Below are 57,671 nucleotides of genomic sequence, written 5' to 3'. Positions count from 1 at the left end.
TACCTTTAAATATTTAGGCTCTTCTTGGGCATTTATCTCTTCCGCCACTGCCACCTACTCTTAATACTTCAAACATAAATAATCTCACCTCCATTGTTAATTTAATCTTATCATATATATTATTTAATGTCAAAAACAGATTTATCCGCCTTGTGATTCGTAATGTTTTATTCCTCTTCTCCACATAAAATAAATTATTGTTGTTTATCTCTATCATAATTCGCTCCATAATTATACTCTCAAATATAATTATAGAACAAATCCTAAAAAAACAATTTCCTTAAACATATGTACAAGAAAAAAGCGCGAAATTAATCGCGCAATTTTTAATTTAAAAACTTATTTAATTGTTTTCTACAACGCTCCAAGTGTTATTAGAAATACTTCGATAAAAAGCAATACGATATATGATTTTTGGAATTTTATCCTTGAACCAAATCCCACAATACAAAATATCGACCACATTTTTACAACATTAACTGTGACCGCAGGATCACTTGCTTGTAGCACAACTTTTATGCTAAGAAATATACTTACCAATAATATTGCGAATTTAAGTACATCTCCAAGTCGAAATAGCGTATCTTTAAATTTGGTGCGGTTATTAAATATTATCTTCCCGTCTGTTGTTACTGCTTTTCCTGAAAAATAATCGTGCAAATCTCCAATAAAATAAATCAAGAAATTAATAATTAGAGAAATACAAACTCCCACATTCAGACTGTTTAACACTAAGTTTGTATTTTGTAACCATAATAAATTCAAAACCACACTAATCACAGAAATAATCAATAATATACTGATAAATGCTACAGATTTTTTTATGGAAACTGCTTGGAGAGCATTTTGCTTTTTTAAAATGGATTCTAACTCCTTATCCGCCTCAGAATTATTTGCAAATACAATATACGTATTATTTTCGTGTATAACTTCAGTTTTATTATTTTTCATTTCTCTGATTTTTTCATCGATATGTTCGTCCAAACGCTTACGCAAAATAGTAAAAGATTTACTTTTTTTATCTTCCATGTGACTAAACTTTAATACATCTAAAAATTCTCCCACTGCGCCACAAAAACTATAGCCTTTTATTGATTGTTCTTCCAAATATTTAGTCAATGCTGGTGTTTCGTAGAATTGATAGTTGTTATAAGTGTTTTTATTTCCCATATATTAACCCCTTTTTTATGCAAAATATTTTACGATAACATTGCTAAAACATTTTTAATTTACCTTTAGATTGGATAATACACTTATATCTTCTTTAAATACATTGTATTTGGCTTGTATTTATTTTTATATCATTTAACATTTAAAAGTATCACTAAAAATTTTTAATAAACTGTAAAATGTTCATAACTAATTTCTGTACGATATTTTCCTGTACATTGGCTATTAGCATAAAACTTATTGACGTATTTATAATCACTGGCTCCTGCTGTGTAAGTTGTATATGAACAACCTATATACTTTGTCTTAGGATTTATGTTAACAATAACATTGTATACATTTCTTGCTACCCCTGCCAATGATACTGCTATTCCTGCATAAGGATTTAATAAACCAATTAATGAAGTTAGAGTTGTAACTGTAAGTTGGTCTAAAGCCTTTCCTAAACTAATATTTTGTTTTTTTGAACTTAAATATTTTTTATAATCTGAAGATTTTAATTTTCCATAGGGAGAAAGAGACTTCACTCCTTCCCAAATTTTTCCAGTTGAAAAATAATTTATGTTTGTATTTTCTTGTTGTACTTCAGTTATTTGAACTTTATAACCATCAAGTATGATACTTCCATCTTTATTGAAAATAATCGTATTACTTTTTTTCCCATCACTAGAGCTTATGATTACGTTTTCATTTCCGTCACATTCTACAGTCACTCTTTCATCAACATTTCCGTAGTGTAGATTATATTCATTTCCAGATTTTCTCACATTTACTCTATTAATAATTGATGTGTCTATATGACATTGGTTTAATTTGTTGATTTCCTCTTCAATTTGTAATGCCTTCGTATTTGAAATCGTCTGTTCCTTCAAAAAGCTTGGTTTCCTTGAATAATAAACTTTTTGATTTAATGAATTATCAGCAAAAACTTCAACTGTTGATAACATAATAAAAGTTAATACCATTAAAAAACTAACAAATCTTTTCATAATGCCCTCCTTATATAATGTATTTAGGTTGTTAAAGGTAACCTATAACCCTTTATCGACTAAGTATTATTCAGTTTTACTGTATAATATTGTTATTAGATAGAGTGTACTCGTCCCCTCCTTGAGATTTAATCTCGTACTTGAAAGAGTGAGTCCTCTAATCTTTTAACTGTTTACGTATAAGTTAGATGTTGACTGATTTTCAGTACTTCGTATCTCCCATAAGGCAGTAACGTTATTAGATTTAGAAGGTTCTATCTAAAATACTTTTTATGAGGTTTCAAATGTTTTATTTAGGTATCGATATTGGTAAAAATACTCATGTTGCTTCATTAGTTGATGACAAGAAAAAAGTTATCTTTAAGGCTTTTTCTTTTTCAAATTCCATTGATGGTGCTGAAAGTTTAATCCTTAAACTAGAAGCTTTCAAAAATGAACTTGAAGTTGGTATGGAAGCTACAGGTCATTATTGGTTATCTCTATACTCATATCTTGTTGAAAAAAACTTTACTGTTCGTGTTATCAACCCTATCCAAACTGACGGTTGGCGACAAGGTATTGAGATTAGAAAGAGAAAAACTGATATTATTGATTCTCTTTTAATAGCTGATCTTCTTAGATATGGAGATTTCGTTGAGACTTCACTTTCTAACGAAGATTATTTGTCTTTGAGGAATCTTTCCAGATTTAGGTCCTACCTTATTTCTTCTATTGGCGATCTTAAAAGAAAAACTATTGCGCTTTTAGATCAAGTTTTCCCTGAATATGCCTCTTCTTTTAGTAATATTTTTGGGAAGACTTCTAAGGAAATTCTTTCAAATTTCTCTACTCCTTCTGATTTTGAGGATATTAATTCTGATGATTTGAATACTTTTCTTGAATCTGTTACTAGGAAAAACTATGCTTCTAAGAAGATTGATGAGCTTTCTAAAAAGGCTTCTTCTTCTTTTGGTATTAATTTCTGTCTGGACTCATTTAGTCTTCAAATCAAAATGCTTATTGAGCAAATTTCTTTTATTCAAAATCAGGTTTCTGATGTTGAGAATGAAATTGAGGTTTTACTTGAAAAACTTAATTCTCCAATTACTACTATTCCAGGTATTGGTTCTGTTAATGCTGCTACTATATTAGGTGAGATTGGTGATATTAAAAGATTTTCTAATCCTTCAAAACTTGTCGCTTATGCTGGTTTGGATGCTAGCGTTTCTCAGTCTGGAGAATATGAATCTACTTACAATCATATGAGTAAAAGAGGTTCTCCTTACTTAAGGCGTGCTCTTTTTCAATCCGCTCTTAGAGCTGAATTTTGTGACCCTGTTTTTTCTGATTATTATCAGAAGAAAATCAGTGAAGGCAAGCATCATTTAGTTGCTACAAACGCTGTTGCTAGAAAGCTTTGTCATACTATTTTTGCTGTCCTTACTAAGAATGAACCTTATCAAGTGCAGAGTTAGTTTTTGCTTAACTGTTTACAAATTTTTGATAAAGGTTCTGTAAATGGCGAGCTTTGCTCGGGCGGAGCCTTTACCATTTACAGGTTCTTTTGAAAAAATTACTATTTAAAAGGCAAAAACTTTACTTACCCTATTTTTAATCTTAAACTTTAGGGTGCTTTTTCATGCTTATTTTTATTCAGTTTTTATCAATATCATTACTTATATTTTCTTTGTTTCACCTCTTGACTTTTAATAGTTAGTCTTTAATAATTAAATGTACTTGTAAACTTAGCTATACTTGTTTAATAAAAACTACCATTTAATCAGATTTAGTAAATATAACAATATTTTGATTTAATATATTTGTATATCCCTCCTAATTTTTATCTAATTCTTTACCACCTCTTTTTTATCTCTTCTTTAATTTTAAAATACTACTTTTTCAATTATTTGTCAATACTTTTTTTGATTATACACCCAAAATATTATTTCTCACATTTTTTCTGAATTTATGATATAATTATTTTGAGGTGAATATTATGGAAAAACATATTAAAACTTTAACACCTAACACTTTGAAAGAATCAGCTTGCAAAGGTGGTTGTGGTGAATGCCAAACATCTTGCCAATCAGCTTGCAAAACTTCTTGCACAGTTGCTAACCAAGAATGTGAAAACGAAAATAGATAATCTTGTTTACATAATGATTGAAGACTTTTAAGTAGACAATCAGATATGCGATTATTAAATTAATGCCACTCTTTTGAGTGGTTTTCGTTTTTTATTGACTTAATTCATAATTTTCTATAAAATAGTACGGTAGCTGAAAGGAGAATTATATGATACATAAATACAAAATGAATGGCCACAACATTGTTTTAGATGTAAACGGTGGAAGTGTCCATGTTTTTGACGACATAAGTTACGATGTACTTGATTATTACAAAGATTTAAGTGCAGATGAAATAGTAGAAAAATTAGCTCAATATCCTGAAGAATCTGTCAGAGATTCTATCAAGGAAATCGGAGAATTGGAAAAAGCGAATATGCTTTTTTCATCAGATGATTATCTTCACATTGAAGATTTCAAAAAGAGAGAACCTGTTTTAAAGGCAATGTGCCTTCACGTTGTTCACGATTGTAATTTGAAGTGCGAATATTGTTTTGCTTCACAAGGTGATTTCGGTGGACACAAAGCTTATATGACTGAAGAAGTCGGCAAGAAAGCTTTGAAATATTTGGTTGACAATAGCGGTTCAAGAAAATTCTTGGAAGTGGATTTCTTCGGTGGAGAACCTTTAATGGATTTCGAGCTTGTGAAGAAATTAGTTAAATACGGCAACGAAATAGCCGAGGAAAAAGGTAAGAAATTCAGATTTACGATAACTACTAATGGTGTTTTATTAGACGATGACAAGATAGATTTTATCAACAAAAATATGCACAACGTTGTTCTTAGTCTTGATGGTAGAAAATCTGTCAACGATAATATGAGAAAAACTTTGAATGATAAGGGCTCTTACGATTTAATCGTTCCTAAATTCCAAAAGCTTATTAAAGGAAGAAAAGGAAAATATTATTATGTTAGAGGAACTTTTACTAAGAAGAATTTAGATTTTTCAGAAGATGTAAAACATTTCAAAGATTTGGGATTTGAATTGTCAAGTATTGAACCTGTTGTAGACAGCGATTATGATGATTACGCTATTACTAAGGAAGATTTAGACACTGTTTTGAATGAATACGAAAAGTTGGCAGTGGAATATGCAAAAGATCAAGTAAATGGTTCTAACTTCAAGTTCTTCCATTTTATGGTGGATTTGACTCAAGGTCCTTGTGTTATTAAAAGAATGCAAGGTTGTGGTGCTGGCTGCGAATACGTTGCAGTAACTCCAGAAGGAGACATCTACCCTTGTCACCAATTTGTCGGCAACGAAAAATTCAAAATGGGCAATATTTTAGATGAAAATCTAACTTTACCAGAAGATATGCGTGAAGAATTCTTGCATTGTCACGTATTTACAAAAGAAGATTGCAAAAATTGTTGGTGCAAATTCTACTGTTCTGGTGGTTGCCATGCAAATGCGTACAATTTTAATAATGATATTTACAAGCCATACGAATTGGGATGCGCAATGCAAAAGAAACGTACTGAATGTGCAATTATGGTTGAAGTGGAGAAAATGTTGAATGCGTAATTTGTATGATAATCTTATAAATAGAAAAGAAAAAGTAAGCTTTCATATGCCTGGCCATAAGGGCAAGATGTTGGAAGGAATGAACGATTTTCTTGAAAATATTTTAAAGATTGATGTAACGGAATTATCTGATACAGATGATTTGTACCATGCAAATAATATTATAGCTGAGGGCAGGAATAATCTTGCCCTTTTTTCACATGCAAAAAAATCAATGTATCTTGTAAATGGTTCAACCTCTGGTATCGTCGCAAGTATAATGAGCGTATTAGATGAAAACGACAAAATTTTGGTAGAGAAAAATTGTCACAAATCTGTAATCAACGGCGTACGACTTGCTCGTGGAAAATCTGTGGAGATCGACTGTGATGGAGTGTGTGAACAAGAAGTTTTAATAGAAAATTTGAAAAAAGATTCATCTATCAAAGCAGTTCTTATAACACGCCCCAATTATTATGGGATTTATCAGCCTATCGAAAAACTTGTAGAATACTGCCACGAAAATAATATCAAGATTATCGTAGACGAAGCACACGGAACGCATTTTGCGCTGGACTGTTTCGACAAAAATGCAATGCAACTAGGTTGTGATATTTCTATTAATTCGTATCACAAAATGATGCCTGCATTCACACAAACTGCTGCGATTAATTTCAACTGTGAAGATGAATTGATAGATAAAACTCTGAGTAATCTACAAATGATTATGACATCTTCCCCATCGTATATTTTCATGACATCTGTAGAATATGCAATTGATTATTGTACCAAAAATAAAAGCAAATACGCTGAATTAAAAGAAATAATAGATTGGTTTTATAGTGAGATTGAAGGCTTAGATTATATAAGAAAAGCTCCTATTCAAAAAAATTGCAAGAGAGATTTTACAAGAATTGTCCTTCAATGTGACAATCCAAATGATGTGAATGAGCATTTGATAAAAAACGGAATTTATATTGAAATGATAGACGACAAAAATCTCGTTTTGATTTCAACGATTGCAGATGAGAAAAAAGATTTCGAAATCTTGCTTGAAGCTCTTCGTTCATATAAAAAATCAGACTCTACGAAAACTTATAAAACGTACGATTATTTACTAAACAAAATAATCGCCAATGATATCGTGATTTATCCACCAGGAAAAATTTTCGCCAAGAAAAATTCTATAATTAATCAAGAACAAATCGATGAGCTGAACGATTTATCATCAAAGGGCGTAAATATTTTATTAAAATAGGTTGACTTTTTTATTGTAACGGTGTATTATTGTTATAGAACAGATGAGAAAGGAGATAATATGCAATTTGATGATAATAAGCCTATCTACATTCAAATCGTAGATTATTTTAAATACAAAATAATTAGGCAAGAATTAAAGTCTTCCGATAAAATTCCTTCTGTAAGAGAAACTGCGAAAGAATTAAACGTAAATCCCAACACAGTTCAACGTGCTTATGCAGAGTTGGAAAGCTGTGGAGTTACTATGAGTAAACGAGGACTTGGTTCGTTTGTAGATGTGGACGAAGATAAATTAAAAGCTTTGAAAAATGATATGGCAGAACAATTGATAGATGATTTCTTAAACGAAATGTATCAGATGAATATGCCGAAAGAAAAACTAATGGAACTAATAGATGAAAGGTGGACAAAATGAGCGTACTCGAAATAAAAAATTTGTCGAAAAAATACGGCAACAAACAAGCACTTAATGATGTATCATTTACAGCCGAAAAAGGAGAAGTCATCGGACTTCTAGGTCCAAATGGTTCTGGCAAGACAACTTTAATCAAAATTTTAGCTGGAATAATAAAAAAATACGAAGGCGAAGTTAAAATTGATTCACAAAATGTTAATTACAAGACAAAAGAATTCGTAAGTTATTTGCCGGATCGATTTTTTCTAGACCCTAACCTTACAATCGCCCAAACACAAGCATTGTTCGAAGATTTTTATTCCGATTTTGATGCAGAAAAATTCACTAACTTTATTGAACAAATGAGTTTGGACAAGAAAATGAAAATTAGCAATCTATCAAAAGGTATGACTGAAAAGTTGAACTTGGCACTTGTGTTATCACGTCACGCTAAGCTTTTCATTATTGATGAACCAATCGCAGGAGTTGACCCTGTAGCTCGTGAACAAATTTTGGATGCAATCATTGATAACATCGACCCTGATTCCACTCTAGTGATTACTACTCACTTGGTTAGAGACATTGAAAGAATTTTCGACAGAGTAATAATGCTCAACAAAGGTTCTGTGGAATTAAATGATAGCGTAGAAAATTTGAGATCAACTTACAACAAAGGCATTGAAGATGTGTACAAACAAATTTTTGGAGGTCACCATGCTTAAACTTTTAAAACACGATTTAAAAAACAACTTGAAATTATGTTTGATATCATTACTAGTAGGATTGTTGGGAAACAGCTTCTTATATGCATTATTTAAAAATTCAATAATGACAAATACTCAAACATTGGGATTTGTAGAAATGCTTTTCTTGATTTTATGTATACTTGCAGTTTTTGGAAGTTTCTTGGCATTGATTGTGCAAATTGTCATGGTGTTCAGACGAGATTACTATTCCGACAGAGGATATTTGATGTTCACCCTTCCAGTTAGAAGCAACGACATTTTAATGAGTAAATTATTATTCGCTCTTATTTGGACAGTAATATTTGCCGTAGCTTTTTCCTTGATAAACTTCTTGGGAATGTATTTTATCGGTGAATCGAAATTCTTAGAAATGATTAAATTGGCATTTAATAATCCATACTTTACGATTTCTCCATTTACGTTTATACTTTTGACAGTATATTTTATTATAAGTACATTTATAGGATATATCGTAATGTATTTCTCAATAGTTGCTACAAAATCATTGTTCCCATCAAACAAAACTGGTTACTCATGGATTATAATTATGATTGTGATCAACGTGGTTATATCTCTAATCGACCAAGAAATATTCACAAGATTCCCTTATCTAATCTCATATGTAGGTGAAGGAATCGTAAATGCTAGCGAATTAATAACGCTAAAAAATTCAGATACAATTACAATGAGTACGTTCACAAAAATAATGGGAATACCTATTTCAAGTACTATTATTTGGATATTGACAGGTCTTGGCTTATACCAAGCATCAATTAAAATGATGGACAACTCAATAGATATTTAAACTACAAAAAGCCTCATAGTGAGGCTTTTTTTAAATTACAAATTGATATATTAGTCCTATCGTTGCGCACACGCCGATTATCTTAATGATAGAAACTTTTTTATAATACATTACAAATCCTACAAAAAATGAAATTACAGCTACAACGTTTATGTTTGTCGTATTAAATGTGCCGTTAAACACTGCCGATTCGAACAAATCGATAAATGCAATGAATATCAGTGCTGCAACTGCAGGTTTGATTCCTTTTAATATATAATCTAGAAACTTTAATTCTTTTCCCGAGAAAATCAACTTAGACAATGGAAGCAGAATGATTAACGCCGGAAACACCAATCCAGTAGTTGCTACAACAGCGCCCAGCACGGAATATATTTTCATTCCAACAAATGTCGCGGAATTGATTGCTATCGGTCCTGGAGTCATTTGCGAAATCGTAAGTACGTCTGTCAATTCTCGAAGACTAATCCATTGATTTTCATTTACGACAAAATTTGTGATAAGCGGAAGTGTTGCATATCCTCCACCAAAAGCAAACAATCCAACTTTAAAAAACACCCAGAATAATTTAATCAAAATCATATTTGCCACCTACAATCTTTGAATACATTACTCCGATACAAGCGCATGCAAGTAAAATTATCGCAACATTTATGTTAAATACAAATCCCATTACAAATGCTAAAATCATTATTCCAATTCCAAGTGCCCTGTCTTTTTTCAAATTTGATTTCGCCAAATCAACAACAGTTAAAAGTAATATCGCACTGATTGCTCCACTCATACTAATAAGCATCATATTGATAAATAGATTATCGTGAATTTTGTTGTAAATCAAACTTACAATCGAAATAATAACCAAGCACGGAAGTGTTGCTGCAAGTACACTTGCAATTGCTCCTTTTGTTTTGTTTATCCTGTATCCCAATAAAATTGATGTATTAATAGCCATTGCTCCTGGACAACTTTGTGCCAAGGCGATTATCTTCATCATTTCGTCGTCGTCAATTATTTTTTTATTCTTAACAAACTCATCTCTAATAATAGGTACTATTGTATACCCTCCGCCAAATGTTACGGCATTAATTTTCAGAAGAGTTTTAAATAAATCAATGTTTTTCAAATTTATCACCTAGATAATATTATCCTATACAATAAAATTTTTTTCAAATTAAAAAGCATAATCTCGTTAAAAGATTATGCTCATAAATTTTTTGTTTATTGGTTTTCCAATTCTAATTCCAAGTTTTCTTTTTTAGATGATAAAAATCTAACCAAAACACATCCTACAAACATTGTGAAAAATGCTGGTATTACCCACACCATTCCTTCTTTATAAAGTGGCAAACTATTCAAGAAACTATTGGCAGCACCTATAGATATTTTGTTTGCTTCAAGCGTATTTGCAACTGTGCTAACTACGCTTACAAAAACTGTAACATATGAAGTCCATTTGTAAACTGCTGTTGATTTCTTGAATAGATTTTCACTTAATGATAAAACTATTAGAACCAAACTTACTGGATATATTGCAGATAAAACTGGCACTGATAATTTAAGTATTGTATTCAATCCAAAATTGCTTACAACAAGTGCTGTCACTGTCCACAATGTCGCCCATTTTCTGTAAGTCATTTTATTAGTCAATTCGTAAAAATATTGGCTTACAGATGTTATAAGACCTATACAAGTTGTAAGGCATGCTAATGTGAATATAGACGCTAATAAAACCGCTCCGAATGATCCAAATGTATATCTTGTAACATTTGTCAATATTTCTGCTCCGTTTGTAGTTTTAGGGAATAATCCCGCAGTAGAATATCCCACAAATGAAAGCATTGCATATATTAATACTAGGAATGTAGCAGCAACTACTCCTCCCTTTTTTGTGTAAGCTAATACATCTTTATCGTCGTTGATATTCATTGCTCTTATTGCCAAACTGATTACCAACCCGAAATTAAGCGCTGCTATTGTATCCATAGTGTTGTATCCTTCCAAAAATCCTGTAAAATGAGGTGAGTTCATGTATGCTTGTGATGGATTTAATGGCATGAAAACTTTCTTGGATAAAACTCCCACGAATAATAATGTTATCAAAGTTAAAAGTGCTGGTGTCAAAAATTTTCCTGAACGTTTTACTATTTTTTTAGGATTTAGAGCTAGCCAATAAGCACATCCAAAAAACGCACATGTGTACAAAAATCTCGCTAAATTCACATTAAATGATTCTGGCAAGTATGGCTTAAAAGCCATTTCAAATGGAAGTGTCGCAGCTCTTGGAATTCCAAGTCCAGGTCCTATTGATAAGTATATTAACATAGGGAAAATTAAAGCAAACATCGGTGACACTTTTTTTGCTAAATTTGTCAAACCTTTTGTTTTCGCTACAACTAATGTCCCTAAAATTGGAAATACAACTGCTGTTATGCAGAAAAACGACAAACTAATCCAAACTTTTCCTCCCGATAACTTACCTAACATTGGAGGGAATATTAAATTTCCTGCTCCAAAAAACATCCCAAACAACATCAAACTAACTGTCAGCATTTCTGCTCTGGTTAAACTCTTTTTCATTCATATCCTCCTAATTTTCCAATAAAAAAATCCTCTATCTCATAAGAGATAAAGGACGAATAATCGCGGTACCACCTTTGTTCCTGTAAATATTATGCATATTTACAGACGCTTAGTATATCTATCAATATACGGTTTTGGTAACGATGTGCCTCAACGGGTACACTTACTTTTTTCAGCATACCAGTAATAGAAGATGATTTTCATAATGATATTTACGCTATTTCTCACCAAACAATAGCTCTCTGAACTAAATGATTCATTATTACTCTTTCTTCAACTTTTGAATTAATATAATAATATATTAAACTTTATTTTTTTGTTTGTCAAGTATTTTTTATATTTTTTTAATTTTTTTATTGTTTTAATCAAAAAGCTGAATCTAAATTAATAGATTCAGCTTGAATTCTGATTTTTAAATTAGTTTGCTTTGTCAATTGATCCAAAAATTTCCATTTTTTCTTTAACTTTTGCTTTGATTGCTTCGTAACCTGGCTTCAAAACTTTTCTTGGATCGAATCCTTTCTTTTCTTTATCTTTGTTTTCTTCAAAATATTTTCTAGTTGCTTCCGTAAATACGATTTGGCATTCAGTATTTACATTGATTTTGGATACTCCAAGGCTGATTGCTTCTTTGATCATGTCAGTTGGAATTCCTGTTCCACCATGAAGAACTAGAGGCATTTCTCCGATTTCTCCCTTGATTTCTCCAAGAGCATTGAAGTCCAATCCTTTCCAGTTTTTTGGATAAACTCCATGGATGTTACCAATTCCTGCTGCCAAGAAATCTATTCCTAATTCAGAAATTCTCTTACATTCATTTTTGTCGGCGATTTCTCCTTGACCGATTACTCCGTCTTCTTCACCACCAATTGAACCAACTTCTGCTTCAACGCTGATTCCTTTTGAATGCGCAAGTTCAACTATTTCTTTTGTTTTTTCTATATTTTCATCGATTGGATATTTAGAACCATCAAACATTACTGAAGTAAATCCTGCTTCTATACATTTTTTTGCACCTTCGAATGATCCGTGGTCTAAGTGGATTGCTACAGGAACTGTTATATTTAATTCTTCAATCATTCCTTTAACCATTCCTACAACTGTTTTATATCCACCCATGTATTTTCCAGCGCCTTCGCTAACTCCCAAAATAACTGGTGAGTTGTTTTCTTGTGCTGTTTCCAAAATAGCTTTAGTCCATTCTAGGTTGTTTATATTGAAATGACCTACTGCGTATTTTCCTTTTAATGCATCTTTTAACATTTTGTCTGCTGCTACTAACATAATTTCCTCCTTGAAAATCTGAAAATTTGTAAATTACAATAATATTATAACATTATTCTGCTTTTTGTTTCCACAATCCATAAATGATTGCTGAAACCAAAGATCCAACCGCTACGGATAAAACGAAGAACAATGCTTTGTCTACAGATTCCATAGCTGGTAAAATGAATATTCCTCCGTGTGGTGCTGGAGATTTTATTTCAAATGCTTGCGTAAGTCCACCTGCAATTGCACTACCTATTACAGATGACACAATTACTCTCAATGGATCTTTTGCTGCAAATGGAATAGCTCCTTCTGTGATAAATGATGCACCCAAAATATAATTTGTGATTGCTGATTTTTTTTCTTTTTCGTCAAATTTATTTTTAAATAGACTAGATGCGATGGCTATTGCAAGCGGTGCAACCATACCACCTGCCATTGTAGCTGCCATGAATGCTCCGTTGCCAGTATCTGTGAAGACTCCGATGGAGAAAGTATAGCTTGCTTTGTTAACAGGACCACCCATATCCACACTCATCATCGCTCCGAGCAATGCTCCAAGTAAAATTGAGTTTGTAGTTCCCATATTTGCCAAAAATCCGTTGATTGTTTTATTGATTACAGTAAACACTGGAGATATTACAAAAATCATACCCAAAGATGTGAGAAGCAACCCAAATACTGGGAAGATCAACATTGGTTTAGTTCCTTCGAGAGATTTGGGAAGATTTCTAGTAATTTTCTTCAAGAATAAAATAACATAACCTGCTAAGAAACCACCTAACAGTCCTCCCAAAAATCCTGCACCTTGACCTGCAATGAAACCTGCAACCATACCAGGCATCAATGCTGGTCTATCGCCAATACTCATAGCAATATATCCTGCCAAAATTGGAATCAAAAATCCAAATGCGGCCTTGCCACCTACGGAGAATAAATTGTAAATTGGTGAAGTGTCCGAGAAAAATCTTTCAACTAAAAATGACAACGCCAATAAAATTCCACCACCAACTACAAATGGCAACATATGACTTACACCATTCATAATATCTTGGTATAATTTTGATTTCCAATTTGTCGTTTCTTCTTCAACTTCTTTTGATTGTGATTCATCTGCGTGATAAATCTTCGCTTTTCCGTCAACTATTTTTTGAATCATATCTTTTGGATTTCTAATCGCATCGGAAACAGGACATTCAATCACATTCTTGCCGTTAAAACGTGAAGTTTCTACTTTTCTATCAGCAGCAATTATAATTCCCGTAGATTTTTCTATATCATCAGCGTTTAATTTGTTCTTAATACCATCAGATCCGTTTGTTTCTACCTTGATGTCAACTCCCATTTTAGATGCTTGTTCTTTTAAAGCTTCTTCCGCCATATAAGTGTGTGCAATTCCCGTAGGACATGCAGTTACAGCTAGAATGAATGGTTTTTCTGTATAAATCGAGCTAGTTTCTACTGGTGCTACTTTCGGCTCAGATTCTTCTGCATAATCATCAATAGTTTTGTAAACATCTTCTGGAGTTTCTGATGCTTTTAATCTATCTATAAATCCTTCTTTCAATAAAAGCTTGGACAATTTCGCCAAAGTTTCAATGTGCATTTGGTTTTGTCCTTCAGTTGCGGCAATCATGAAAAATATATAAGTATCTTCTCCATCCAACGCTTCATAATCAACACCAGTTGTACTTCTCGCAAACACAATCGCAGGTTTATTGACTGCAGATGTTTTTGCATGAGGCATAGCGACCCCTTCTCCAAGTCCTGTTGAAGATTCCAACTCTCTTTTCATAATTTCAGATCTAAATTTTAGTACGTCATTAATAACATTCTTTTCGTACAATTTTTCAATCATCTCATCTATAACATCTTTCTTTGTTGTAGATTTAAGATTCATGATCATTAGATCTTTTGAAAGCAAATCTTTAATTTCCATTATTTTCCCCCATATTTATTATTTTTAATTTGCCAAAAATTTCATCTATTTGATCCTTTTCTCCCATATCGTATGAGAAAACTGTCGCAGTCGCACTAGCTACTGCCATTTTGAACATATCTTCTTCACTCATTTCGTTCAAATAAGCGTAGATAAATCCAGCAACCATACTATCTCCAGCACCAACGCTGTTGATAACTTCTCCTTTTACAATTGGAATGTAAAAAGAATTATTCGCACTCACAAAAATCGCACCATCACTTCCCAAAGAACAAATCACATTCTCTGCTTTTGGAATCATAGTTGATTTTATATAAGAAATTATTTCTTCTTTTGAATTGAACTTTTCTCCATAAATTTCTTCTAATTCTTTTTGATTAGGTTTGAGCAACAAAGGATGATAATCTAAGCTTTTCAATAATACATCGCCTGTAGTATCCAAGGTAAATCTAGTATGTGGTGATAATTTTTTTATCATTTCAATGTAGATATCCTTGTTCATATTCGCTGCTACAGATCCAGAAAAAGATACTATTCCACCATCAATTCCAGAAAGTTTTTCGTAAAAATCTTCCAATTCTTGTTGTGAGATGTCTGGCCCTGGTGCGTTAACTTCTGTTTCTAAATCCATCTTTAATTTTACATTAATTCTGTTATTTCCTTTAACTTTAGTAAAATCGTGGAGAATTCCAAGCTCATCTAATAATTTTTCGATGTAATCTCCTGTAAATCCTCCCAAAAATCCAATATTTTGGGTTTCTACATTCAAATTATGTAGCAATTTGCTAACCATAATTCCTTTACCACCAGCGTAAAGTTCAGTAACTTTCGCTCTATTAGTTTCTCCAAATTCTAAATCATTCAATCGCATTATGTAATCAATCGAAGGATTTAATGTCACTGTATATATCATATAATCACCACATTATATATACCCATTTGACACATTAATAAAAAGATAAGAAAATATATTTGGTGATAAAATGAAATACGTAAAAAATATTACAAAAATCGGAAAATTAGACAAATTTAATAACGTAATTTTGGTGAGCAAATCTCCAAGAAGAAACGAATTATTGAAAAATATTTGTGAATTTGAAAGCACTTCAACAGATATTGACGAGAGAAAAATAGAAAAGTTAGCTTATGAAAAATATAAAGATAGAGAAATCATAGAAAAGCTTGCACTTGTTTGCTGCGAAATTTCCAAAGCAAAAATTCTTCCATTAGAATTAAAAGAAGACACGCTTTACATTTCTTCGGATACAATTGTGATTAATGATGGAAAAATTTTGAACAAACCAAAAAATTACAACGAAGCGTTGGATATGCTAACATCCTATCTTGGAAAAATTCATAAAGTTGTAACGTCTGTTTGTTTGAAATCAAAAAATTACGAAGAAATATTCTACACTTACAGTAACGTAAAATTTTCAGAAAAAACAGATAAAAATATCCAATTAATCAAAGAATACATTGACGAAGGCACAGTCTACGACAAAGCTGGTGCATACGGAATTCAGGATTTAAATCCAGTTTTGATAGATTATATCGAAGGTGATTTGAACACAATTATAGGCCTTCCTGTAAGTGAAATTAACAAAAGGATTTGCAAAAATTAAAGGAGACAAATATGCAAAATATTTTAATTAGTGCTTGTTTGTTGGGCGTTGATTGTAAATACAACGGATCCAATAACAAATTAGACGATGAAATTATCAATCTACTAAAAGAAAAATACAATTTAATTCCAGTGTGTCCAGAAATTATGGGTGGAATGCCTACTCCAAGAAATCCTATTGAGATTAAGGATGGGAAAGTTTTTGATTATGATGGAGAAGAATTTACAAAAGAATTTGAAAAAGGAAGTGAAGAAGTTTTGAAGTTAGCGAAGTTATACGACACTAAAATTGCCATTTTAAAAGAAAATTCTCCATCGTGTGGGTCGAATTACATTTACGATGGAACTTTTAATCATCAAAAAATAAAAGGCATGGGAATTGCTGCTCTTAAACTTTCAAAAGAAAATATAAAATTATTTAGCGAAGAAAATGTTAAAATATTACTGTAAAATATAAAAATATTACTATTTGTTTGATTTTTTTAATTTGATAACCATTTTTAGTTGACAAATTAAAAAACCGTAGTATAATGATAATAGATATCAATTTATATCAAACAAACCCCTTGTAAGATAAAATTGTACTTAAGAATCACGGCTCCCCCTAAAGCCGTGATTTTTTTTCATGAAAAAAGCTACGCAAAATTTTTGCGTAGCTTTTATGCTATATTAGTCCGAGTGCAAATTGCATTGCAATTGAAACTATAGTGATTCCTATCCAGCAACAAAATCCAAGTAGGATTGGTTTGCCGCCTGTTTTTATCAATTTTACAATATCTGTTTTAAATCCAATTGCAGCCATTGCCATTACAATGAAAAATTTAGACAATTCTTTTAATGGATTAAAAACTTTCGCATCTACTCCCATTTTCAAAGCAACTGTAGTTATAATACTTGCAAGAATGAAATACAAAATAAACATAGGAAATATTTTTTTGAGTTCAACTTTTTCTGATTGTTCTTGTTTTTTAGTTCTCAAATACGACAATACCAAAGTGATTGGAATAATCGCCAAAGTTCTAGTCAATTTTACAGTAACAGCTTTGTCCAATGTTTGTGTTCCCAAATTGTACAATCCATCCCAAGTTGCGGCTGCCGCTGTTACTGATGATGTATCATTAACCGCAGTTCCCGCAAAAATTCCGAACGCTTCTCCAGAATGAGTGGAAAATCCAATCACACTTCCCAACAACGGGAAAATCAAAGCCGCAATTACATTGAAGAAAAATATTACAGAAATTGCTTGTGCAACATCTTCATCGTCAGCTTCTATTACTGGAGCAGTTGCTGCAATTGCAGATCCACCACAAATTGATGATCCAACTCCTACTAATATCGCAATGTTTTTCGCAATATTCATTTTCTTTGCAAGTACATAAGAAATAATTAAAGATGTGGAAATAGTTAGTATAATTATTGGCAATGATTGTTTTCCAGTTTCCATAACAACCGCCAAATTCATTCCAAATCCAAGTAAAATTACTGCGTATTGCAATATTTTTTTAGATGCAAATTTCATTCCGACTTCAAATTGTGATTTGTCTTTAATAATATATCCCATAACAATCCCAACCAAAATAGCTAGGACTGCCCCACCAATTACAGGGAATTTCTTGCCCAAAAAATGGCAAGGAATAGCTATTAAAAGACAAAGCAATAATCCTTTATAATTTTTATTTAACCAATTCATAATTCCTCCAAATTTTTAATTACTTATATATTTTAACTCAAAAATTTTTCTTGTAAAGTATAAAAATCAAAAAAACACCACGATAAATAATTTACCGTGATGTTTGAATTATTCTTGAACTAGCAAATAGTCGCTGTCAATATTTTTAACATACAATACTTCGTCAAATTTTTCCTTGATAAATGGATTAACGTCCTTAGCACAGTAGATTGATCCATTGAATCTCAAAATGAAATCTTCAAGCAAAATATTTCCCGTATTTTCGTCCAAATTTTCAAATAAATTAACCACCATATTAAATTCAGAATCTTGATTGATTATTCTCTTGTATCTAATCAAATTCTTGTCTCTATCACTGTATTCAGAATATCTTTGTTTTGAAGTCAATTCTTCATCGAATATGCTTAATAACGGTGGAATTTTTTTATCAGCAAATGAATTGAACAATGTAACATTGTTTCTAAAATCAGTATCGAAAATATAACTTTCATCATACGTTACTAGCATGTTTGATGACAAATCAAACTCCTCGATAGGCTCGTTATTGACTAAAATCATTCCACTTTGTGGAGACAATGTCTGAATGAATGATTTAGCTAGTAAGTTTACAACTTCTTCATTCTCACAAATAATTAAGTATTTTTTATCAGTATTAAATGTGTAGTTGATTTTAACTTTAACATTTGAAGAATACAATTTTACATCTCTAAACTCAATGTCTTTTATGTGTTCGATGATTTTATCTGATTTTTCTTGATTGCCAAAAATTTCTTCCATTTCGAAAACTTTATCTTCAGATTGCACAATCATGGATCTTTCTTTTACGATTTTTTTAATCATGTGATACAACAACATGATTGAACTGATAAGTATTATAATTTCACCAGTTTTTATTTCTGGTGATTTGATAATATAAATCAAACTGATTATAAAATACAATCCAATAAACAATAATTTTAGGTTGTATTTCGTGAGTTCTTCCTTGTCAAGATCCATAACTTTTTCTGATATATCTTCAATTAGTTTGCTGTGAACAACTTCAAGAGCTTTGTTTGCTTTTGAGTTAATAACTTTCTTGGAGTTTAACATATCATCAAGAAAGTAAACGTATTTTTTTCTTAAATTTGATGTATTTATTTTCTTTTCTATTATTGATTTGTCGATTCTCACATTAATTAAACTGAAAATCAACACTCCAACTGTTATAATTGACACTGGAACAAATGATACGCAATATCCTGTTGTAACAAAAACTGCAATCAATAAAATTGTATCGGATATTAATTCCAATGTCGGAATAATGTAGTATTCTTTTAAGTAAAGTGATGTCGATGTTATGTCGTTCGAAAAAGTTTTTTCTTTTTGTTGTATTTCATAAAAGTTTTGTGAAATCACATTGTGGAACAAATCTTGCTTGAAACCTTCTACAAAAGAAAGTCCCATGTTGTAGATTGTTCTGTCCTTGAGATAATTTAATCCTGAAAACAAAATCAATGAAACACTAATAACAATCAATGATAAGGTTTTGTTTTCAATTTCAAATAATCTTTTGGTAAATACTATCGCCACCGACATGAAACACGACAACAAAATCGTCAGTAAAATTTGCACCAGCAAATTGATTTTTTCTCTAAAAATATACTTGTTCATACTTTCCCTCTTATAATACAAAATAGAGCTTTCGCCCTATTTTGCATTACTCATTTTCTTTTTTCTCCAATGATTTAAATACATTGCCCGCATTATAAGAACTTCTTACAAATGGGCCGCTCTCAACGTGTTTAATTCCTATTGATTCACCGTATTTTTTGAATCCGTCAAATTCTTCTGGAGTAACATATCTGTCCAACTTTGCATGGTTCAATGTTGGCATCAAATATTGTCCAATTGTAACTATATCTACTTTTAGTTCGTTCAACTTATCTAACATTTGATGAACTTCTTCGTTAGTTTCGCCAAGTCCAACCATAAATCCTGATTTAGTTACAAGACCTTTTTCTTTTGCATATCTCAAAACTTCAAAAGAATTATCCAAGTTACCTTGAGGTCTCATTTCTTTGAAGATAGAACGAACTGTTTCAACGTTGTGATTTAATACATCTGGCCTTTCATCAAAAACAATATCCAACAATTCATGCTTTGCGTGCATATCAGGAATCAAAACTTCTACTAATGTTCCTTCATTGTATTTTCTAATTTCCTTGATAACATTCTTGAATTGAGTTGCACCTTCGTCTTTTAAATCGTCTCTGTCAACTGAAGTGATAACAGCGTATTTCAAACCTAATTTTTGCACAACTTTTGCAACATTTTCAGGTTCTTTTTCATCAACAACTCTTCCTCTTCCAGTAGTTACGTTGCAATATCTACAATTTCTAGTACAAATATCTCCTAAAATCATAAATGTAGCAGTACGAGATTCGTAGCATTTCATTCTGTTAGGACAATTTGCTTCCTTGCAAACCGTGTTCAATTCAAATCCATCTACTAAACTTTCTACTTCGTGAAGGTTTTGGCTACCTTCAATCTTTATTCTCATCCATTTTGGTTTTCTAATCAAATATATCACCTAAAAACACTTTCTCATCCATTCCAACAATGTATTCTCCAATATTAACATCTTTCAAAACATTGTGGAAACCATCTATTGTCATATCCTTTCCAACAAACATATCACAAAATTCTGAAATATCTTTGTTTGAGAAGAAATCTCCTTCTATTTTGAAACTATCAATCAAATTATCCTTGATGTTGTAGCTATACTCCACAACTCCAAACTTGTGTTTTCTTTGATAATTTGCAGTAGTTTCTCCTTTTGAGTAAATAAATTCTTCATTTTTAAATAAATCGATGTATTTATTCACTTCTTCTTTTTCAGAATCGTTAAGCACGTATTCTTCTAAGTTATTATCTTCAATGATACCGTTTTTAATTTTATTGAAAAACTCATCGTATTCCATATCAATCATATCATTAATAGTTGTGATTCTGGATTCTACAGATTTGATGGCTTTTCCTTCGAATTTTATTTTTTGCGGAGTAAGTGAATGCATCATTTTTTCGACACCAATATCGAAAAGAATTGTACCATGATGAACAACCATGCTGTTTTTCATATATTGTGCGTTACCACTTATTTTCTTACCGTCAATCAAAATATCATTTCTTCCGCTGAATTCTGGATTAAGTCCCATTTTTTTCATTTGATTGATTATCATGTTTGCAAAATGTTTGAAATCATTTGCGTAGTTTTGACTTTCAATAAAAGTGTATTGCATATTTTTTTCATCAGTATATATGCAGCCACCGCCAGACAATCTACGAACGAGATTAATCCCATTTTCTTCAGCATACTTCAAGTTAATTTCTCTGTAAATGTTTTGATTTTTGCCTAGTAGAATTGAATCCTTATTTCTCCACAAAATAAACACTGGAATGTTGTGCTTTGCAAAAAAATATTCAACCGCAAAATTGTAATACGGATCTACGCTGTCATTATTAAAATAATATTTCATTTATCTCCTTTATATATCGTATAAATTTAAACCTGTTTCAGAATCTTTGAATCTATCAACTTTTTCGTCTATTTTATTAATTATGATTTCACAAGTTGCCGATATGATAGCCTCGTTCAAATGTCCACCGTGAACATTCAAATTCTCATCTGCAAATGTAATGTGCATGTGCAAATAAGGTTTGTCATTCATAGTAGAGATATTTCCAAGGATGCTCGTGATTTCCATTTCACCTGTGAAATTTTTCTTAGTGTATTCTTGTTTTTCAACACTATATAATCCCACAGTTATATTATCGCTGGCGCCAATTCCTGAAATAGAACCATTTTTTAGTTGAAGTTTGTCAACTAATTCGAATAATTTTTCTACAACGTCTTCGCCCTTTTCAATTCGGACTAAAACATTATCATAATATTCTCTATATTTCAAATCATTAACCTCCTGTAAAGTTCATACAATTTAATTATACATTTAATTTCTTTTTGTTTCAATTTAAAAAACTTGCGTTTGATTTCATTTTCCCGAAAATAATATTTTATACTATAATAGAAGTAGCAATTAAAAGGTGGATAATATGAAAGCAAAACAAGATACAAAAACAATTGTAAAATTCAGAGCAAATGGAGATATGGGAAATTTTTACGGACTTCTTCACGGAGGAGAATTATTCAAAATGATGGACACAATCGCAGGTGTGTGCACGAGAAGATTTTGTTCCAATAAAACATTGACAAAAGCCGTAAATAATTTGACATTCAACGCTCCAACAAAATTGGGAGAAATTATAAAAATCACAGCGATTATAGATTACGTTGGAAAAACTAGCATGGAATGTTTCGTTCGTGCAAAAGTTGAAGGCACAGATATCATAAAAGCTTCAGGATATTTCACAATGGTAAGTGTAGACGAAGACGGAGAATCGGAAATCGTAAATGAAACAATAGAATATGTAACAGATGAGGATAAAATGTATCGTGATTTAGCGATTGAAAGAAGAAAAATTTACAAAGAAGTAAACTTGCTTCAACAAAATTATAAACTATGAAAAAAGAAATTAAACTTTCTGTCAGAGATTTGGTTGAATACACTGAACGAAGTGGCGACATAGACGATAGGTTCAGAAATGTGTTCGACAGAGCAAAAGAAGGTCAGAAAATCCATAAAATGATTCAAAAAGAATACGATATTGGATTTTTGCCGGAAGTTACTCTCAAAAACACTACCCTCTACAAGTCGGTAAATTACATCGTGGAAGGTAGAGCTGACGGAATAGGAATTAAAAACGGCAAAACTTTAATAGATGAAATAAAATCGACTACGCGTGATTTGGAAGAATTGGAATACAATTCCAACAAATATCACTGGGCACAAGTAAAATGCTACGGGTATTTTTATTCCTTAGACAATGGCTTGGCAGATATTGATTTGCAGCTAACTTATTATCAAACTGATACCAAGAAAATAAAATTTATCAGGCAAAATTTTACTTTTGAAGAATTGAAAGAGTTTTATTTTTCATTGTTAGAAAAATATTCCGTGTTCACAGAATTAATCACACAGCACATAAAGAAGCGTGACGAATCCATTCAGAATTTGTCATTTCCATATCCTGCATTTAGGGCTGGTCAGAAGTATTTGAGCCAAAACGTCTACTCTGCAACCAAACAAGGTGTGAATTTGATGGTGGAAGCTGCAACAGGAATTGGCAAGACTATCTCCACGCTTTTTCCTTCAATTAAAGCTATGGGAGAAGATTTGACGGACAAGATTTTTTATTTGACTGCAAAGTCTACTCTTAAAAAAGCCTGCAACGACCAATTGTATTTGATGAAACAAAAAGGTTTGATAATAAAATCAGTAGAAATAATCGCAAAGAACAAGGTCTGTATCAATAATGAAGTTAAATGCAATCCAAATGATTGCGAATTTGCAAAAGGTCACTACGACAGGGTCAACAAATGCATTCTCGATATGCTTGAAAACGAAGATATTATCGTGGAAGAAATCATTAAAAAATACGCCTTCAAATACAGAGTGTGTCCGTTAGAGTTGGAGCTTGATTTGTCCAATTTCTGTGACATTGTGATTTGCGATTACAATTATGTTTTTGATCCAGTAGTTTATCTTAAAAGGTTTTTCGAAGTTCCTTATTTGAGGATGTCGCTATTGGTTGACGAAGCGCATAATTTGGTGAGTCGTGGGCGCGATATGTACTCTTATTCGTTGAGTTTCAACCAACTTATGGACTGTTGTGATGAGCTTGTAGACGAAAAAAAAGAACTTAAAATCAAACGTAATTTGAAAAAAATCGCCAAGCAAATAAAAGATGAAGCCTTGGGAAAACCTGTCAACACTTACGAGGATTTGTCAGTAGATTTGATTGATTATTGTGTCCGTTGCAAAGAATCCATGACGAAATTCTTGGTAGAAGAAAAAGACAAGCCATACTACGACAAAGTATTGGATGTGTATTTTGAAATCAATAAGTTTTTGAAGATTTCTGATTTTTACGATGATTCTTTCGTCACTTTGATAAAATCAGAAAACGATGACGTTATTTACAACATAATGTGTTTGAACACGCACAATATTTTTAAAAATCTTTTGAAAAAATGCAAATCAAATGTATTTTTCTCAGCAACTTTGTCTCCTATGACCTACTTTGCAGATGTATTGGGCTTGGAAAAATTCTACAACATAAGATTGGAATCTCCTTTCCCAAAAGAGAATTTGAAAGTAAATCACATCAACATTTCAACTAGATTTAAAGACCGCGAAGATACGAAATACAAAATTGCAGGAATTCTACGAAAAATCAACGAAAAGCCTGGAAACAAACTCATTTTCTTTCCTTCTTATTCGTACTTGGAATCAGTGTATGAGATTTGTGGTTTCGATATTTTAACGCAAGAACGAACGCTAACTGATATGGAAAGGTTGGAATTTTTGTCCCAATTTACAACAAGTTCAAACATAATGGCGTTTTGCGTTCTGGGTGGAGTTTTCAGTGAGGGCGTAGATTTGAGCGGCGACAGATTGAATACTGTAGGAATAATTTCAGTCGGACTTCCTGGAATTAGCGTAGAAAATGATTTGATCAAAAAATATTTCGACGAAAATGGAAAAAACGGATTCGATTACGCTTATGTGTATCCAGGAATGAACAAGGTGCACCAAGCTGGTGGAAGGTTGATTAGAACAGACACAGATACGGGAGAATTATTTTTGATTGACGATAGGTTTGACTCATATCCTTACAAATCACTTCTTCCGAATAGCTGGAAATAAATTTTTTGAGAAAAAAACAATTCGATATGGTAAAATTAATTTAATCCCAATGGGAAATTTTAAAATGAAGGTGAAATTATGTCAGAACAAATAGAATTTAGATTTGATACACAATTATTAATAGCAGGAGAAAACTTATCAAGCGATACAATTAGTGAATATATCACAGAACATTTCAAGGGCGATTGCCTTTTGGTTGTAGGTGGCGATGATTTAATTAAAATTCATTTCCATACTAATGAACCTTGGCAAGTATTGGAATACGGCCAATCAATCGGAGATATTCACGATATCGTCGTAGAAAATATGCAAAGACAAGCAGACGGTCTACAAGGATAATGAAAAAAATTTTAGAGGCAAAAGTAGAATACAATGTATTTCCCAACAAGGGAATTTGCAAAATAGACGATAATTTGTATTCTATAAAGAACACAATTCAAGGACAAACAATCTCTTTTCAACGAAAAAGAAAGAAAAAGGGATTTATTGAGGGAAAACTAGTTGAAAAACTAGAAAACTCCCCTCTTGAAACTGTTGAAGGTTGCCCTGTAAATGAAAGATGCGGCGGTTGTATTTATCAAAAATTAGAGTACGATGTGGAGTGCGATTTGAAGAAAAAAACACTCACTGAATTGTACAAAGATATTTACGATGAGGATATCACGTTTCATCCATCGCCTATTTTACAAGGCTACAGAAACAAAATGGAATACACTTTTGGAGATAGTGTCAAAGGTGGTCCACTTGTTTTGGGACTTCACACTAAAAACAAATTCTACGAAATAACAGACACCGTAGATTGCAATATCATCGATGAAGGTTTCAACAAAATCAGACAAGCTGTCCAAGAATATTTTCGTGACAAAAATTACGAATTTTTCAAAAAAATAAAACACACTGGGCTTTTGAGACACTTCATAATCAGAAAAAGTTTCAGTGAAGATGAGTACATGATTAATTTGGTAACGACAAGTGATGAGTTTGATGTGAATGATTTCGTTGAATTTGCAAAGCAAATCGACAACAGAATCGTATCGATTTATCACACAATTAACGATAATATTTCAGACGCAGTAATAGTCGACAAATTAGAATTGTTGCATGGCAAAGAATATTTGACAGAAAAAATAAACGGCTTGGAATTTAGAATATCTCCATTTTCATTCTTTCAGCCAAATCCCGCACAAGCAGAGCAAATTTATAACAGAGCCTTGGAATTGGCTGGAGATTTGTCAGGAAAAAACGTCTACGATTTGTATTGTGGAACTGGAACCATCGCACAAATTTTCGCTAAAAAATCTGAAAGCGTAATCGGAGTCGAAATAGTAGAAGAAGCAGTCGAAAAAGCCCAAGAAAACGCAGAACTAAATGGATTGACTAACACAGAGTTCATCTGCGATGATTGCTTGAATTTTATGGAAAAAGTTGAGAAAAAAGACGTAGTAGTCCTCGACCCACCAAGAGATGGAATTCATCCAAAAGCAATCGATCGATTAATTGACATCAATCCGGATAAATTCATCTACATTTCTTGCAATCCCATAACACAAAGAATGGATTTGGATAAATTTATCGAAAAAGGGTATAAAATCAAGTCATTGGAGTTTTTCGATCAGTTTCCAAGGACTTATCATGTGGAGACGGTTGTATTGATGTCAAGAATAAATTAGAATTTAGGAGGAAAAAGTATGAAATCATATCAAGATATAAATAAAGAAACTATAGATAAATGGATTGAAGAAGGATGGGAATGGGCTAAATCAATTTCACATGAAGAATATATTGATGCTAAAAATGGTAATTGGAATGTATTGTTAACACCAACAGTTCCTGTTCCACATGAATGGATTGGTAATATAAAAGATAAAAAAATATTGGGATTAGCTTCAGGAGGAGGACAACAAATGCCAATATTCAATGCCTTAGGTGCTAAATGTAGTGTAATTGACTATTCTTCAAAGCAAATTGAATCAGAATATAAAGTTGCAAAAAGGGAAGGTTATACGATAGAAGCAATAGAGGGTGATATGAGTAAAAAACTTCCATTTAATGATGAGACATTTGACATTGTTTTTCATCCTGTTTCAAATTGTTATGTTGAAGATGTGCGACATATTTTTAATGAGGCATATAGAGTGTTAAAAAAAGGAGGTACTTTTCTTGCTGGACTAAATAATGAAATAAACTATATTGTAGACCAAAATGAAAAAGAGATAGTTTGGAAAATGCCCTTTAATCCACTTAATGACGAAAAAGCTAAAGAGTTCATGGTTAAAGAAAATGCGGGAATGCAGTTTTCTCATAATATGACAGAGCAGATAGGTGGGCAATTAAAAGCAGGATTCACACTAGTAGATATTTACGAAGATACCAACGGATTTGGAAGACTACATGAATTGAATATTAAAACTTATATAGCTACAAAGTCGATTAAGAAATAATTTCTAACTTATAAATAATGATAAATTCCAGTTTGTCGAGTTGATACTTTTTAACGATAGCTTCTACTTATCTTTAAAAGATTTATGGATATATTTCCACATACGAGGCTTTTGAAAAATAACCAATGTTATCCATACTGACCACTCAAGACACTGCGAAGCTGTTGTTTTGTTGGAGAAGAGTTAGAAAAAACTGAGTACTTGAAATTAATATATTATTGATTTTGTGGATTTACTATTAAAAGGTTAGTATTTTGAAATTAGTGGTCGAAAATTTCTTTCAAATTCTTGTTTTTAGCTACATTTTGGATATTGAGTAGGTTGTGTGCATGGTATGGATGGAATTAAGGAAAATATATGAAACTAAAATTAATTAAACTAACTAAAGAATATGAATTAAAGCTTGGTGAGATGATTGATGAATGGAAGATTGACCAAGAAATGAATAACACAAACTCTTCTCCATGGTCAATATTTAAAAATGATTACCATGATTTTGACTATTATCTAAATAACTTAGAAATAAAATCTAAAACTGAAAATAAAGTTCCAGATTCAGTTTTCTTCCTTTTAGATGAAGAAAGAGATAGGCTTTTAGGATCTGTAAATATTCGCCACTATTTAAATGAGTCACTTTTGAAAGAAGGTGGACATATTGGAGATGGAATAAGACCCAGTGAGAGAAAAAAAGGCTATGCAACAGAAATGGTAAGACTAGCTTTGATAGAGTGTAAAAAATTGGGAATTGCAAGAGTACTTATGATTTGTGATAAAGAAAATATAGGATCAGCTAAGTCTATTATTAAAAATGGTGGAGTACTTGAAAATGAGTTTGTTAACTCATATGGTAAGACAATTCAAAGATATTGGATAGACAATTAATTGTGTTTAAAAGTACCGCGTAAAACTACAATAGAGCAATAAAAAATTTATATTTAAATTTAAAGCCCGGCTTTATCACAATTGATAATAGTCGGGTTTTTGTTTTGTGGTAAAATTAAATTAACTAAAAAATTATTCTATGAATTTAAGGAAACTAATCGAATCTAAAAAAGGAGAAGAAATGAATATAACACAAAAAGATATGAAAATACTATTGAAATCGCAACAAGGTGAATTAGATGTTGTGTTAATGTATCGTGCACTTGCAGATACTGTAAAGGATGCAAATGACCAAGAAACTTTTCGTAAGCTTGCAGCAGAAGAAGGACATCATGCATCTGTATTCCACAAGCTTACAAAAGAAAATCTGAAACCTAAAAAAACCAAGGCGATAATTATTCCTTTGCTTTATAAGATAATAGGAAAGAAAAAATTATATAAACTAATTGCAAATGGAGAATACAATGCTGCTAATACCTATGCACCAGTTGCTGAAAAATTCCCAGAAATAGAAAGTGTCAAAAACGATGAAAAAAGACACGGTGATATTGTAAGTTCGTTAATTAAGAATTAATTTGGATTTTGATAAATAATACTATTAGCGTTATAATATAACAATATTAAATTTTAAATACACAAGGAGGATTTCATGAAATTAGAAGATTTTACAGAAAAAGAACAATCAGAAATCAACGACGGAATATCTTCATCAGAAATCAGTGACAAAGAAGCCGCAGATAAAATATTAGCATTAGTTCCAGATGGATGGATCAAAAAAATTCCGTTTTTTGTAAGAAAACACTCAACGACTAAAACAATAGAAAGAATTGCTAACCAATATCCTGAACTTTACGCTGTAGCAAAAAGAGAAGGCGAACTTCCTGAAAAAGAACGTGACGAATTGCAAAAAATCATCACAGATATTTTTAAGGAAAAAATGGCAAAACACAATATAAAATAATTAGAGAATTTCCTATGGACACTATAATAGTCAATGATAGAATCAAACTTATTCCCTATTTTGAAAATTACGATACTACTTTGAAATGGTACGAAGATAAGGATGTATGCAAACAAGTAGACAACATTGATTTCGTATACGATATTGATAGGCTTCAAAAAATGTACAATTATTTGAATACTCATGGAAAGTTGTTCTACATTGAATACAATAACGAATTAGTTGGAGATATTTCCTTGACTGATGAAGCAGAAATAACAATAGTTGTGTGCAAAGAATTTCAAAATAAACACATCGGTAGAAATTGTGTCACAAAAATTTTGGAATTAGCAAAAGAAAATGGATTAAAATCTGTCACTGCAAATATCTACGCTTTTAATCATCAAAGCAGAAAAATGTTTGAAGCTGTAGGTTTTAAGCAAATCGATGAAGAAATATTTGAATACAAATTTTAAGCGGCGAACTTGTCGCTTTTTTTGTTTCAAAAAATTACTAAACTATTTCAAAACTTTTCAACTAATTATTATTTTGATATTTTTAATGCAACATCGTGATATACAATATCGTAATATTGCATTGTACGATATTGTGTTCTATAATAGAGATGAGGTGAGAATATGAAATTTATTGGTCGTGAAAATGAACTAGAAAAACTAAATACAGAATTTTCTAAAGAGATGTTTTCCATGTGTGTAATTTACGGTCGAAGAAGAGTCGGAAAAACCTATTTGATTCAAAAATTTATGAAAGAAAAATCTGGATCGTATTTTGTCGGTGTAGAATCTGATAAGTTTATCAACTTGAATCATTTGTCACAATCAATTTATAAGGCATGTGATTATGATGAAAATTTACCTGCATTTATTGATATTGATCATGCGTTTAGATTTCTATTCGAATATTCCGTCAATCACAGAATTGCATTCGTCATTGATGAGTATCCATACATTGCTGAATCTTTCCCATCAATTTCCTCAGTTCTTCAAAATTTGATTGACGAATTCAAAGCGACAAGCAAATTGTTTTTAATATTATGTGGTTCATCTATGAGTTTTATGGAAAACCAAGTTTTAGGATATAAAAGCCCTCTTTATGGAAGAAGATCAATTCAACTAAAAATAAATCCTTTTTCCTATAAGGAATCTGCAAAATTTGTAGAGAATTATTCTAATCATGACAAGGCAATTGTTTTTGGATTAACTGGAGGCGTTGCAGAATATCTAGTTTTTTTTGATGATTCTATTAGTTTACAAGAAAATATAATCAATAATTTTTTGTCGGTGCAAGGCAGATTATACGAAGAACCTTCTAATTTATTGAAACAAGAACTCAGGGACCCAAAAAGATACAACGATATTTTGTATTTAATTTCCCATGGACAAACCAAAGTATCTGAAATATCCAATAAATTAGGTGTACAATCCGGCTCAATCAGTCCTTATCTTGAAAGTTTGATAGAACTTGGAATTATTGAAAGAAAAACCCCTGTGACTAATCGCAAATCTAATCGCCCTATTTATTTGATTAAAGACACGATGTTTAATTTCTGGTACAAATTTGTACAACCTAATCTCAATTTGATAAATCTCGAATTGGGTCACAGAGTATACTCAGAAAAAATAGAAAATTCTATAAATGATTATATGGGTAAAATTTTCGAAAAAATTTCGATAGAGTACTTGGAATACAGAATCAAATCTGGAGATTTGAGATTCTTACCTACCGATTATGGCAATTGGTGGGGAAATGATTCTCTTCGTAAAAAACAATCAGAAATTGATATATTAGCTTACGACAGTGAAAATTATCTGTTCGTGGAATGCAAATGGAGAAATGGACTTTGTCCGAAATCTGTACTCAATGAATTAATTGAAAAATCGAAAATATTTAACAGCAACCAAAAATTTTACTGGATAATTAGCATGTCTGGCTTTGAAGATTTTTCATACGATGACAATGTTGAGCTTATTACGTTAGATGACATGTACGCTTAGTTTCAACTAAAAAATCACCCCAAAGTCTACAAAAACTTTGGGGTTTTGTTTATCCATTAATGGTTTTCAATTCTTTTACCATATCGAGTTTTGATATTTTTATTTTTTGAAGCAATTGAATAACCGCAAAAATTATTATGCTGTACAAAATCGCGAGCAAGTACATATGCACAGGAATTTTTGCTATAATGTACGCATCAAACTTCGACATCACTACTAATATGATAAGTTTAAATAATTTATCTATTAAAGGTATCATAATTAGCTGGAAGACAACCAGCATTACAAATACAATATTAACGTAAATACTCATTATCTCACCGTCATTGTATCCAAAGATTTTGAGATACGATATGTTGAGCTTGGACTTGTCGAGTATGATGTTGGAAATTATAAATGTGATTATCAGATAAAATCCAATTCCAATATAAAACAACATTTTAAAAACAACTCCGAAACTATCCAAAAAGTGAATCATAAATTTATCCATCTCGTCTCTGTTGATTTTTGTGATTAAATTAGAATTGGAAATGTGGAGCTTGCTGTTCGATTGATAAGCATTAAAATATCCACTATCTTTTTCGATAATTTTATTCAGCAATTCTCTTTTGGTGAATATCTGATACAAATTATTATCTTCGTCAACACCTTTTATCTTTAATTCTAGTGTTTTGCTGTTATAAGGCTCTGTGATTTTGATTTTGTCGTTTATTTTATGTTCAAATCTCTGCAAAAATCCCTTCGACACAACTACTTCATCTTTTTTTAATTGCGATAAGTTTTTGATTTTATAATTGGAATTGTCATCTAATCCATAAAACTGAACTTTTTTATTGTCATTATCCGTCAATTCAACGTCTAAAATTGTCGACTTGTCAGCTTTTACGTTTTTTTCTTCAGTTCGCACAAAATAAGTGTAGTTGTATTTCATCGTGTTTTTCATATTTTCAGAGTACGACTCGAAAATAGGCTTGAGTGACAAACCATATAACAGTATCATATTTGCTAGGAAAATGCCAAAAACAAGTGCGATAAGGTTGAATTTGTTGTCCAAGAACATTCTGAGTTTGAATTTGGTCATGATATTAAATTTTGTGAGTTTCACCTTGGATTTTCTTTTTTCTCTTTTGAAGGTTCCCCTTAAAAATTCCAATGGCGTAGCTTTCAATTTCATCGAAATAACCAACAAATTAATTACCATATAAATTGTAAGAGGAATTATGCAAGTTATCAAAAACGACCTCAAACTTATAATCGGTTTGAATTTTGGCAAATCAAAACTTTGGTAGTACAAAAATACGTATTTTTTGTAAGCATAGGAATATGAAATCACATTCCCAACAACAGCCGAAAACAACGTCATAATTACAGGTGTTATCATATAATTTTTCAGTAATTCAGCCTTCGTGTATCCAGATGCTAACAGCGTTCCTATTACGGATGATTCCTTCTCTATCATACTTTTAATTTGAACGGCGCTAACAAAAGCAAGCGCTATGAACAAAATAACCATAAAAGTTGTCATTGTCGGAACGTCTCCGTCCATATCGTCCATTAAGTAAGTTATGCAGTGATTGTCGTATCTCGTAACTGCATCTATCACGGCGTTTTTCTTCATAATAATCTTAATCAAATCTTTTAGCTTATCGTTGGCAGGTTTTTTTGTTAAGTTGTTTTTTGTGTGATAAGAATAAGTGTATTTGATGGGGACATCTTTGAATAACTCAAATCCATCTTTATCTAACAGACAAGTGCCATAATATCCGGTGTCCATTACGAGGTCATCTCTATTTCTCAGAATTGATGAGTAATCCGGCAGTGAAACAATGCCCACGACTTTGAAATTTTTGTCGTTTAATTTTATCGAATCTTCCAGTTTTATTTTGTTGGCTCTTGCGTAATTTCCGGAAATAGCCACCTCATCTTTTCTTTCAGCAAGCCTTCCTTCTAAAATTTGAGCTATATTAATGTTTTTTCTGTTGATGAAAGCTTTGAGTTTTCTTTCATTTGTATGAGAAATCTCAACATTGAAATTTTCGTACAAATCTATATTTTCGTCTTCAAGTTTTCCTTTTGTAACATCATCAAGCGGATAAATCGTCGTAAATTGTCCATCTTCGACTTTCCCCTTGTTTATTTGCTCGTAATATAGAGCCTTTATTGAATCTTGTGAAGTGAAAAAAGATGACGAAAAAACAACAACAAAAACCATAGCTAAAATAATCGGCAAATATTTTGCAGGATTTTTCACAAGTTGCCTTGCTATCCTTTTGTTAATTGGATTTCTCATTACCAAGTCACCTCATTCGCAGAGATTTTTTCTTTATTTTCTTCGATTGATTTTATCGAGCCATTGTGAATAGATAATATCACATCGCACATTTTCGAAATTTGCGTGTTGTGCGTTGCGATTATTATAGTTGAGCCATAAAGTTTGTTGAGTTTTTCAATCAAAACCAAAACATCCTTTGCGCTCTCGTAATCCAATGCCCCAGTCGGCTCATCACAAATCAATAATTTTGGCCTTTTGATGATAGCCCTTCCTATTGATGTTCTTTGAGCTTGTCCTCCAGATATTTCGTTGGGGAATTTGTAAATATGCTCCTTTAATCCCAAATCGTCAATCAAACCATCTATATCTATTGGATTATTTGATAAATATTTTCCAACTTCAATATTTTCCAACACATTTAGATTGCTGACTAAGTTGTAGAATTGGAAAACGAATCCAACATAATTTCGCCTGTACTTTTCAAGTTCTTTTTTGCTGATGGATTCAAGTTTATTATCGAAAACATCTACCTCACCTTCATCTATAGTTTCAATTCCGCCGAGTATGTTCAATAAAGTGGATTTGCCCGAGCCAGATGGCCCCAAAATGCAAATTATTTGACCATCTTTTATTTCCAAATCAATTCCTTTAAGTACCTCAATAGATTCTTGACCAGAGCTGTAGCTCTTGTGTAAATTATTTACTTTTATCATTTCGTCCTCCTTTCAATATTGATTATCGTTACTGATATTATATCACTTTTTCACTTTAGCATATTTAAAATTTTCGAATTTTTCGTTCATTCGTATAAATTGAATTATCAGATAGTTTGTATTTTGTTTTATGTTTTGTAATAATTATTTTCAGTTGATTGAGTATTATATTTCTGATTTGTGATATTATAAGTATGATAGCAAAAATTAAAAAATAAATTTTTGAATTTAAGGAGGGTTTTTATGCTTGAGTTTTTGAAAAAGGGAGTTTTTAGTGGAACTGATGAGTTTTTAGAGCAAAATAGTAAATTGATTTTGAAAACTTCAGAAAAAACATTCGACTCTCCCCTATTCGATATAGTTTTAGATGAGATAGACAAGATTTCAGAAGATGCGTTAAGAAATTACAAGGAAGTGAGATCTGGTAAGAAGACTTACTTTTTCTCGTTGGAATTTGTGGGCGAAAGTTTCATTCAAGCGACTTTTATTCCTGCTGCTGATGAGTGTGTCTATCATATTGAATATATGAAGGATATCGCTGACAGTTTGGTAAAGTGTGTCGATGATGTGAGTGTCGAAGACACGAAGGATTTGTTCAAAGATTTTTATAATAAAAAACCTTTGAGTGATGATTTTGATTGGGAAGATATGAATATTTAAGGAGGTTTTATGGCTAGATCGATTTTAATTTACAATATGCCTGAAAATATTAAAGAATTTTTGGTGATAGAATCTGAAAAGCACGATTTTGAAATAATTGAATGCGATGATTCTGATTTGCGCACTAAAATATCTGTGCTTTTAAAAGAAGAAGACGGTGACAAAATTGAATGTGCTGAAGAAGGTGTGAATATTAATTTTCTTATGATTAATAAATTCAACAATCAAATTTTGAATAGATTTTTGAAAGATATGCAACGTGAAGATGTCTACATTCCAAACAAATGTGTCACAACAGAACACAATATCAATTGGCCACTTAAGCAACTTCTTTTGGAAAACAAGGAAGAACACGAAGTGATGACGATTTACAAGGAGCTTGCTTCTCTTAGATCACAAGCTATTCGATTGTACAAAGAAAACGACGATGATGAACTTTATGAAACTATTACTGAAGTCACTGAATATATGCAACCAAAAGAATTTGAAAAGGATGAACTTATCAGAAGATTCAACCACTTAAAATCAGTTATAGAAAGAATTAGCTAGCAATAGCTAATTCTTTTTTTGACATTATATTTTCAGTGTGTTACAATTATCATACAGTATGATACATGAGGAGGTACTTATGATTACTTTTGAGAATGTGACAAAAAAATACGACAAGAAAATCGCTTTGGACAATTTGAATCTTACAATTAATAGCGGCGAAATATTCGGTCTTATCGGCCACAACGGAGCCGGTAAATCAACTACGATAAAATCCTTGGTTGGCGTTATCAAACCTGAAGAAGGAACTATCAAAATCGATGGCGTCGATGTAAGAGAAAATCCAATGGAAGCTAAGAAAAAAATCGGATATGTATCTGACAGTCCAGATATGTTTTTGAAGATGACTCCTTACGAATTTTGGAGATTTGTCGGAACGATTTATGAAATTGAAGAAAACAAATTCAACGCTACTTGCAAGATGCTTTCCGAAAAATTTGATTTGACAGAATTCTTCCAACCAATTGAGTCTTTTTCACATGGTATGAGACAAAAAGTTTTCGTAATAGCTGCTCTGTTATCTGATCCAGATGTGTGGGTATTGGACGAACCGTTGACAGGACTTGACCCACAAAGCTCTTACAATTTGAAGGAAATGATGAGAGAACACGCAAACAAAGGAAATACTGTTTTGTTCTCAACTCATATTTTGGAAATTGCAGAAAAACTTTGCGACAGAATCGGAATTTTACAAAAAGGAAAACTCATATTCTTGGGTACTGTTCAAGAATTAAAAGACTTGCATCCAAATCAATCCTTGGAAGAAATTTATCTTGAAATGATAAAATCACACGATGAGGTTCCAAATGAACAAAACTAAATTAAAAGAATTGATGAAAATCGACTTACTGAATATCAATCCTATGCTCACAGGTCAAATCAGACAGAAGACCAAGCCTGCGGATAATAAAAGTATTTACAAGAAAATTATCAGACAATATATAATGTCTGCTGTGATGATGATTGTAATTTACGGGCTTATGTTCGGACTTATATTCGATTACAGCAAGGCACCGAAGGCGTATGATTTGTTCGTGTTTTACTTGGTGATTTTGGGAACTTTGCAAAACTTTATCAGCGTATTCAATCTTTTTTATGAAAACAAGGATTCGTTGAAGATGTCCTACTTTCCAATTAGTCAGAAAGAAATGTTCATATCCAAGACTTTCTTGACAATGTTGAGTTCGCTGACAGTTTTAAGTCCGATATTATTGTTGTCTATAAAATTTTTCATTGATTTTAAATTCAATATATTCTTGGCGATTTTGTACGGAATTTTGAATTTCGTAGTTTTATTCGTTTTTACAATAATTTTGAATATCGTCGTTGCAGAACTTTTGGTGAGAACATCTGCATTGTACAAATTCAACACGCAAATAATGGTTGGGCTTAATATTTTTATTCAAGTCGTTGCCATTGTATTTGTAATTTTTATTCAAAATTCAAAAATCATGAAGAACGCCACAGGACTTGGCCCTATTTCAGGATTACTTCACAATCCAGTTTCAGCGATTATTTTCATCGCTATATTGGCAGTTGTTGAGGTTATTTTAGGAAAGGCAATTCTTGAATTCGCATCGAAGAACTTGTATGAACACATGAGCGATATTCAAAACAAGAAAAATTCTATTAGACGAACAAAAGTCGACAAAGAGCCTAGCAACATTGGCAAAGAAATGTTCAAATACAATAAAATGCTTTTGAGTGATGCTACAACTATCACATCTTGCATTTTATTCCCAGTAATGTTTCCAATAATAATGACATTTACTAACGTGACTAATATGAGAAGTGACATTGGGACAAGTATTTCCGATGTGCAATCACTTGCAGTAGCGCTTAGCATTTCATTTATGTACAGTGTGTTCATCGGGCTATTCCCTATGAATTTGCAATCGATAATAGTTTCATTAGACGGACAAAACCACGATTATTTGATGAGTCTGCCAATGAGTAAGAAAACTTATTTGAATGAAAAAGTTAAATTCTCATTTATAATAATGGGAGTATTTTCTGCACTTGCAATATTAGGATTTTCCTTATTCTTCAGAGTAAAAATCCATTTCATAATACTTGCAATTGTGTTGAATTTAATATCGATATTCGTATTTTGCAGATTCAAAGTTGCAGGCGATTACAAACACAAATACGTGAATTGGTCTAGCATTTCAGATATTATGAACAGACAATCGAAGTTTGCTTATGTAATTAAAATGATGGGACTTACATTCTTGACAATAGCAATATTCTCTGCCGTAATGTTTAGCATACAATCAGTTCCAATTAAATGGATTCTTATGGGAATATCAATCCCATGGGCATTAATAGTAATAGGAATCGAACTTTACAACCAATTTGGTTTTTGGAGAACAATTAAATAGACAAACTAAAATCATCCTCTATATTAAATTAGAGGATGATTTTTTAGTGTGTTGTTTTTAATTATTTTGGTTGAATGTAGTCTGCTAAGAAAAGTTCTTCTGATCCGTCACTTGTAACGCGTATAACGACATCTTTTTGTTCCTTATCGTTGTATTGTCTGGTTAATATGATGTCTCCTTTTTCAAAGCTGAAATTATACGGAAATGATTGATTGTAACCTGTTGTCGTGAAATCTTTGAAGTATTCCGTATCTTTAATTCGGTATAATTTTTCGTGAGGATATGGAGAGTACTTGTGACTTATAATTCCATAAAAATCCGCTTCAAATTCTCTTCCATTGTATGTGATTTTTTCTGTTGAGATTGGTTTGAGATTTTTACTTTTCAACAAATTAACAGTGTGAATATTTTTAATTTTGTCTTGTAAATTTTTCATCATATAATCGTTAATATAACGTGTTCCATCTATATGACCCAATCCAAAAAATCCAATAACATCTCTTTTTGTCTTGTTATATGTATCCATGAAGTTTTCTGCCATCATTTTGTCTCTGTACTCACTGGCTTTTAAGTCATCAACTTTTTCCTTATCATAGAAATTCTTGCCTTGTTCTATCGCTCTTTCAGTAAGTTCAATATCTTCTTTGTCGCCCTTTTCTTTTGCTAATTTTAGGTAATCCTTGCCGATGATATCATAAGCATGCCCCACATCGACACCGTAGAATCTAATATCGTTCATTTCTTTCTTAATAGTTTTATAAAATTCAATAGTGTAATCATAATCATAATTTCCGTATTCTTTAAAAAAATCAAACATTTTGTTCAAATACTCATCATTATCTGATTTCATCCACAAATTAAGATATTGTGCACAATAATGAGGATACTCCAAAAAATAATTCCTGCCACCTTTTTTGTAGTAATCTCTCAAAATGTTTAACTCTTCATTATAAATAGGTTTTATATCGTGATCTTCTCCATACAAATACACTTCTCTTTTTCCAATGCTACATGAGCACAACATTAAAAGCATCATTACAATTGCAAATATTTTCTTTTTCATAAATTCCTCCTGCTAGCTTATAAATCCATTCTACCATAAAATAAAAATCTCCTCAGCAAATTTAATTACCAAAGAGATTTAAATTCATTATTAATGGTGTCTTATTATTTTTGCAGGCATTCCAACTGCTGTGCAATCACTTGGAACATCATGTAAAACAACTGCACCTGCACCGATTTTCGCACGATCTCCAATTTTAATCGGTCCCAAGACAGTCGCTCCAGTTCCAATTACGACATTATCACCTACAATTGGATGACGTTGGTGTTCTTTTTCGTTGCCAGTACCACCTACGTGTGTGCAGAAATGTAAATCTTGCTATATACAGATAAACTTCTCACAAAAAAATGCCCCTATCACACGATAAGGGCATCTCTAATTTTATTGTTCTTTAATTATTTCTTCTGTAACATTTGAAGGAACTTCATCATATCTTACAAATTCCATTTCAAATTCTCCTCTTGCTTGAGTCATTGATCTCAAATCTATTGAGTATTCGAACAATTCTTTGTGAGGAGCTTCTGCGATTACTACTTGGTTACCGTCTTCGTCAGATTCCATTCCCAATATTTTACCACGACGTTTGTTCATATCTCCCATTACATCTCCCATGTATTCTTCAGGGATTTTGATTGTAACTTTCATAATAGGTTCTAATAAAATTGGCTTCGCTTCTTCGATACCTTTTTTGAATGCGATTTGGGCTGCGATCTTGAATGCCATTTCGTTTGAATCTACTGGGTGATATTTTCCATCGTAAAGTATTGCCTTGACACCAACTACTGGATATCCTGCCAAAGGTCCCTTTTCCAAGGATTCTTCCAAACCTTTTTCAACTGCTGGGAAGAAATTCTTAGGAACGGCTCCACCGAATACTTCTTCTTCAAATACGAAGTTTTCTTCAGAATCTGTCAATGGTTCAAATCTAATGAATACATCCGCAAATTGTCCAGCACCACCAGATTGTTTTTTGTGTTTTCCTTCTACATCTGATTTGCCTTTGATAGTTTCACGATAAGCAATTCTCAATGGAACAACTTCTGTTTCTACTTGGTATTCATCTTTTAATCTATCCATCATTACTTGAAGTTGAACATTACCACGTCCACCGATTAATAATTGCTTAGTTTCATTATTTCTTTCAGATACAAATGACAAATCTTCAGTTTGCAACTTGTTTAATGCACTTGAAATCTTATCGTCATCTGATTTTGATTTTGGTTGAATTGCAAAGAATAATGTTGCAGGTTTTAATTTCAAACGTTTGTAAACAGTTGGATCATTCTTATCAGAAATAGTATCTCCAGTTTCTGTTTCAACTAATTTGCTAATCGCACCGATATCTCCTGCGTGAACTTCATCAGTCTTGATTTGTTCCTTACCACGTAAAAAGAACAAATCTCCAAGTTTTTCTTCAACTTCCTTGCTTGAATTATATATTAAAGTATCTTTCGTAATTTTACCTGAAATAACTTTGAAAATCGAAATCTTTCCAACAAAAGGATCCACAATTGTCTTGAATACAACCGCACTCATTGGTTCGTCAACAGAGAACTTACGTTGTTTGTCGTCAGCATGTCTGAATCCGTATTTTGCTCTTTCGTCGTCTGGTGTTGGCATGTATTTTTCGATGATTTCTAATAAAACATCAACACCAATTCCTGTAAGTGCACTACCTGCGATAAGTGGTACGCAAGTACCTTCAAGTAATGCTGATACCAAAGCTTTTTTGAATTCTTCGTGTGTAAATTCTTCTCCGTTGAAATATTTTTCCATCAAATCATCGTCTGTTTGAGCGACAACTTCACAAATTTCATCGAATACGACATTAACTTCATCCACTCTGTCTTCTGGAATAGGAACTTCTTTGAATTCGAAACCATTGTACTCGTATGCTTTTTTATCGATAACATCGATAACTCCCTTGAAGTCTTCACCTTCACCAAGAGTCAATGTAAATGGAATAATGTTGTTTCCAAATTTAATGTGCAAATCACTCACGCATTTGTTGAAATTAGCGTGTTCTTTTTCCATTTTATTTACGAAAATAATTCTTGGAAGATCTATTGATTGAGTGTAACGAAGAACTTTTTCTGTTCCTACTTCTATTCCATTAACAGCATCGATAACTATAAGCGCTGCTTCGGATGCTCTTAGTGATTGATACACTTCTCTTTCGAAATCAAAATAGCCCGGAGTGTCTATGAAATTGATTTTTATGTCATTGTGTTCGATTGGAATAACAGAGCTGGATATAGAAATACCCCTCTTCATTTCTTGCTTAGAATAGTCAGAAACTGTGTTTTTGTCCTCAACTTTTCCGACTCTGTTAATCACATTTGTTAAGTATAGGCATGCTTCAGTGAGTTGAGTTTTTCCACTTCCGCTATGCCCAACCAAGCTAAGATTTCTAATTTTGTTTGTTGGATAAGATTTCATAATTGTGCCTCCTATTATTTATAAGAAAACATTTGCATTTTTATTGCATAGTTTTATATGCAAATTGGATAAGTAAATTTGCCACACAATATTAATAATATCGTTTGCAAAATGACCGCAACGTTTCTCTTATATTATTAAATTATATATACCCAAAAATCAAAAATCCTAACATAGAATAAAACATTTTACAAAAATCGATTTTGTATTATAATTAGATTACAACCGAAGGTACTTACCGTCCATTAGTACTTTCATATTTTTTCAAGGTGAGCAGATAATAAGCTCACCTTTCCTTTTTCTCAAAAAAATTACAGGCAATTTTCATTGCCTGCAATTTATAAAAATGAGATAGATATGATTGCTTATTTTCCCCAAACTTTTTCAGCTATTTTTTTGATTAATTTTAGCTTTTCCCATTGTTGGTCAACTGTTAATATGTTTCCATTTTCGTTAGATGCGAATCCGCATTGTGGACTTAGACACAATCTGTCAAGAGATATGAATTCAGATGCTTTGTGAATTCTAGCGATAACTTCATCTTCATCTTCGAGTTCTCCTCTTTTTGAAGTGATAAGTCCGAGAACAACTTTTTTATCTCCAGAAACGTATTTTAATGGTTCAAATCCGCCGGATCTTTCATCGTCGTATTCAAGATAGAATGCATCTACGTTTTCTTGTGCGAATAAAATTTGTGCAATTTTATCGTATGCACCACTTGCTGCATAAGTTGATTCGTAATTTCCTCTGCACACATGAGTTGTAATCGTCAAATCTTCTGGTCTGTCTTCAAGTGCCAAGTTGTTTATTCTCAAATATTTGTTAGCTTCATCATCTAATGAAACTGCTTCGCCGTATTTTCTGTTGATATAATCAGAATCTACTAACATTCCCCATGTGCAATCGTCAAGTTGTATGTTTCTGCATCCTGCATCATACAAATCTTTGATAACTTGTTTGTAAGCTTTCGCAATATCTTGTTCCAACTTTTCGTAATCTGGATAGATTTCGTTAGTTATCTTTGCATTATCTTCTCTGAATAATTCTACAAGTAATTGTGCTGGTGCAGGTATTGTTTGTTTCGCAATTGTATTGTCATCTTCAAATTGTTTTACGAATTTGAAATGTTCTACAAATGGATGATTTTCTCCTGTGATTTTCCCTTCAACTTGTACGGATGTGTGATAAGTTTCCTTGCCATGGAAATAATATCCATGGTCAAGTTCAACTCTTTTAATTCCATTAAGTCCCCAGAAGAAATCCAAATGCCAGCTTTTTCTTCTGAATTCTCCATCAGTTATTACGTGATATCCCAATTCTTTTTGTTTATTGATCAACTCTTTGATGCATTCATCTTCTATTTCTTTTAATTCTTTTTTTGTGATAATTTCTTTTTCGTAATCTGATCTTGCCTTTAATAATTTTTCATTTCTCAAAAAACTACCTACATAGTCATATCTAAATGGTACGTGTAAACTCATTTTCAATCTCCCCCGTAATTATTTCTATTTTGCTGGAATTATTTCTCCATCAAATTTTTCTTCGATATATTTTCTAACTTCGTCTGATTCGAAAGCTTGCAATACTTTCTTGTAAGTTTCGTTGTCTTTGTCTTCTTCTCTTGCAGCTATGATGTTTGCAAATGGGTTTCCTTCTGATTTTTCGATTGCAATAGCATCTTTCTTTGGTGATAATTTTGCTTCTAATGCAAAGTTTGAATTGATTACAGCAATTGCAGCGTCTTCGTATGCTCTTGGAATTGTTGCTGCTTCAACAGCTGTGAATTTCAAGTTCTTTGGATTTTCTGCAATATCTTTTTCAGTAGCTTCTAACCCTGCATTTTCTTTTAATTTGATTACTTTGTTATCTTCTAATATTTTTAATGCTCTTGCTCCATTTGTAGCATCGTTTGGAATTATAACTTCGTCCCCATCTTTTAATTCATCAAGTGATTTGTATTTTTTAGAATATATTCCCATTGGTTCCAAGTGAACTGCTCCCAATGATACTAATTTTGTTCCTCTTTCCTTGTTGAAGTTATCCAAGTAAGGAATGTGTTGGTAAAAGTTCAAGTCGATATCTTTTTCTTGAAGTGATGTGTTAGGTGTTACATAATCATCAAATTCTTTGATTTCCAAATCTATTCCTTCTTTTGCTAAGATTTCTTTTGCTTTTTCTGCTATTTCTTTGTGAGGTGCTGGAGATACTCCAATCACAACCTTTTTACTGTCTGTGCTTGTTTTTTGTCCGTCTTCTTTTTTTCCTTCTTTTTTAGCGCATGATGTTAATACCAATGCTAATGCCAATACTACTAATAAAATTTTCTTTTTCATTTTTACCTCTCCTATATGTTTTTTTTGTTTAATTTATTTGAAATTTTTGTACCTGATATTTGTACAATTTCAACCAAGATTATAATTACAACTACTGCCCACAATAATACTTCTGTGTTGAATCTGTCGTAGCCGTATCTTTTTGCCAAGGCTCCCAATCCTCCTCCACCGATTGTTCCTGCCATTGCAGAATATCCAATCAATGTTATCATTAAGTTTGTTATTGCCAAAACTAATTGTGGCAATGATTCTGGAATCAACACTCTTGTCAATATGTTAAAATTACTTGCTCCCATTGATTTGGACGCTTCGATAATTCCTCTATCCACATTCAAGAATTCTTGTTCGAATAATCTCGCCAAAAATGGAATTGCACCGACTGTCAATGGTACGATAGATGCTGATGTTCCGATTTTTGTTCCTACGATCAACTTTGAAAGTGGAAGTAATACAATCATCAATATGATGAATGGAAATGATCTTGTAATGTTAACTATTACATCCAACACCGCGTATAGTTTTGGTTTTGGATTAAGTCCAGATTGTCCAGTTGTATATAAAATAAGTGCCAATGGAAGGCCAAATAAAATTGTGAAAAACGTACTAACTAAAATCATGTACAATGTTTCGCCTGTGGCTTCTAATACCAAATGTAATAAATCATCCATTATTTAACCTCCTCTACTCTAATATCATTTTCTGTCAAAAAGTCTTTTGCTTTTTGAATATTTTCTTTTTCACCAATAAGTTCAACAACTGTGTATCCAACACCTGTGGATTGAAGTTTGTTGATATTTCCAGATATTATACTGAAATCTATTCCGGAAATTCTCGCTGCTTGTGACAATAATGGTTTGTTGTAGGATTTCTTTGAGTAAGTTAATCTAACGACATCTCCCTTAAAATCGTCAGTTATTATCTCTTCTTCATCCTCTTCGATAAGTTTTCTTATGAAGTTTCTTGTGACATCAGTTTTTGGGTTTTTGAATAATTCTTCTACAGAATTTTCTTCGATGATTTTTCCATTTTCCATCACTGCAATCCTGTCACAAACATCTTTTGCAACTTCCATTTGATGAGTTATCATTATTATAGTCGTTTTGTATTTGTCTACTGATTTTCTCAATATCTCCAAAACTTGTTGAGTGTTTTGTGGATCAAGTGCGCTTGTAGATTCATCTGACAAAATCACCTTAGGATTTGTGGATAATGCTCTTGCAATCGCAACTCTTTGTTTTTGTCCACCGGATAATTGACTAGGATAGCTTTTTGCTCTGTCTCTAAGTCCAATGAAATCCAATAATTCGTTAACTCTTTTTTCTATTTCATTTTTTGGAATATTTTGAAGCTTCAATGGATAAGCAATGTTTTCGTAGACATTTTTTTGATTAAATAGATTAAAATGTTGGAAAATCATGCTGATTTCTTTTCTTGCTTCCAATAATTCCCTTTGCTTCAACGATGTTATGTCAACATCATCTATTATTACCTTTCCACTTGTCGGTTCTTCCAATCTATTTAAAAGTCTAACAAGTGTCGATTTGCCAGCTCCTGACAAACCAATTATTCCGTAAATTTCACCTCTATCAACTTTGAAACTTACATCATCAACTGCATTAAATTCTTTCTCACTTGTATTAAAAGTTTTTTTCAAATTTAATACTTCAATCATACTCTCACCTCATTTTTATAATAAAAAAAGCCCTTATGTGACATTCATCACATAAGGGCGAATATATCCGCGTTACCACCTTATTTTTAAATACATATATACATATGCATTTTCTCATTATTCAGTACGTATTCATACCTAGCACAAGATATCGGATGCAACCGGAAAAGTTTAAAAGCAAATGCCGTTCGACTTTTCTAACTCCAAGACCATTTTCAACAACTATTCTTTATCTCATTCCACCAAACTGAGACTCTCTGTAAAAGCATTCATCGTTTACTCTTCTTATCAACGTTAATGTTTATTTGTTTTGCTTATGGATATATAATACACGCTCAAAAATCTTTTGTCAAGCTTTTTTTGAAATTATTTTGAAAAAATTTTTACAAACTTTGTTTTTTACTATTTAAAGTACGGATTTTTGCGTAAATTATCCAATAATTTATCGTAAGTTGTCCAACCTAATCCAAGATCAGAATATTTTGCGTAAGGATTATCTATACTGTAATGTCCATCACAAAAACCCTTGTTGACCAGAATAGGCTCACGAACTTTTGAGTATCCTGTGTACAATTGGTTTTTGCCACGTTCTACTTCTGGCAGTATTTCCATTATAAGTTTTGGTCTATTTTGAAATCCGTAGTCTTTTGCGTTTTTATGAGAAATCGTAGAGTGAGTAAAATCCAAGAAATACATCTTGCCATTTAATCTTGCTCTGTCGATTGAGTGATTTCTATATGGATTGGATACTTTGTCCAACACATCGTCTGGCATTGAATCCACCCACCAAATTTCAGAATAAATTCCGCAATTATTTAACACATCATTTGCAAGTTCACTGAATGAATTACAAGTTCCCTCTTTGTTTAAAAGCAAATCACAACCAAATGTAGATGAAAGTTGTGGATCGTATCTGTAATCGTCAATCAAAACTTTCGCCAAATTTTTCACCGTTTCAAAATCATCCTCGGCTTTTACTTTTTTCGTTAACTCGTTTAACTTGTCGATGTATTTGTAAGTGAATTCCAAGCTATAAGGCTTGTCTCTGAAATCTTCATTCAAAACTGATTTTAATTTCATAGAAAAAATCGGATTACCAATAGAAGAATCCTTCACAAATTTCATATCGCCAACTACCAAATTATCTTCGGCAGTTTTCTTATCGTTCTTGTCGTATTCACTCATGAAATTTTCAACTTGTGATTTGTCATTTCCCAAGAACACAAGCTCTTGTTTGCCACGAGTTTCGTGTAATTTTTTGATAACTTTGATTAATTTATCCTTTGAATCCACATACTCATCGTAATTTATCGATGAATCAATTTCACTTGGCTTTTTGCCATTCAAATCGTCTTTTGGTTGAACTTTTTCTACAGGAGCTTTTGTTTCAACTTTTTCTTGTTTTTTGTTGCAACCCGTTACACCTAAAATAAGTGCAAAGCTCAACATTATTAATAATAATTTTTTCATAAAAATTATGCGCTGCAGCTATCGCAGTCCTCCACTTCTAATGATTTACTTCTAACATAATAGATGGATTTGATTCCTTTTTCCCATGCTCTGACATAGATGTTTAATATTGTTCTCATCGTGTAATCAGTCGTGATGTAAATGTTCACGGATTGACCTTGGTCGATGTGACGTTGTCTGATACTTGTCGCATCCACAGTTATATTTTGGTCCAATTCGTGTGCATTTTCATATAACCAGAATGTTTGTGGACTAAGTCCTGGCGCAACACGTGGAACAATCGTGCCTTTCTTTTCTTCAAGGAAGTATCTGCTCATTACTGGATCCACTGCTGCAGTTGTTCCTGCGATTATAGATGTAGAACCAGTTGGTGCAACCGCCATCAAATATCCATTTCTCATTCCATTTTTCTTAATATCGTGATACAATTCATTCCATTTTTCAGAATTGTAATCTCTTAATTTGAAATATTCGCCATTTTCCCAATCAGATCCCTCAAAATATTCATAAGATCCCTTTTCCTTGGCGATTTTATTGCTTGCTTTTATCGCGTAGTAATTGATTTTTTCGTACAATTTATCTGCAAATTCCAAATGTTTTTCAACATCCGAATACATAATATTATTTTTTACTAAACAGTGATGATATCCACTCGTTCCAAGTCCAATTGGACGGTATTTTTTGTTAGTGTATTTTGCGTATTCCAATGGATAGAAGTTCAAATCAATAACATTATCGAGTCCTCTAACAGCCGTTTCCACAACTTCTTCTAATTCTTCATCATTGTTCACGTCGATATTTCCCAAAACAAGAGAAGCAAGATTACACACAACAAAATCTCCCGGTTTTGTTTTCGTAACTATAATATCGTCTCCGTCTTCTGTTTCTATAGTTTCACTTATAGAATGAATTTCGCTCATATTTTGCATAATTTCTGTACACAAATTAGAAGAATAAATCATTCCCTTGTGTTTATTTGGATTCATTCTATTTACAGTATCACGGTTAAATGTGAATGGAGTTCCTGTTTCTGTCCATGATTTTATGATAAGTCTAACCAAATCTTTTACTTTTATGCTACGTCTGGAAATACTTTCATCAAGCACACATTCATTGTATCTTTTTTCCCATTCGTCACCATAATAATCTTCCAAGTTATATCCTTTTTTCACAGAAATTTCGTGTGGATCGAACATATACCAAGTTCCCTCGATATCATCTCGAACCATCTTCCAGAACAAATCTGGATAACAAACAGAAGGGAACACATCGTGTGCCTTCATTCTGTCATCACCGTTGTTTGTTCTAAGTTGCAAAAACTCCAATATATCCTTGTGCCATACATCCAAATACACCGCAACAGAACCTTGGCGCACTCCCAATTGATCCACTGCAACAGCAGTATCATTTGCAAGTTTTATCCATCTGATTACCCCACCTGCAACACCTTGGAAGCCACGAATGTCGGAACCATTTGCACGAACTTTTCCGAAATACAATCCCATTCCTCCGCCATGCTTAGAAACTTGTGCGAAATTATTAATAGAACGATAAATTCCTTCCAACGTATCAGGAACAGTGTCGATGAAACAACTGGACAATTGATTGAATGGTTTTCTAGCGTTACTCATTGTAGGAGTTGCCACAGTCACTTTTAGTTTGGACAAATTATCGTAAATTTTCTTTGCCCAATGAATTCTATCCTTTTCTTTAAGTGCCAAATGCATCGCAATTCCCATGAACATCTCTTGTGCAGATTCTATAACTCTGTTGTCATGAGTCTTAATCAAATATCTTTTGATAATCAAATCCAATGCACTGAAAGTGAATAATTTGTCCCTTTCATCGTCCATGTACTTTTCTAATTCGTCAATATCATCGTCCGTGTAAACTTCTCTGATATATGAACCATACAATCCCCTCTCATCCAAAAACTTAATCTTGGATTTGAAATCTTGAAGATCGTATTGAATTTCCAACTTCTTAATATTTTGTTTCAAATTGTAATTCATAAACAAAGATGCAATATATTCCCAATTTGGTGCTTCCTTGCTAACAAGCTCTCCAGAAGCCTTGGACAATAAATTAACCATATCGTATTGTGACAAATTAGGCTTAACAAACGATTCAAACTTCAAATACAAATTCTCGATAGAATATCTAGTAGAATCGTAATTTTCTTGAATGTATCTAATTATTTCAATGACATCATCATCTGTAATGAATTTTTCGAATTCTTCTATAACTTTTCTGTCTGTTGTGTGTTTTGCACGGTACAAAATAAATGATTTTACAACCTTGTATTGACCGTGATCAATCAAAGTTAGTTCCACCAAATCTTGGATTTCTTCCACAGTAACCACGTGATTTTTCGGATACTTGTTAACAACAGTATTTTCAATTTCTTGTGCCATACTTTCAAGTTCATTTTGCTCTGCGTAAATTCCCACCGAAGCATAAGCTTTTTTCATGGCTAATTCTATCTTCGATCTGTCAAAATCGACAATATTGCCATCTCTCTTTTTTATTTCCATTATTACTCCCTTTATCGTGTATATAGTGGATTATGAAAATCCAACTACAATTTATAGTATAATTTCCTATTAAATATTACCACAAATCGATCGGAAATAACACTGAAAATATATAATAAAATATTTTCAAAAAGCTAAAAATATATAATTTTAATAGAACATTCAAATCATTTTACAACAGAAATACTACTCTTACCCAGCTTTAAAATCGGCAAATCATCGACTAATTTTTTCTTCTTTTCGCACAAAATAATGTAGTTGATATTTTTTTCATCAAACATTTGAGTTAGTTTTTTTAAATTTTTCTTGGTAAAAATTTTTGTGTAATTATTGTAATTTTTTATAATTGCAAAACGACTGTCAGAAAGCATAACCTTCGCATAAAAAAGTTTGATTATAGTATCTTCATCACACTCTCTTAACTTATTATCCAAATCCACATTCAAACTTTCATTCAAGCTCTCGATTTTCCTGTAAATTGTCACAGGGCTCATCTTCGTCGAACGCAACACCAAAGACAAATTATCGTAAACATTCAAATGCTCATACAACATAAACTCGTCCACAACGTAAAATCCGCGATACTTCGAAATAACATTGTTTACAAGCTCATCATCTATCAACATCTTCCCATCTGCGTATTTTACATTCATCAACACCGCTATGAATTTGTTCAAAGTTATTTTATTTGAAAAAATCTGACAATTTTGTGTGATTTTCCCATTTAAACTTTCAAAATAATCCGTACTATAATTCTCAAATACAATATTCATAACTACCTTCTAACCCTAATCTTAGTGATAATATCCCAGCACAAATTAATAATCGAAAATATCGCCACAATTATAAATCCAATCAAATAATAATAATTGCTGTCCAATCTTCTAATATAAAATACCAAAACATCCATGGCATTCTCATTGTAAATATCAATCATGTGATCAAAATACACACCCGTAAAGCAAAACATCACATAAAACGCAATGAAGTTCAACAAAATCGTAACCAAATTAACCTTGTTCGAATAAATTGGAAAAACTACCCACCTGTAATATTCAAATTTATTCATATCGTCATTGTGCATCAAATAGTTGATATTATTAGAGAAAAATCCAATCTTTTGCATCGAATACACATTGAAAGCTGTAATTGCCCCGATAAGTAGCCAAAAAGTCAACCAGAAAATAAGCATCAAACTTTGATCGTGAAGTACGTATTGGTCAAACACTCCAAATATCTTCGTAAATAAGAAATCATTTGGAAATATCAACAACACAAATAATGATAATATTGACAATACACACATTAAAAGATTCAATTCCTTGTCAACTCTGGAAAAAATTCTCCACACAATTAACGAAACAATCTCCGCAATTGAAAACACCATCACACTAAGTAAAACACATGCAATGACTATCTTCACATCAAAGTGAGTGTAAAATCTGTCGTAATTTCTCAGAACAAAAGTCAAATCCTCTCCTATAATAGTTGAGATAACTACGAAAATATTGAAAGCACCAATAATACCGCACAATATCCAGTAAATAAGCTTCGTATTATCAACAAAAAAACCTCTGATTTTTAACTTAATATTAATAATCGACTCCCTGAAATTATTAGGTCTTATTCCCTTATTAATATTCCTCACGATTTTCTTGTAATTTATTATATTGATAATCTCCAAAACCACAAGCACCGCAATTACAAATTCATCCACCTTGTCAATCTTAAAGTCTCCGATAAGAACGAAAACACCAACCAAGAAAATTCCAATCATAATCAGAAACTTGTAAAGTTGGTTGAATTGAAGCTGCCCAACACCTGGAATGAGATACATCAATTTAAATCTCGTATCGTAATCTTTGGGATTGACCTTCATGTTTTTTCTCAAATCGTACAAATCACGACTAAGTTTCTTCACCTCAGTGTTGATTTTCTTCTTGTATACTTGCTTCAAACTTCTTTTAACACTATTCAAATACACTCGATCTTTGGAATACTCACTAATAATAAACTCTCTCTTATTTTTTGATTTAAGATGAGCTCTTTTACTTTTTTTGTCGATATCTCTCGAATTATCCATGGAGAACTTGTAACTCTCTGCGATTTTTTTCAAATAAAATCTAAAATTAAAACCTCTTTCAATATCCCCAGAATTTTTAATAGAATCATCCAAAAACTTCATATCATTTTCCATGTCTTGAAAAATTCGAATAATTTCATCGCATCTTTCTTCAACAAGCTTATTCTTAGTGTATATGTAATTGTATTGAGAAGATAAACTTTTGTATTCATCATAAAAATCAATCTTGGATTGAGCGATGAACTTTTCCACAAGAAACTTATTCAGAAGATTGTCATTGTGATGAGGAAGGCTGTGCCTAAATCTAATGACAGAATTATCCAATTCTTTGAGGAAATTTATCTCTTTAGTTTTGATTAATTCTACATTTTCGTTCATATCGAACTCCTGAAATTTTAAAAATTTTTGATATATTTTTACTTATTTAATATGTAGCTTTTATGCAAATTATTTTATTGTGATATTTAGTTTACATATTTTTATCACTTTGAACTATTACATTGTTAATTAATAAAAATATTCCTTTACAAATTGAATAAAATATATTATTATATTCGTGGAGGAATATGATGTTATACATATTAATAAATGTTGGAGCAGTTGCCCTTGCAGCTTTATTAGGAAGATTATTAAAATCTTTCCTGCCTAAAAAATTAATAAAAAGCATAATGGACGTTGTAGCTGTTTGTATATTAATCATGGGAATACAAGGAAGCGTCAAGACAAATAATTTTATTTTTATGTTGATTTCACTTGTTATCGGTGCTATAATAGGTAACGGTCTTGATTTAGACAAGAAATTAGCTCACCTTGTAGAATACCTACAAAACAAAGTTCCAGCATCGTCTGGCTCGTCTATGAGAGGCGCCATTGCATTAATAATGCTACAAAACATTGGATCATTGGCAATACTTGCCCCTTTAAATTTGGGACTAAGTGGATCAGCCGACATAATGCAATTCAAAATAATATTGGATGTAATCACAACATTTTTGTTCTCAGCAACATACGGATTTGCAGTTGCACTTTCCGGAGTTGTCGGACTTGTGATGAACAGCCTAATATTTTTATTATCAACATCGCTAAGCAAAGTCTTAGTACCAGAAGTAATTGAAAACATCTCAGTAGTTGGATCACTATTGATAGTTCTCCTTGGTATAGATATGCTAGAAATCAAAAAATTCAAAATCATGGATTACATTCCAGCACTATTTATTCCAGTATTTTGGTTCATAATCAAACAATTACTTCACATCTAAATTAGTTAACAAGTTAGAGGGGAAAACTCTCATGCCTTCAAAATTTTCCAGAGTTGGCTCCCCTTACTCCTTTCTTATATGCGCATGATTAAATCATGTGTTTTTTTTATTATACCTCATTTTGAGAAATTTCAAACAAAATCAATTTTTTCCAAAAATTTTTTAATTTTTTTCAAAAAAACTTCAAAAAAGTGTTTAAAAATGTTTTCAGTGGGTATATATATACTACAATAAAAGATATCTTAATTGTAAAGCACAACTGTTACTTTAGTTTATTGATTCCGATGAAAAGGATATATAAACAAAAATCGCAGGAATACTACCAGTTTTATTTGAAGACAAATAAAACCAGAACATTTTTAACACTTAAACTTAAACATTAAAATTTTATCCTAAATATCGAAAACTTTAGTTAATTAAAGATTTAAAGATTGATTCGTTATATCTTGAAAAGCAAGTTTATCTGATAGATTACTATAAAGGAGTGGATAAGGAAATGATTGAACCAAAATCTCAGTTTAAGTACAGTGTGCTTGGAAAATAAGAGTTGTTTCAGAAGAAGGAAAATGACTCTTATTTTTTTGTGTCTATTTTCTTCATTTTCCTTCCCCGTAATTTTTTAAAGAAGACTATCTGTTTTTTGATTAATTTTATGCTTTTCTATTTTCTTTTATTTTTTTAATTTCTACCAAATGTGTGCAATGCAATTTTTTTCTAGCGACTTTTCTAAGCAATTCTCCGTCCTTGTCCTGCAATCCATGACTTTCGCGAAACCTTTAAGCAAACAATCGAAGCTAAGAATATCATCATATAAAATTTAATGTTTTTCATGAGCGACGCTTCGAACGATGAAATCTTCATTTCACTTTTTTTAAAAATAAGATTTCTGAAGTGAGGCTGAGCGAATGAAATTATTAAATTTTACCCAAAGATATTCGTGCGAGATGTTTGCTATGGTCTCAACCCTTGTGTATCCTTCAATCCTCAAAGTCACGGAATCTTTAAGCAAACAATCGAAGCAAAGAATATCATACGGAGAAAATAATCATAAATTCAAGCGAAGGGGACCGTTAAAAAATTGTGCTGTTTGAGTGCGTAGCACGAGTTCACAATTTTAGGTTCACAAGCTTAGAATTTATTTATTTTCGTAGTCTAGATATTCGTGCAAGATGTTTGCTATGGTCTCAACCCTTGTTTGCCCTTCAACTGTTGTCTAGTGAAATCTTTTCACAATTTCTTACCTATCCTGCTATCCCAACAGCACCACAATCGAGCTGAATATCATCATATAAAATTTAATGTTTTTCATGAGCGACGCTTCGAACGATGAAATCTTCATTTCGCTTTTTTAAAAGAAGATTTCTGAAGTGAGGCTGAGCGAATGAAATTATTAAATTTTACCCAAAGATATTCGTGCGAGATGTTTGCTATAGTTTTTACTCTTGTGTGTCTTGCAATTGTTGTCTAACGAAATCTCAGCACCATTTTCTATCCTTCTACTGCAATCCCCATAAAAAAAAGAAGCCTTATTCAGACTTCTTTTTAAGTTTAACAATATCATTGTTGTATAAAATTTGTATGAATTGGGATAGTCTCTCGTATAGAGGTTCTACCTCATCTCCGTATTTTTCTTTTAATTTACTCCCAATCTCTATAATATTGGCTTTTCCGTCAATCATCCTGAAAACATCACTGCCGTAACCTTCAAGCTTGATGTTGGATTCTTTTGGCGTGAAGAACATCTTTTGAGCAATCTTATCAAAAATATGATTGTGCTTCTTTTTCAAATACACAAGTTCATTTTTCTCATAAAACTCTATTTTTTCATTAACCTCAGGAATAAATTCTAGGAAATTTTTATTTCTTTTCATTAGTACTTACATTCTTAATACAAGTTTTAACTAAAACTGCTAATAACAATATGAATACTATGATTGATCCAATTGTACCAATGTTGAATTTTGAAGATAAGTCAAGAACATCTGCTAATGTCTTGTCACCAATTTTAATTATAGCAAATGCAGCAAGTAAAATACCTACAACACCTTCACCTGCGATAAATCCAGATGTAAACAATACACCATTTTCTGCTTGTTCTTTTCTAAGTTCTTCATTTTTAACTTTTCTCTTGTCAATAAATAATCTAATCAAACCACCAGTCATTATTGCAGAAGAAGTGTTAATTGGTAAATACAAACCAACTGCAAATGGCAATACTGGAATTCCTAAAATTTCAACAACAATAGCGATGAATGCTCCTGCGAAAACTAATCCCCAAGGAAGTGATCCACCCATTACACCTTCGATTATAAGTTTCATCAACATACCTTGTGGTGCAGGAAGTTCTTCTGAACCATATCCCCAAGATGAATCTAATAACCATAAGATAGCACCGATTACAAGTGCAGATACTCCAACACCGATTAATTCACCAATTTGTTGTTTATATGGAGTAGCTCCAACCAAGAAACCAGTCTTTAAGTCTTGTGAAGTATCCCCTGATATAGCAGCGATAACACAAATTACAGTACCGATTGAAATTGCCATCATCATACCATCGTGACCAGTATTTCCCATAGCCTTGATTAATATTGAAGTTATCAATAAAGCAGCGATAGTCATACCAGAAACTGGGTTGTTAGAAGATCCAATAAGACCAACCAAACGTGATGATACTGTTGCAAAGAAGAAACCAAATATAACGATAATTATTGAGCCAATAGGTCCAACTGGAATAATTGGTAAAACAGCCATTACAACTGCGATAGCTAGAATAGCTATTCCTATGAATTTCATGCTCAAATCTTTTTCAGTACGAAGAACTGAATCTGTACCCAAACCTTGAGCCTTGTAGTCTTTCATTGCATCTCTGAAAGTTCTGATAATAAGTGGCAATGATTTGATTAAAGATATAATACCACCAGTAGCTACAGCACCAGCTCCTATATATCTCAAATAAGTACCCCAAATTTCTTTTACAGACATTAAAGAAATAGCCTTATCAGCAGAACCAATGATGTTGTCCCCACCGAATAATTTCATAAGTGGCATAATAACTAACCAACCTAAAGTTGCACCACTTAGCATATATCCAGAAATCTTAGGACCACAAATATAACCAACACCTACCAAAGATGGAAGTGGGTCGATACCAATACCAGCACCTGAGAAAGATTTAACTGTAATTTCTTTTGACAATGAAGATGGGAATAATTTCAAACCATCAGCAAAGAATTTATATACAGCAGCCAAACCTAAACCCTTAAATACAAGCTTAGCCTTGGATCCACCTTCTTCACCTGCTAATAAAACTTCTGCACAAGCAGTTCCTTCTGGATATGGAATAACCCCATGTTCCTTAACTATTAAAGCATTTCTCAATGGAACCATGAATAAAACCCCAAGCAAACCACCAATAAGAGTAATAACCCCTATTTCGATTAATGATGGAGCTGGTTGATTCCATTCCTTCATCCAAATAAATAATGCAGGCATTGTAAAGATAGCACCAGCAGCAACTGATTCCCCTGCAGATCCTATAGTTTGAACGATGTTGTTCTCCAAAATAGAATCCCTCTTGAAAATCAATCTAATAACTCCCATTGAAATAACCGCAGCAGGAATTGATGCAGATACTGTCAAGCCAACTCTAAGACCTAAATATGCATTAGCTCCACCAAATACAATTGCCATAATAATACCAAAAATAATAGAAAACGGTGTAAGCTCTGGCAAAACCTTATCGGCCGAAATAAAAGGCTTAAAGTCATTATTGTTACTCATAAATATACCCTCCTTTTTATATATATTATATACGCTACTTATTATACCATATCATTGCCAATTTTTCCAATGATAATTATTATTATAAACTATAACTAACGACAATAAAATTTGTAACAAATTGTGAAAAAATATTGGAATTTTCCGAAAATAAGAGTATAATAAAAGAGTTGGAATAAATTAATTGGAGGAAAATATGAAAAAGAAATTTTTAACAGTATTATTGGTACTATCAATGGTTGTATTAGCATCATGCTCTAACCAAAAAGGATCAGAATTAGAAAGCAAATTAAAAGAAGTAGAAACAGATAAGAAATTTGCACTCGAAAACCTAAACGATGCTAACAACAAAATCAAAGAATTGAATGCAAAAATTCAAGAACAAGAACAAGGTTACAGCTCAAAAGTATTAGTAAATGACCTAACAGCTCAAATGAGCAATGAACAATTGCAAAAAGTATTGCAAAACACAATTGCATACAAATTAACAGCTGATGATCAAGAATTAGAAAAAGAAACTACACTTGAAGTAGCACAAATGCCTAAAACATTAAACTTCATCGTACAAATTCCAGAAGATTTAAAATCATCAGAAAAAGCAAAAACAATCTTGAATTTACAAGCACCAAAAATCAATGTAAATGGTAAAGCAGCACAAGTTGAAGAACAAGAAGAACACGACGCAATCAAATATGTAGTAAACCTTGAATCTGCAGGTAAAGAAGCAAAAATCGATCTACCACAAGACATAAACGCAAAATTACAAAGACCAAACCAACAACTTGTAATCAAAGCAAAATAATAAACACCTAGCCACTAGATATCTAGTGGCTATAATTTTATCCTCTTACACCCTTGTTTTCCCTTAGTCTAGTGATTTTACCCTACAATTTTCCATCTATTTCTCACGTCCTTTATCCTAGTCTAGTGATTATTATGAACAATTTTCTAACCTTGTCCTGCAATTTTAAATACCTCGAAACCTTAAAGCAAACGATCGAAGCTAAGAAGATCATACGGAGAAAATAATCATAAATTCAAGCGAAGGGAACCGTTAAAAAATTGTGCTGTTTGAGTGCGTTGCACGAGTTCACAATTTTAGGTTCACAAGCTTAGAATTTATTAATTTTCGGAGTCTAGATATTCGTGCGAGATGTTTGCTCTGATTTTTGAGCTTTGTGTGTCTTGCAACTGTAAATCTTGCGAAACCTTCAAGCAAACAATCGAAGCTAAGAATATCATACGGAGAAAATAATCATAAATTCAAGCGAAGGGAACCGTTAAAAAATCGCACTGTTTGAGCG

The 57,671-nt window shown here is 32.1% G+C and carries 53 protein-coding genes, 1 pseudogene and 2 other annotated features; of the genes and pseudogenes, 25 read left to right on the top strand and 29 right to left on the bottom strand.

All coding sequences use genetic code 11. From position 1 onward, the window contains the following. Window positions 1-13: 13 nt before the first annotated feature. The 3 genes from ACU68Y_RS07470 to ACU68Y_RS07460 all read right to left on the bottom strand — a co-directional run bounded on the left by ACU68Y_RS07470 (window position 14) and on the right by ACU68Y_RS07460 (window position 2,159). Complete coding sequence (locus ACU68Y_RS07470; protein WP_035110311.1) at window positions 14-217, bottom strand: hypothetical protein; 204 nt, start codon at window positions 215-217, stop codon at window positions 14-16. Between the two features lie 137 nt (window positions 218-354). Beyond that, a complete protein-coding gene (locus ACU68Y_RS07465) occupies window positions 355-1,170 on the bottom strand; it encodes a hypothetical protein (RefSeq protein ID WP_446755808.1) in 816 nt (271 codons plus the stop codon). A gap of 164 nt (window positions 1,171-1,334) precedes the next feature. Beyond that, window positions 1,335-2,159, bottom strand: coding sequence for a hypothetical protein (locus ACU68Y_RS07460; RefSeq protein ID WP_002839474.1), 825 nt, complete (start codon window positions 2,157-2,159; stop codon window positions 1,335-1,337). Between the two features lie 284 nt (window positions 2,160-2,443). Here ACU68Y_RS07460 and ACU68Y_RS07455 point away from each other — a divergent pair, with 284 nt between their 5' ends. From ACU68Y_RS07455 to ACU68Y_RS07425, 7 genes are all read left to right on the top strand, one after another. Then, a complete protein-coding gene (locus ACU68Y_RS07455) occupies window positions 2,444-3,613 on the top strand; it encodes an IS110 family transposase (RefSeq protein WP_002838080.1) in 1,170 nt (389 codons plus the stop codon). 521 nt (window positions 3,614-4,134) lie between these two features. Further along, complete coding sequence (scfA, locus tag ACU68Y_RS07450; RefSeq protein ID WP_002835215.1) at window positions 4,135-4,284, top strand: six-cysteine ranthipeptide SCIFF; 150 nt, start codon at window positions 4,135-4,137, stop codon at window positions 4,282-4,284. 149 nt (window positions 4,285-4,433) lie between these two features. After that, entirely contained in the window at window positions 4,434-5,792 is a 1,359-nt protein-coding gene (gene scfB, locus ACU68Y_RS07445; protein WP_002839577.1) for a thioether cross-link-forming SCIFF peptide maturase, read from the top strand. Beyond that, a complete protein-coding gene (locus ACU68Y_RS07440; protein ID WP_446755807.1) occupies window positions 5,785-7,029 on the top strand; it encodes an aminotransferase class V-fold PLP-dependent enzyme in 1,245 nt (414 codons plus the stop codon). The genes scfB and ACU68Y_RS07440 overlap by 8 nt, the downstream gene beginning before the upstream one ends. 60 nt (window positions 7,030-7,089) lie before the next feature. Next, complete coding sequence (locus tag ACU68Y_RS07435) at window positions 7,090-7,446, top strand: GntR family transcriptional regulator (RefSeq protein WP_446755806.1); 357 nt, start codon at window positions 7,090-7,092, stop codon at window positions 7,444-7,446. Next, window positions 7,443-8,147 (top strand): ABC transporter ATP-binding protein, encoded by a 705-nt coding sequence (locus tag ACU68Y_RS07430; protein ID WP_446755805.1) that lies wholly within the window; start codon window positions 7,443-7,445, stop codon window positions 8,145-8,147. The genes ACU68Y_RS07435 and ACU68Y_RS07430 overlap by 4 nt, the downstream gene beginning before the upstream one ends. Beyond that, complete coding sequence (locus ACU68Y_RS07425; protein ID WP_316534106.1) at window positions 8,140-8,976, top strand: antibiotic ABC transporter permease; 837 nt, start codon at window positions 8,140-8,142, stop codon at window positions 8,974-8,976. The genes ACU68Y_RS07430 and ACU68Y_RS07425 overlap by 8 nt, the downstream gene beginning before the upstream one ends. 30 nt (window positions 8,977-9,006) lie before the next feature. Here ACU68Y_RS07425 and ACU68Y_RS07420 read toward each other — a convergent pair whose 3' ends face one another. The 6 genes from ACU68Y_RS07420 to pfkB all read right to left on the bottom strand — a co-directional run bounded on the left by ACU68Y_RS07420 (window position 9,007) and on the right by pfkB (window position 15,677). Further along, entirely contained in the window at window positions 9,007-9,558 is a 552-nt protein-coding gene (locus tag ACU68Y_RS07420; protein WP_094202872.1) for a chromate transporter, read from the bottom strand. Continuing rightward, a complete protein-coding gene (locus ACU68Y_RS07415) occupies window positions 9,545-10,108 on the bottom strand; it encodes a chromate transporter (RefSeq protein WP_446755804.1) in 564 nt (187 codons plus the stop codon). Before ACU68Y_RS07415 ends, ACU68Y_RS07420 begins: the two co-directional genes overlap by 14 nt. A gap of 86 nt (window positions 10,109-10,194) precedes the next feature. Further along, complete coding sequence (gene brnQ, locus ACU68Y_RS07410) at window positions 10,195-11,553, bottom strand: branched-chain amino acid transport system II carrier protein (protein ID WP_002840845.1); 1,359 nt, start codon at window positions 11,551-11,553, stop codon at window positions 10,195-10,197. Window positions 11,554-11,601: 48 nt separating this feature from the next. Then, window positions 11,602-11,842: a binding site (T-box leader), on the bottom strand. A gap of 131 nt (window positions 11,843-11,973) precedes the next feature. After that, window positions 11,974-12,840, bottom strand: coding sequence for a class II fructose-1,6-bisphosphate aldolase (gene fba / locus ACU68Y_RS07405; RefSeq protein WP_446755803.1), 867 nt, complete (start codon window positions 12,838-12,840; stop codon window positions 11,974-11,976). Window positions 12,841-12,892: 52 nt separating this feature from the next. Further along, window positions 12,893-14,764, bottom strand: a complete 1,872-nt coding sequence (locus ACU68Y_RS07400; RefSeq protein ID WP_446755802.1) for a PTS fructose transporter subunit IIABC — start codon at window positions 14,762-14,764, stop codon at window positions 12,893-12,895. Beyond that, window positions 14,754-15,677 carry a 1-phosphofructokinase gene (gene pfkB, locus ACU68Y_RS07395; RefSeq protein WP_094225892.1) on the bottom strand — a complete coding sequence of 308 codons (924 nt, stop codon included), beginning with the start codon at window positions 15,675-15,677 and terminating at the stop codon, window positions 14,754-14,756. The genes ACU68Y_RS07400 and pfkB overlap by 11 nt, the downstream gene beginning before the upstream one ends. Window positions 15,678-15,747: 70 nt before the next feature. Here pfkB and ACU68Y_RS07390 point away from each other — a divergent pair, with 70 nt between their 5' ends. Together ACU68Y_RS07390 and ACU68Y_RS07385 are read left to right on the top strand one after the other, a co-directional pair. Further along, complete coding sequence (locus tag ACU68Y_RS07390) at window positions 15,748-16,386, top strand: Maf family protein (RefSeq protein WP_446755801.1); 639 nt, start codon at window positions 15,748-15,750, stop codon at window positions 16,384-16,386. Window positions 16,387-16,397: 11 nt separating this feature from the next. Continuing rightward, a complete protein-coding gene (locus ACU68Y_RS07385; protein WP_446755800.1) occupies window positions 16,398-16,835 on the top strand; it encodes a DUF523 domain-containing protein in 438 nt (145 codons plus the stop codon). A gap of 214 nt (window positions 16,836-17,049) precedes the next feature. Here the strand turns inward: ACU68Y_RS07385 and ACU68Y_RS07380 are convergent, their stop codons facing one another. From ACU68Y_RS07380 to ACU68Y_RS07360, 5 genes are all read right to left on the bottom strand, one after another. Then, window positions 17,050-18,075 carry a YeiH family protein gene (locus tag ACU68Y_RS07380; protein WP_012290960.1) on the bottom strand — a complete coding sequence of 342 codons (1,026 nt, stop codon included), beginning with the start codon at window positions 18,073-18,075 and terminating at the stop codon, window positions 17,050-17,052. Between the two features lie 108 nt (window positions 18,076-18,183). Continuing rightward, window positions 18,184-19,725, bottom strand: a complete 1,542-nt coding sequence (locus ACU68Y_RS07375; RefSeq protein WP_002840815.1) for an ABC transporter ATP-binding protein/permease — start codon at window positions 19,723-19,725, stop codon at window positions 18,184-18,186. A gap of 46 nt (window positions 19,726-19,771) precedes the next feature. After that, window positions 19,772-20,635, bottom strand: a complete 864-nt coding sequence (gene lipA, locus ACU68Y_RS07370; RefSeq protein WP_446755799.1) for a lipoyl synthase — start codon at window positions 20,633-20,635, stop codon at window positions 19,772-19,774. Then, window positions 20,628-21,590 (bottom strand): lipoate--protein ligase, encoded by a 963-nt coding sequence (locus tag ACU68Y_RS07365; protein ID WP_446755798.1) that lies wholly within the window; start codon window positions 21,588-21,590, stop codon window positions 20,628-20,630. Before ACU68Y_RS07365 ends, lipA begins: the two co-directional genes overlap by 8 nt. Before the next feature lie 9 nt (window positions 21,591-21,599). Next, on the bottom strand, window positions 21,600-22,019 hold the full coding sequence (locus tag ACU68Y_RS07360) for a PPC domain-containing DNA-binding protein (RefSeq protein WP_094230233.1): 420 nt from the start codon (window positions 22,017-22,019) through the stop codon (window positions 21,600-21,602). A gap of 145 nt (window positions 22,020-22,164) precedes the next feature. Here ACU68Y_RS07360 and ACU68Y_RS07355 point away from each other — a divergent pair, with 145 nt between their 5' ends. From ACU68Y_RS07355 to ACU68Y_RS07310, 10 genes are all read left to right on the top strand, one after another. Next, window positions 22,165-22,635 (top strand): acyl-CoA thioesterase, encoded by a 471-nt coding sequence (locus tag ACU68Y_RS07355; protein WP_002837204.1) that lies wholly within the window; start codon window positions 22,165-22,167, stop codon window positions 22,633-22,635. Continuing rightward, entirely contained in the window at window positions 22,632-24,878 is a 2,247-nt protein-coding gene (locus tag ACU68Y_RS07350) for an ATP-dependent DNA helicase (RefSeq protein WP_446755797.1), read from the top strand. The genes ACU68Y_RS07355 and ACU68Y_RS07350 overlap by 4 nt, the downstream gene beginning before the upstream one ends. Before the next feature lie 78 nt (window positions 24,879-24,956). Next, window positions 24,957-25,217 carry a hypothetical protein gene (locus tag ACU68Y_RS07345; protein ID WP_002835237.1) on the top strand — a complete coding sequence of 87 codons (261 nt, stop codon included), beginning with the start codon at window positions 24,957-24,959 and terminating at the stop codon, window positions 25,215-25,217. After that, a complete protein-coding gene (rlmD, locus tag ACU68Y_RS07340; protein WP_446755796.1) occupies window positions 25,217-26,548 on the top strand; it encodes a 23S rRNA (uracil(1939)-C(5))-methyltransferase RlmD in 1,332 nt (443 codons plus the stop codon). Before ACU68Y_RS07345 ends, rlmD begins: the two co-directional genes overlap by 1 nt. An 18-nt stretch (window positions 26,549-26,566) precedes the next feature. Beyond that, complete coding sequence (locus tag ACU68Y_RS07335) at window positions 26,567-27,319, top strand: class I SAM-dependent methyltransferase (protein WP_446755795.1); 753 nt, start codon at window positions 26,567-26,569, stop codon at window positions 27,317-27,319. Between the two features lie 357 nt (window positions 27,320-27,676). Beyond that, window positions 27,677-28,201: a GNAT family N-acetyltransferase gene (locus tag ACU68Y_RS07330; RefSeq protein ID WP_446755794.1), complete on the top strand. Its 525-nt coding sequence runs from the start codon at window positions 27,677-27,679 to the stop codon at window positions 28,199-28,201. Between the two features lie 181 nt (window positions 28,202-28,382). Next, window positions 28,383-28,775, top strand: a complete 393-nt coding sequence (locus ACU68Y_RS07325) for a ferritin family protein (protein ID WP_094202891.1) — start codon at window positions 28,383-28,385, stop codon at window positions 28,773-28,775. 75 nt (window positions 28,776-28,850) lie between these two features. Then, window positions 28,851-29,162 (top strand): hypothetical protein, encoded by a 312-nt coding sequence (locus ACU68Y_RS07320; RefSeq protein WP_316058131.1) that lies wholly within the window; start codon window positions 28,851-28,853, stop codon window positions 29,160-29,162. A 14-nt stretch (window positions 29,163-29,176) separates the two neighbouring features. Then, window positions 29,177-29,617, top strand: coding sequence for a GNAT family N-acetyltransferase (locus tag ACU68Y_RS07315; RefSeq protein ID WP_446755793.1), 441 nt, complete (start codon window positions 29,177-29,179; stop codon window positions 29,615-29,617). Between the two features lie 162 nt (window positions 29,618-29,779). Further along, entirely contained in the window at window positions 29,780-31,156 is a 1,377-nt protein-coding gene (locus ACU68Y_RS07310; protein ID WP_316449253.1) for an ATP-binding protein, read from the top strand. Window positions 31,157-31,205: 49 nt separating this feature from the next. On the opposite strand, the gene ACU68Y_RS07305 is transcribed toward ACU68Y_RS07310, so the two are convergent. Together ACU68Y_RS07305 and ACU68Y_RS07300 are read right to left on the bottom strand one after the other, a co-directional pair. Beyond that, the gene (locus ACU68Y_RS07305; RefSeq protein ID WP_446755792.1) at window positions 31,206-33,446 is read right to left on the bottom strand and encodes an FtsX-like permease family protein; all 2,241 of its coding nucleotides are present in this window, start codon (window positions 33,444-33,446) and stop codon (window positions 31,206-31,208) included. Then, window positions 33,446-34,141 (bottom strand): ABC transporter ATP-binding protein, encoded by a 696-nt coding sequence (locus ACU68Y_RS07300; RefSeq protein ID WP_002839555.1) that lies wholly within the window; start codon window positions 34,139-34,141, stop codon window positions 33,446-33,448. The genes ACU68Y_RS07305 and ACU68Y_RS07300 overlap by 1 nt, the downstream gene beginning before the upstream one ends. A 243-nt stretch (window positions 34,142-34,384) precedes the next feature. On the opposite strand from ACU68Y_RS07300, the gene ACU68Y_RS07295 reads away from it, so the two are divergent. From ACU68Y_RS07295 to ACU68Y_RS07280, 4 genes are all read left to right on the top strand, one after another. Further along, entirely contained in the window at window positions 34,385-34,801 is a 417-nt protein-coding gene (locus ACU68Y_RS07295; RefSeq protein ID WP_002840088.1) for a hypothetical protein, read from the top strand. A 9-nt stretch (window positions 34,802-34,810) separates the two neighbouring features. Then, window positions 34,811-35,350, top strand: a complete 540-nt coding sequence (locus ACU68Y_RS07290) for a DUF3783 domain-containing protein (protein ID WP_002840080.1) — start codon at window positions 34,811-34,813, stop codon at window positions 35,348-35,350. Between the two features lie 79 nt (window positions 35,351-35,429). Next, window positions 35,430-36,170 (top strand): ABC transporter ATP-binding protein, encoded by a 741-nt coding sequence (locus ACU68Y_RS07285; RefSeq protein WP_002837317.1) that lies wholly within the window; start codon window positions 35,430-35,432, stop codon window positions 36,168-36,170. Continuing rightward, the gene (locus tag ACU68Y_RS07280) at window positions 36,157-37,731 is read left to right on the top strand and encodes an antibiotic ABC transporter permease (RefSeq protein WP_446755791.1); all 1,575 of its coding nucleotides are present in this window, start codon (window positions 36,157-36,159) and stop codon (window positions 37,729-37,731) included. Before ACU68Y_RS07285 ends, ACU68Y_RS07280 begins: the two co-directional genes overlap by 14 nt. Window positions 37,732-37,792: 61 nt before the next feature. Here ACU68Y_RS07280 and ACU68Y_RS07275 read toward each other — a convergent pair whose 3' ends face one another. From ACU68Y_RS07275 to ACU68Y_RS07225, 11 genes and pseudogenes are all read right to left on the bottom strand, one after another. Next, window positions 37,793-38,794: a hypothetical protein gene (locus tag ACU68Y_RS07275; RefSeq protein WP_094225913.1), complete on the bottom strand. Its 1,002-nt coding sequence runs from the start codon at window positions 38,792-38,794 to the stop codon at window positions 37,793-37,795. A 90-nt stretch (window positions 38,795-38,884) separates the two neighbouring features. Then, window positions 38,885-39,088 (bottom strand): annotated as a pseudogene (locus ACU68Y_RS07270) (serine O-acetyltransferase); the annotation flags it as partial. 87 nt (window positions 39,089-39,175) lie between these two features. Continuing rightward, window positions 39,176-41,233: an elongation factor G gene (fusA, locus tag ACU68Y_RS07265; RefSeq protein ID WP_012290978.1), complete on the bottom strand. Its 2,058-nt coding sequence runs from the start codon at window positions 41,231-41,233 to the stop codon at window positions 39,176-39,178. A gap of 365 nt (window positions 41,234-41,598) precedes the next feature. After that, a complete protein-coding gene (locus ACU68Y_RS07260) occupies window positions 41,599-42,714 on the bottom strand; it encodes a 5-methyltetrahydropteroyltriglutamate--homocysteine S-methyltransferase (RefSeq protein ID WP_446755790.1) in 1,116 nt (371 codons plus the stop codon). Between the two features lie 24 nt (window positions 42,715-42,738). Then, on the bottom strand, window positions 42,739-43,566 hold the full coding sequence (locus ACU68Y_RS07255) for a MetQ/NlpA family ABC transporter substrate-binding protein (protein WP_002837241.1): 828 nt from the start codon (window positions 43,564-43,566) through the stop codon (window positions 42,739-42,741). An 11-nt stretch (window positions 43,567-43,577) separates the two neighbouring features. Continuing rightward, on the bottom strand, window positions 43,578-44,234 hold the full coding sequence (locus ACU68Y_RS07250; protein ID WP_002837139.1) for a methionine ABC transporter permease: 657 nt from the start codon (window positions 44,232-44,234) through the stop codon (window positions 43,578-43,580). Beyond that, entirely contained in the window at window positions 44,234-45,238 is a 1,005-nt protein-coding gene (locus ACU68Y_RS07245; RefSeq protein WP_446755789.1) for a methionine ABC transporter ATP-binding protein, read from the bottom strand. The genes ACU68Y_RS07250 and ACU68Y_RS07245 overlap by 1 nt, the downstream gene beginning before the upstream one ends. A gap of 50 nt (window positions 45,239-45,288) precedes the next feature. Further along, window positions 45,289-45,539 (bottom strand) — a binding site (T-box leader). Between the two features lie 101 nt (window positions 45,540-45,640). After that, window positions 45,641-46,708, bottom strand: coding sequence for a hypothetical protein (locus tag ACU68Y_RS07240; protein ID WP_446755788.1), 1,068 nt, complete (start codon window positions 46,706-46,708; stop codon window positions 45,641-45,643). 5 nt (window positions 46,709-46,713) lie between these two features. Further along, window positions 46,714-49,242, bottom strand: coding sequence for a ribonucleoside-diphosphate reductase subunit alpha (locus ACU68Y_RS07235; protein ID WP_446755787.1), 2,529 nt, complete (start codon window positions 49,240-49,242; stop codon window positions 46,714-46,716). A gap of 167 nt (window positions 49,243-49,409) precedes the next feature. Then, a complete protein-coding gene (locus tag ACU68Y_RS07230) occupies window positions 49,410-50,015 on the bottom strand; it encodes an ABC transporter ATP-binding protein (protein ID WP_446755786.1) in 606 nt (201 codons plus the stop codon). A 2-nt stretch (window positions 50,016-50,017) separates the two neighbouring features. Beyond that, a complete protein-coding gene (locus ACU68Y_RS07225) occupies window positions 50,018-51,703 on the bottom strand; it encodes a hypothetical protein (RefSeq protein ID WP_002840076.1) in 1,686 nt (561 codons plus the stop codon). A 191-nt stretch (window positions 51,704-51,894) separates the two neighbouring features. Here ACU68Y_RS07225 and ACU68Y_RS07220 point away from each other — a divergent pair, with 191 nt between their 5' ends. Then, window positions 51,895-52,584, top strand: a complete 690-nt coding sequence (locus ACU68Y_RS07220) for a DUF554 domain-containing protein (RefSeq protein ID WP_002840074.1) — start codon at window positions 51,895-51,897, stop codon at window positions 52,582-52,584. Between the two features lie 1,526 nt (window positions 52,585-54,110). Here ACU68Y_RS07220 and ACU68Y_RS07215 read toward each other — a convergent pair. Both ACU68Y_RS07215 and ACU68Y_RS07210 read right to left on the bottom strand, forming a co-directional pair. Continuing rightward, window positions 54,111-54,455 carry a PqqD family protein gene (locus ACU68Y_RS07215; RefSeq protein WP_002840974.1) on the bottom strand — a complete coding sequence of 115 codons (345 nt, stop codon included), beginning with the start codon at window positions 54,453-54,455 and terminating at the stop codon, window positions 54,111-54,113. Then, on the bottom strand, window positions 54,442-56,367 hold the full coding sequence (locus ACU68Y_RS07210) for an OPT family oligopeptide transporter (protein ID WP_446755785.1): 1,926 nt from the start codon (window positions 56,365-56,367) through the stop codon (window positions 54,442-54,444). The genes ACU68Y_RS07215 and ACU68Y_RS07210 overlap by 14 nt, the downstream gene beginning before the upstream one ends. Before the next feature lie 196 nt (window positions 56,368-56,563). Between ACU68Y_RS07210 and ACU68Y_RS07205 the strand changes: the two genes are divergently transcribed. Further along, on the top strand, window positions 56,564-57,169 hold the full coding sequence (locus tag ACU68Y_RS07205) for a hypothetical protein (protein WP_446755784.1): 606 nt from the start codon (window positions 56,564-56,566) through the stop codon (window positions 57,167-57,169). Window positions 57,170-57,671 lie beyond the last annotated feature (502 nt).

The sequence above is a fragment of the Finegoldia sp. P1-F-LS genome (assembly GCF_052932205.1).
This window is presented reverse-complemented; position numbering and strand designations above follow the sequence as displayed.

Bases quoted from the DNA above. Each gene is read 5' to 3' on its own strand.
- ACU68Y_RS07470 (WP_035110311.1), bottom strand. From the start codon at position 217: ATGATAGAGATAAACAACAATAATTTATTTTATGTGGAGAAGAGGAAT.
- ACU68Y_RS07465 (WP_446755808.1), bottom strand. From the start codon at position 1,170: ATGGGAAATAAAAACACTTATAACAACTATCAATTCTACGAAACACCA.
- ACU68Y_RS07460 (WP_002839474.1), bottom strand. From the start codon at position 2,159: ATGAAAAGATTTGTTAGTTTTTTAATGGTATTAACTTTTATTATGTTA.
- ACU68Y_RS07455 (WP_002838080.1), top strand. From the start codon at position 2,444: ATGTTTTATTTAGGTATCGATATTGGTAAAAATACTCATGTTGCTTCA.
- scfA (WP_002835215.1), top strand. From the start codon at position 4,135: ATGGAAAAACATATTAAAACTTTAACACCTAACACTTTGAAAGAATCA.
- scfB (WP_002839577.1), top strand. From the start codon at position 4,434: ATGATACATAAATACAAAATGAATGGCCACAACATTGTTTTAGATGTA.
- ACU68Y_RS07440 (WP_446755807.1), top strand. From the start codon at position 5,785: ATGCGTAATTTGTATGATAATCTTATAAATAGAAAAGAAAAAGTAAGC.
- ACU68Y_RS07435 (WP_446755806.1), top strand. From the start codon at position 7,090: ATGCAATTTGATGATAATAAGCCTATCTACATTCAAATCGTAGATTAT.
- ACU68Y_RS07430 (WP_446755805.1), top strand. From the start codon at position 7,443: ATGAGCGTACTCGAAATAAAAAATTTGTCGAAAAAATACGGCAACAAA.
- ACU68Y_RS07425 (WP_316534106.1), top strand. From the start codon at position 8,140: ATGCTTAAACTTTTAAAACACGATTTAAAAAACAACTTGAAATTATGT.
- ACU68Y_RS07420 (WP_094202872.1), bottom strand. From the start codon at position 9,558: ATGATTTTGATTAAATTATTCTGGGTGTTTTTTAAAGTTGGATTGTTT.
- brnQ (WP_002840845.1), bottom strand. From the start codon at position 11,553: ATGAAAAAGAGTTTAACCAGAGCAGAAATGCTGACAGTTAGTTTGATG.
- fba (WP_446755803.1), bottom strand. From the start codon at position 12,840: ATGTTAGTAGCAGCAGACAAAATGTTAAAAGATGCATTAAAAGGAAAA.
- ACU68Y_RS07400 (WP_446755802.1), bottom strand. From the start codon at position 14,764: ATGGAAATTAAAGATTTGCTTTCAAAAGATCTAATGATCATGAATCTT.
- pfkB (WP_094225892.1), bottom strand. From the start codon at position 15,677: ATGATATATACAGTGACATTAAATCCTTCGATTGATTACATAATGCGA.
- ACU68Y_RS07390 (WP_446755801.1), top strand. From the start codon at position 15,748: ATGAAATACGTAAAAAATATTACAAAAATCGGAAAATTAGACAAATTT.
- ACU68Y_RS07385 (WP_446755800.1), top strand. From the start codon at position 16,398: ATGCAAAATATTTTAATTAGTGCTTGTTTGTTGGGCGTTGATTGTAAA.
- ACU68Y_RS07380 (WP_012290960.1), bottom strand. From the start codon at position 18,075: ATGAATTGGTTAAATAAAAATTATAAAGGATTATTGCTTTGTCTTTTA.
- ACU68Y_RS07375 (WP_002840815.1), bottom strand. From the start codon at position 19,725: ATGAACAAGTATATTTTTAGAGAAAAAATCAATTTGCTGGTGCAAATT.
- ACU68Y_RS07365 (WP_446755798.1), bottom strand. From the start codon at position 21,590: ATGAAATATTATTTTAATAATGACAGCGTAGATCCGTATTACAATTTT.
- ACU68Y_RS07355 (WP_002837204.1), top strand. From the start codon at position 22,165: ATGAAAGCAAAACAAGATACAAAAACAATTGTAAAATTCAGAGCAAAT.
- ACU68Y_RS07350 (WP_446755797.1), top strand. From the start codon at position 22,632: ATGAAAAAAGAAATTAAACTTTCTGTCAGAGATTTGGTTGAATACACT.
- ACU68Y_RS07345 (WP_002835237.1), top strand. From the start codon at position 24,957: ATGTCAGAACAAATAGAATTTAGATTTGATACACAATTATTAATAGCA.
- rlmD (WP_446755796.1), top strand. From the start codon at position 25,217: ATGAAAAAAATTTTAGAGGCAAAAGTAGAATACAATGTATTTCCCAAC.
- ACU68Y_RS07335 (WP_446755795.1), top strand. From the start codon at position 26,567: ATGAAATCATATCAAGATATAAATAAAGAAACTATAGATAAATGGATT.
- ACU68Y_RS07330 (WP_446755794.1), top strand. From the start codon at position 27,677: ATGAAACTAAAATTAATTAAACTAACTAAAGAATATGAATTAAAGCTT.
- ACU68Y_RS07325 (WP_094202891.1), top strand. From the start codon at position 28,383: ATGAATATAACACAAAAAGATATGAAAATACTATTGAAATCGCAACAA.
- ACU68Y_RS07320 (WP_316058131.1), top strand. From the start codon at position 28,851: ATGAAATTAGAAGATTTTACAGAAAAAGAACAATCAGAAATCAACGAC.
- ACU68Y_RS07315 (WP_446755793.1), top strand. From the start codon at position 29,177: ATGGACACTATAATAGTCAATGATAGAATCAAACTTATTCCCTATTTT.
- ACU68Y_RS07310 (WP_316449253.1), top strand. From the start codon at position 29,780: ATGAAATTTATTGGTCGTGAAAATGAACTAGAAAAACTAAATACAGAA.
- ACU68Y_RS07305 (WP_446755792.1), bottom strand. From the start codon at position 33,446: ATGAGAAATCCAATTAACAAAAGGATAGCAAGGCAACTTGTGAAAAAT.
- ACU68Y_RS07300 (WP_002839555.1), bottom strand. From the start codon at position 34,141: ATGATAAAAGTAAATAATTTACACAAGAGCTACAGCTCTGGTCAAGAA.
- ACU68Y_RS07295 (WP_002840088.1), top strand. From the start codon at position 34,385: ATGCTTGAGTTTTTGAAAAAGGGAGTTTTTAGTGGAACTGATGAGTTT.
- ACU68Y_RS07290 (WP_002840080.1), top strand. From the start codon at position 34,811: ATGGCTAGATCGATTTTAATTTACAATATGCCTGAAAATATTAAAGAA.
- ACU68Y_RS07285 (WP_002837317.1), top strand. From the start codon at position 35,430: ATGATTACTTTTGAGAATGTGACAAAAAAATACGACAAGAAAATCGCT.
- ACU68Y_RS07280 (WP_446755791.1), top strand. From the start codon at position 36,157: ATGAACAAAACTAAATTAAAAGAATTGATGAAAATCGACTTACTGAAT.
- ACU68Y_RS07275 (WP_094225913.1), bottom strand. From the start codon at position 38,794: ATGAAAAAGAAAATATTTGCAATTGTAATGATGCTTTTAATGTTGTGC.
- fusA (WP_012290978.1), bottom strand. From the start codon at position 41,233: ATGAAATCTTATCCAACAAACAAAATTAGAAATCTTAGCTTGGTTGGG.
- ACU68Y_RS07260 (WP_446755790.1), bottom strand. From the start codon at position 42,714: ATGAGTTTACACGTACCATTTAGATATGACTATGTAGGTAGTTTTTTG.
- ACU68Y_RS07255 (WP_002837241.1), bottom strand. From the start codon at position 43,566: ATGAAAAAGAAAATTTTATTAGTAGTATTGGCATTAGCATTGGTATTA.
- ACU68Y_RS07250 (WP_002837139.1), bottom strand. From the start codon at position 44,234: ATGGATGATTTATTACATTTGGTATTAGAAGCCACAGGCGAAACATTG.
- ACU68Y_RS07245 (WP_446755789.1), bottom strand. From the start codon at position 45,238: ATGATTGAAGTATTAAATTTGAAAAAAACTTTTAATACAAGTGAGAAA.
- ACU68Y_RS07240 (WP_446755788.1), bottom strand. From the start codon at position 46,708: ATGAAAAAATTATTATTAATAATGTTGAGCTTTGCACTTATTTTAGGT.
- ACU68Y_RS07235 (WP_446755787.1), bottom strand. From the start codon at position 49,242: ATGGAAATAAAAAAGAGAGATGGCAATATTGTCGATTTTGACAGATCG.
- ACU68Y_RS07230 (WP_446755786.1), bottom strand. From the start codon at position 50,015: ATGAATATTGTATTTGAGAATTATAGTACGGATTATTTTGAAAGTTTA.
- ACU68Y_RS07225 (WP_002840076.1), bottom strand. From the start codon at position 51,703: ATGAACGAAAATGTAGAATTAATCAAAACTAAAGAGATAAATTTCCTC.
- ACU68Y_RS07220 (WP_002840074.1), top strand. From the start codon at position 51,895: ATGTTATACATATTAATAAATGTTGGAGCAGTTGCCCTTGCAGCTTTA.
- ACU68Y_RS07215 (WP_002840974.1), bottom strand. From the start codon at position 54,455: ATGAAAAGAAATAAAAATTTCCTAGAATTTATTCCTGAGGTTAATGAA.
- ACU68Y_RS07210 (WP_446755785.1), bottom strand. From the start codon at position 56,367: ATGAGTAACAATAATGACTTTAAGCCTTTTATTTCGGCCGATAAGGTT.
- ACU68Y_RS07205 (WP_446755784.1), top strand. From the start codon at position 56,564: ATGAAAAAGAAATTTTTAACAGTATTATTGGTACTATCAATGGTTGTA.